Origin of the sequence: Streptomyces sp. NPDC047917, assembly GCF_043204345.1 — a bacterium.
Classification (GTDB): Bacteria; Actinomycetota; Actinomycetes; order Streptomycetales; family Streptomycetaceae; genus Streptomyces; species Streptomyces sanglieri.
This window is the reverse complement of the sequence record NZ_JBIDCA010000001.1, coordinates 1-57,671: the sequence shown is the minus strand read 5'-3', so window position 1 is coordinate 57,671 and position 57,671 is coordinate 1. Positions and strand designations below refer to the sequence as shown.

40 protein-coding genes, 6 tRNA genes and 1 riboswitch (1 of these 47 running past the window's edge) are annotated in these 57,671 nt (G+C 71.4%); of the genes, 27 read left to right on the top strand and 19 right to left on the bottom strand.

Translation table 11 applies throughout. The features are described 5' to 3' along the window. On the bottom strand, positions 1-390 hold the start of the coding sequence (locus tag ACGF8B_RS00230; RefSeq protein WP_392733367.1) for an MFS transporter. 1,173 nt of this gene lie to the left of the window's left edge; 390 of the gene's 1,563 nt are visible here — the first part of the coding sequence; the start codon lies at positions 388-390; its stop codon lies off the left edge, out of view. A 144-nt stretch (positions 391-534) separates the two neighbouring features. Here ACGF8B_RS00230 and ACGF8B_RS00225 point away from each other — a divergent pair, with 144 nt between their 5' ends. Both ACGF8B_RS00225 and ACGF8B_RS00220 read left to right on the top strand, forming a co-directional pair. Then, a complete protein-coding gene (locus ACGF8B_RS00225; protein ID WP_392733365.1) occupies positions 535-1,173 on the top strand; it encodes a TetR/AcrR family transcriptional regulator in 639 nt (212 codons plus the stop codon). A 234-nt stretch (positions 1,174-1,407) separates the two neighbouring features. Then, positions 1,408-2,208 carry a sterol carrier family protein gene (locus tag ACGF8B_RS00220; protein WP_392733363.1) on the top strand — a complete coding sequence of 267 codons (801 nt, stop codon included), beginning with the start codon at positions 1,408-1,410 and terminating at the stop codon, positions 2,206-2,208. A 449-nt stretch (positions 2,209-2,657) separates the two neighbouring features. Here ACGF8B_RS00220 and ACGF8B_RS00215 read toward each other — a convergent pair whose 3' ends face one another. Continuing rightward, on the bottom strand, positions 2,658-2,882 hold the full coding sequence (locus ACGF8B_RS00215) for a putative leader peptide (RefSeq protein WP_392734410.1): 225 nt from the start codon (positions 2,880-2,882) through the stop codon (positions 2,658-2,660). A gap of 423 nt (positions 2,883-3,305) precedes the next feature. Here ACGF8B_RS00215 and purF point away from each other — a divergent pair, with 423 nt between their 5' ends. Both purF and purM read left to right on the top strand, forming a co-directional pair. Continuing rightward, entirely contained in the window at positions 3,306-4,832 is a 1,527-nt protein-coding gene (gene purF / locus ACGF8B_RS00210) for an amidophosphoribosyltransferase (protein WP_392733361.1), read from the top strand. 60 nt (positions 4,833-4,892) lie between these two features. Further along, on the top strand, positions 4,893-5,966 hold the full coding sequence (purM, locus tag ACGF8B_RS00205) for a phosphoribosylformylglycinamidine cyclo-ligase (protein ID WP_392733359.1): 1,074 nt from the start codon (positions 4,893-4,895) through the stop codon (positions 5,964-5,966). 188 nt (positions 5,967-6,154) lie between these two features. Here purM and ACGF8B_RS00200 read toward each other — a convergent pair whose 3' ends face one another. Next, positions 6,155-6,412, bottom strand: coding sequence for a DUF3073 domain-containing protein (locus ACGF8B_RS00200; protein ID WP_072488579.1), 258 nt, complete (start codon positions 6,410-6,412; stop codon positions 6,155-6,157). A 312-nt stretch (positions 6,413-6,724) separates the two neighbouring features. Further along, entirely contained in the window at positions 6,725-7,816 is a 1,092-nt protein-coding gene (locus ACGF8B_RS00195) for a Leu/Phe/Val dehydrogenase (RefSeq protein ID WP_392733357.1), read from the bottom strand. A 174-nt stretch (positions 7,817-7,990) separates the two neighbouring features. On the opposite strand from ACGF8B_RS00195, the gene ACGF8B_RS00190 reads away from it, so the two are divergent. Together ACGF8B_RS00190 and bldC are read left to right on the top strand one after the other, a co-directional pair. Further along, positions 7,991-8,836 (top strand): hypothetical protein, encoded by an 846-nt coding sequence (locus ACGF8B_RS00190; protein ID WP_392733356.1) that lies wholly within the window; start codon positions 7,991-7,993, stop codon positions 8,834-8,836. A 525-nt stretch (positions 8,837-9,361) separates the two neighbouring features. Continuing rightward, positions 9,362-9,568, top strand: a complete 207-nt coding sequence (gene bldC / locus ACGF8B_RS00185; RefSeq protein WP_003949541.1) for a developmental transcriptional regulator BldC — start codon at positions 9,362-9,364, stop codon at positions 9,566-9,568. Positions 9,569-10,073: 505 nt separating this feature from the next. Here bldC and ACGF8B_RS00180 read toward each other — a convergent pair. From ACGF8B_RS00180 to hrpA, 3 genes are all read right to left on the bottom strand, one after another. Next, a complete protein-coding gene (locus tag ACGF8B_RS00180; protein WP_392733354.1) occupies positions 10,074-10,307 on the bottom strand; it encodes a DUF6274 family protein in 234 nt (77 codons plus the stop codon). 138 nt (positions 10,308-10,445) lie between these two features. Then, a tRNA-Asp gene (locus ACGF8B_RS00175) sits at positions 10,446-10,520 on the bottom strand. A 127-nt stretch (positions 10,521-10,647) separates the two neighbouring features. Then, positions 10,648-14,568, bottom strand: coding sequence for an ATP-dependent RNA helicase HrpA (gene hrpA / locus ACGF8B_RS00170; protein WP_392733352.1), 3,921 nt, complete (start codon positions 14,566-14,568; stop codon positions 10,648-10,650). Between the two features lie 156 nt (positions 14,569-14,724). Between hrpA and ACGF8B_RS00165 the strand changes: the two genes are divergently transcribed. From ACGF8B_RS00165 to ACGF8B_RS00155, 3 genes are read left to right on the top strand one after another with little or no spacing between them, the layout of a single operon-like run. After that, positions 14,725-15,123, top strand: coding sequence for a hypothetical protein (locus tag ACGF8B_RS00165; protein WP_392733350.1), 399 nt, complete (start codon positions 14,725-14,727; stop codon positions 15,121-15,123). A gap of 56 nt (positions 15,124-15,179) precedes the next feature. Next, entirely contained in the window at positions 15,180-15,992 is an 813-nt protein-coding gene (locus tag ACGF8B_RS00160; RefSeq protein WP_392733348.1) for a DsbA family protein, read from the top strand. After that, positions 15,989-16,840 (top strand): cytochrome c biogenesis CcdA family protein, encoded by an 852-nt coding sequence (locus ACGF8B_RS00155; protein WP_392733346.1) that lies wholly within the window; start codon positions 15,989-15,991, stop codon positions 16,838-16,840. The genes ACGF8B_RS00160 and ACGF8B_RS00155 overlap by 4 nt, the downstream gene beginning before the upstream one ends. Positions 16,841-16,878: 38 nt before the next feature. Here the strand turns inward: ACGF8B_RS00155 and ACGF8B_RS00150 are convergent. The 3 genes from ACGF8B_RS00150 to ACGF8B_RS00140 all read right to left on the bottom strand — a co-directional run bounded on the left by ACGF8B_RS00150 (position 16,879) and on the right by ACGF8B_RS00140 (position 17,161). Then, a tRNA-Phe gene (locus ACGF8B_RS00150) sits at positions 16,879-16,955 on the bottom strand. Between the two features lie 22 nt (positions 16,956-16,977). Continuing rightward, a tRNA-Asp gene (locus tag ACGF8B_RS00145) sits at positions 16,978-17,052 on the bottom strand. 36 nt (positions 17,053-17,088) lie between these two features. Beyond that, positions 17,089-17,161 (bottom strand) — tRNA-Glu (locus ACGF8B_RS00140). Between the two features lie 252 nt (positions 17,162-17,413). Between ACGF8B_RS00140 and ACGF8B_RS00135 the strand changes: the two genes are divergently transcribed. From ACGF8B_RS00135 to ACGF8B_RS00105, 7 genes are all read left to right on the top strand, one after another. Further along, on the top strand, positions 17,414-17,764 hold the full coding sequence (locus ACGF8B_RS00135) for a metallopeptidase family protein (protein ID WP_392733344.1): 351 nt from the start codon (positions 17,414-17,416) through the stop codon (positions 17,762-17,764). A gap of 178 nt (positions 17,765-17,942) precedes the next feature. After that, positions 17,943-18,530 carry a hypothetical protein gene (locus ACGF8B_RS00130; protein WP_392733342.1) on the top strand — a complete coding sequence of 196 codons (588 nt, stop codon included), beginning with the start codon at positions 17,943-17,945 and terminating at the stop codon, positions 18,528-18,530. Positions 18,531-18,770: 240 nt separating this feature from the next. Then, on the top strand, positions 18,771-20,951 hold the full coding sequence (locus ACGF8B_RS00125; RefSeq protein WP_392733340.1) for a DEAD/DEAH box helicase: 2,181 nt from the start codon (positions 18,771-18,773) through the stop codon (positions 20,949-20,951). Positions 20,952-21,169: 218 nt separating this feature from the next. Then, positions 21,170-23,305 carry an FG-GAP-like repeat-containing protein gene (locus tag ACGF8B_RS00120; RefSeq protein ID WP_392733338.1) on the top strand — a complete coding sequence of 712 codons (2,136 nt, stop codon included), beginning with the start codon at positions 21,170-21,172 and terminating at the stop codon, positions 23,303-23,305. Positions 23,306-23,525: 220 nt separating this feature from the next. Beyond that, positions 23,526-25,046 carry an amino acid permease gene (locus ACGF8B_RS00115; RefSeq protein WP_392733336.1) on the top strand — a complete coding sequence of 507 codons (1,521 nt, stop codon included), beginning with the start codon at positions 23,526-23,528 and terminating at the stop codon, positions 25,044-25,046. Positions 25,047-25,137: 91 nt separating this feature from the next. Next, positions 25,138-25,210 (top strand) — tRNA-Lys (locus tag ACGF8B_RS00110). A 160-nt stretch (positions 25,211-25,370) separates the two neighbouring features. Continuing rightward, positions 25,371-26,099: an SDR family oxidoreductase gene (locus ACGF8B_RS00105; protein ID WP_392733334.1), complete on the top strand. Its 729-nt coding sequence runs from the start codon at positions 25,371-25,373 to the stop codon at positions 26,097-26,099. Here the strand turns inward: ACGF8B_RS00105 and ACGF8B_RS00100 are convergent. Together ACGF8B_RS00100 and ACGF8B_RS00095 are read right to left on the bottom strand one after the other, a co-directional pair. Then, on the bottom strand, positions 26,078-27,508 hold the full coding sequence (locus tag ACGF8B_RS00100) for an FAD-binding oxidoreductase (RefSeq protein WP_392733332.1): 1,431 nt from the start codon (positions 27,506-27,508) through the stop codon (positions 26,078-26,080). The genes ACGF8B_RS00105 and ACGF8B_RS00100 overlap by 22 nt on opposite strands. 210 nt (positions 27,509-27,718) lie before the next feature. Further along, a complete protein-coding gene (locus ACGF8B_RS00095; protein ID WP_392733330.1) occupies positions 27,719-28,135 on the bottom strand; it encodes an SHOCT domain-containing protein in 417 nt (138 codons plus the stop codon). Positions 28,136-28,402: 267 nt separating this feature from the next. Between ACGF8B_RS00095 and ACGF8B_RS00090 the strand changes: the two genes are divergently transcribed. The 6 genes from ACGF8B_RS00090 (at position 28,403) to ACGF8B_RS00065 (ending at position 34,344) form a co-directional block, all read left to right on the top strand. Continuing rightward, positions 28,403-28,624, top strand: coding sequence for a hypothetical protein (locus ACGF8B_RS00090; protein ID WP_392733328.1), 222 nt, complete (start codon positions 28,403-28,405; stop codon positions 28,622-28,624). 56 nt (positions 28,625-28,680) lie between these two features. Beyond that, positions 28,681-29,913, top strand: coding sequence for an SPFH domain-containing protein (locus ACGF8B_RS00085; protein ID WP_392733326.1), 1,233 nt, complete (start codon positions 28,681-28,683; stop codon positions 29,911-29,913). Between the two features lie 164 nt (positions 29,914-30,077). Continuing rightward, positions 30,078-30,151, top strand: a tRNA-Met gene (locus tag ACGF8B_RS00080). Between the two features lie 301 nt (positions 30,152-30,452). Further along, entirely contained in the window at positions 30,453-31,613 is a 1,161-nt protein-coding gene (locus tag ACGF8B_RS00075; RefSeq protein ID WP_392733324.1) for a PP2C family protein-serine/threonine phosphatase, read from the top strand. A gap of 238 nt (positions 31,614-31,851) precedes the next feature. Beyond that, positions 31,852-32,004, top strand: a riboswitch (cyclic di-AMP (ydaO/yuaA leader). An 11-nt stretch (positions 32,005-32,015) separates the two neighbouring features. After that, positions 32,016-33,110, top strand: coding sequence for a M23 family metallopeptidase (locus ACGF8B_RS00070; RefSeq protein WP_392733322.1), 1,095 nt, complete (start codon positions 32,016-32,018; stop codon positions 33,108-33,110). 289 nt (positions 33,111-33,399) lie between these two features. Then, positions 33,400-34,344, top strand: a complete 945-nt coding sequence (locus ACGF8B_RS00065; protein ID WP_392733320.1) for an aldo/keto reductase — start codon at positions 33,400-33,402, stop codon at positions 34,342-34,344. A gap of 84 nt (positions 34,345-34,428) precedes the next feature. Here the strand turns inward: ACGF8B_RS00065 and ACGF8B_RS00060 are convergent, their stop codons facing one another. The 4 genes from ACGF8B_RS00060 to ACGF8B_RS00045 form a co-directional block, all read right to left on the bottom strand. Continuing rightward, positions 34,429-36,069: a PrsW family intramembrane metalloprotease gene (locus tag ACGF8B_RS00060; protein WP_392734408.1), complete on the bottom strand. Its 1,641-nt coding sequence runs from the start codon at positions 36,067-36,069 to the stop codon at positions 34,429-34,431. 267 nt (positions 36,070-36,336) lie between these two features. Then, positions 36,337-37,257, bottom strand: coding sequence for a tRNA (guanosine(46)-N7)-methyltransferase TrmB (gene trmB, locus ACGF8B_RS00055; RefSeq protein ID WP_392734406.1), 921 nt, complete (start codon positions 37,255-37,257; stop codon positions 36,337-36,339). Between the two features lie 4 nt (positions 37,258-37,261). Continuing rightward, on the bottom strand, positions 37,262-38,518 hold the full coding sequence (lhgO, locus tag ACGF8B_RS00050; RefSeq protein ID WP_392733318.1) for an L-2-hydroxyglutarate oxidase: 1,257 nt from the start codon (positions 38,516-38,518) through the stop codon (positions 37,262-37,264). 307 nt (positions 38,519-38,825) lie between these two features. After that, positions 38,826-40,547 (bottom strand): sporulation protein, encoded by a 1,722-nt coding sequence (locus ACGF8B_RS00045; protein WP_392733316.1) that lies wholly within the window; start codon positions 40,545-40,547, stop codon positions 38,826-38,828. A gap of 1,231 nt (positions 40,548-41,778) precedes the next feature. Between ACGF8B_RS00045 and ACGF8B_RS00040 the strand changes: the two genes are divergently transcribed. Next, positions 41,779-43,893, top strand: coding sequence for an asparagine synthase-related protein (locus tag ACGF8B_RS00040; RefSeq protein WP_392733314.1), 2,115 nt, complete (start codon positions 41,779-41,781; stop codon positions 43,891-43,893). 388 nt (positions 43,894-44,281) lie between these two features. Continuing rightward, the gene (locus tag ACGF8B_RS00035) at positions 44,282-48,034 is read left to right on the top strand and encodes a BTAD domain-containing putative transcriptional regulator (protein ID WP_392733312.1); all 3,753 of its coding nucleotides are present in this window, start codon (positions 44,282-44,284) and stop codon (positions 48,032-48,034) included. Here ACGF8B_RS00035 and ACGF8B_RS00030 read toward each other — a convergent pair. Further along, positions 48,021-50,027, bottom strand: coding sequence for a sigma-70 family RNA polymerase sigma factor (locus ACGF8B_RS00030; protein WP_392733310.1), 2,007 nt, complete (start codon positions 50,025-50,027; stop codon positions 48,021-48,023). The genes ACGF8B_RS00035 and ACGF8B_RS00030 overlap by 14 nt on opposite strands. Positions 50,028-50,426: 399 nt before the next feature. Beyond that, positions 50,427-51,419, bottom strand: coding sequence for a TetR/AcrR family transcriptional regulator (locus ACGF8B_RS00025; protein ID WP_392733308.1), 993 nt, complete (start codon positions 51,417-51,419; stop codon positions 50,427-50,429). 340 nt (positions 51,420-51,759) lie between these two features. Between ACGF8B_RS00025 and ACGF8B_RS00020 the strand changes: the two genes are divergently transcribed. Together ACGF8B_RS00020 and ACGF8B_RS00015 are read left to right on the top strand one after the other, a co-directional pair. Further along, positions 51,760-53,238 (top strand): NAD(P)/FAD-dependent oxidoreductase, encoded by a 1,479-nt coding sequence (locus ACGF8B_RS00020; protein WP_392733306.1) that lies wholly within the window; start codon positions 51,760-51,762, stop codon positions 53,236-53,238. Positions 53,239-53,425: 187 nt separating this feature from the next. After that, positions 53,426-55,282: a SpoIIE family protein phosphatase gene (locus ACGF8B_RS00015; protein ID WP_392733304.1), complete on the top strand. Its 1,857-nt coding sequence runs from the start codon at positions 53,426-53,428 to the stop codon at positions 55,280-55,282. A 32-nt stretch (positions 55,283-55,314) separates the two neighbouring features. On the opposite strand, the gene ACGF8B_RS00010 is transcribed toward ACGF8B_RS00015, so the two are convergent. Beyond that, positions 55,315-56,628: an MFS transporter gene (locus ACGF8B_RS00010; RefSeq protein WP_392734404.1), complete on the bottom strand. Its 1,314-nt coding sequence runs from the start codon at positions 56,626-56,628 to the stop codon at positions 55,315-55,317. Between the two features lie 155 nt (positions 56,629-56,783). Between ACGF8B_RS00010 and ACGF8B_RS00005 the strand changes: the two genes are divergently transcribed. Next, positions 56,784-57,341, top strand: coding sequence for a MarR family winged helix-turn-helix transcriptional regulator (locus ACGF8B_RS00005; protein ID WP_072488604.1), 558 nt, complete (start codon positions 56,784-56,786; stop codon positions 57,339-57,341). Positions 57,342-57,671 lie beyond the last annotated feature (330 nt).

The window sequence follows — 57,671 nt, the reverse complement described above, 5'->3', positions numbered from 1 at the left end:
CTCGGGGCCCTTGAGCTCACGCAGCACGACCATGGTGACGCTCATCAGTCCACCGCCGCCGACGCCCTGGAGCGCGCGGGCGGCGATCAGCCAGCCCATGGAGTCCGCCATTCCGCACAGCGCCGATCCGGCGAGGAAGGTGGCGACGGCCCCGATGAAGACCTTCTTGGCGCCGATCACGTCGCAGAGCTTCCCGTAGAGCGGCAGCGCGGCGGTGGCGGCGAGCTGATAGGCGGCGATCAGCCAGGGGATCTTGTCGATGCCGTGCACCGGGTCGAGGTCGCTGACGATCGGCACGGTCGCCGCCGAGACGATGTTCGTGTCGAGCACGGCCAGCAGGATCGTGGCGATGCAGAGCCCGAACCCGATGATGCGCTGACGTCTGGTCATGGTTGTGGGCGTGACTGCGGACATGGCTGGGCTCCCCTCCCGAGCGGCTTGGTGCCGCTGCGGCCGGGCACCACCATGGCCCATGAAAATGTATTGAGTCAAGAATTAATCCTGGATCAACTTTCATCCTGGTACAGTGACGCCATGACCGAGGGGATGAGCCTGCGCGAGCGCAAGAAACTCCAGACGCGGCACCGCCTGTTGGCCGCCGCCACCGAACTCTTCGCCGAGCGCGGCTTCGACAAGGTCTCGGTCGCCGAGATCGCGGAGGCGGCCGAGGTATCGAAGATGACCGTCTTCAACTACTTCGCCGGCAAGGAGGACCTGGTCCTCGCTCCCATGGAGGAGCACGTGGGCGATGTCGCGCGCATGGTGCGGGACCGGGCCCCCGGTGAATCCGCCCTGGCCGCCGTGCGCGAACAGTTCCTGGCCGCCGTCGAGCAGCGCGATCCCTCGATCGGAATGAGCGACCTGCCGGTGGTGCTCGGAGTGCGCCGGCTGATCCAGGAGACCCCGGCGCTGCTCACCCGGGCCCACGGGTTCTCCATGCGCTCCTTCGACCTGCTCACCGAAGCGCTGGTCGAGGAGGGGGAGGAGCCGGCCATCGCGCGGGTGGCGGGCGCCCAGCTGATCGGCACCCGCAACGCCCTCATCCACGCGAACCAGTTGCGACTGCTGGCGGGGGAGTCGGCGGACGCGATCGCCGCGGACGCCTTCGCGCTCGCCGAGCGCGGTTTCGCCCTGCTCGCCGGCGGCCTGGGCGACTTCGCGATCCGGCGCTGAGGCCGGGAGCCCGTCCGTCCGGTCCGGTGGTGCTGGGGTCGGGGGGTCGGTGCGGTCCGGTTCGGTGGTGCTGGGGTCGGGGGGTGCTGCGGTCCGGTCCGGTGGTGCTGGGTTCGGCGGGTCGGTGCGGTCCGGGTCAGTGGTGCTGGGTTCGGCGGGGCGGCGCGGTCCGGTTCGGTGGTGCTGGTTCCGCGGGTCCGTCCGTCCGGTCCGGCAGCGCTTAGGCTCGCGGACATGCCGCCGTCCCAGAAACGCGCCCGCCGCTACGACCCGGTCAGGACCCGCACCGCCGTCCTGGCGCAGTTCGCCCATGTCCGGGAAGCCGTCCGTACCCTGACGCCCGAACAGCTCGCGCTGCCGACCCGGCTCGGCGACTGGACCGTACGCGAACTGGCCGTGCACCTGACCATGGCGCTCTCCGGCGTCACCCGGAGTCTGGAGCTGCCGGAACCCGCCGCCGCCAAGTCCGGCCTCACGCCCGCCCAGTGGCCGTTCGCGACCGCGGACCGGGCGGCCGGGATCGCCGACGACACCAGGAAGCTCGCCCTGGACCATCCCGACCTGGACGCGCTGTACGAGGAGGTCGCGGCGCGCTTCGAGGAGATGGTGCCCGAGGCCGGCGACGAGCGGCTGCTGACGATGCGGACCGGGGTGATGCGGCTGGCCGACTTCCTCGTCACCCGTACCGTCGAACTCGTCGTGCACACCGACGATCTGAACGAGGCGGCCGGCCTCGACATCCCGTACGACCGCCAGGCGCTCGCCGCCTGCACCCGGCTGCTCGCCGACGCCCTCGCGGAGAAGGCGCCGGGCGGCTCGGTCGAGGTGCGGATCCCGCCGTTCGCCGTCGTCCAGTGCGTATCGGGCCCCAAGCACACCCGGGGTACGCCGCCCAACGTCGTGGAGACCGATCCGCTCACCTGGATCCGGCTCGCCACCGGGCGTACGGAGTGGGCGAGGGAGCTCGACGGGGCGAAGGTCGGCGCCAGCGGGGAGCGGGCCGATCTCGCCGCCCTGCTGCCACTGATGGCGTGAGAGGGAACCGGACGCCCGGCCGGACCGTTCCGGGGCCCTGCGGAATCGACGCCCGGCCGTAGGGGCTCCCGCCCGCCCTCGCCGCCTGCGGCAACGGGACGAGCGCCGGTGACGGCAGCGGTGCGGTGGCGTACCCGGCGCCGCGCAGCAGCGGGGCGAGCGTGGGGTGGGTGGGTTCGAGCCCCACCGACCGGTCCGCGATGGGTTCGCCGAGCCCGCCCCTCGTACGGCCCGGAAGGGCCGTTCCGGTACGTGGCCGGCCGCGTGGCCGCCCGCTGCGGGGGCGGCCGCCGGAAGGCCGACGGCGGCGGTGGCGGCGCTCGCGCCGACGGCGGTCCCGAAGCCCCGCCTGGCCAGAGAGGTATCAGAACCTTTGTTCGAACTGCGGGCAGGTGTGACTGCGCCAGGGCAGAACTCGGCCGCGCGGCGGCGAAGGCGGGGCGGGCCCGTCAGACGTCAGTCGCGGCTGATCGCGACCGTGGACGGGCGGGAGGCGCGGGGAGCGGGCGGACCGGCGCTCGGCAGGAGGGCAGCCCCGTGCCCGCCGCCGGGGGGACGGGGGATTCGGGGCGGCCGAGGGCGCGGCGGCAGATGGCGCTCGCGACACGTCCCAGATCGACGTGGCGGCGCTCCATGAGCGCGACCGAGCGGTCGGCGAGAGGCCGGGGCCGCATGGCGCAGGAGGCCTGCCGGCTGACCATGCGCCTGTCAACGACAGGTCTCGCGCCGCGGACGAAGGGCGCTGTGGGTCTCGGGGCGGCCCTTGAGGCTCCGCACCCCCGCCTTCCGGTGTGAGGCTCGCCACGAAACGCGCGTTCGGTCGGACTGTGCGCCGGGCCCTCGGCCGCCTCACCGAGCGCCACCATCCGGCCCGGCGGGCTCCTCGGCCGAAATGGCCGGAACCCGACGGTAACCGGGCGCTGATCCGGGTGACCGCCGCCCCGTGGCCCGATCCGTACCCCGACACACCCGACGGATGATCACTCCCCGTGACCATTCGGCGCGCCCTTCAGGACACCCCCGGGAGCGCTTCCCCGGTGGTCCGGACCGGTATCTCGAATTCGGACCAGTGGTCGATCTCGCCTACACTCGGTGGCGTGCCTCGTGGTGATGGACGACTCAACCACGACCTGCTCCCCGGAGAGAAGGGCCCCCAGGACGCTTGCGGCGTCTTCGGTGTCTGGGCTCCGGGCGAAGAGGTCGCCAAGCTCACCTATTTCGGACTGTATGCCCTGCAGCACCGTGGACAGGAGTCCGCGGGCATCGCAGTGAGCAACGGGTCCCAGATCCTGGTCTTCAAGGACATGGGACTGGTCTCGCAGGTCTTCGACGAAACGTCTCTGGGATCCCTCCAGGGCCATATCGCGGTCGGTCATGCCCGCTACTCCACCACCGGTGCCTCGGTGTGGGAGAACGCGCAGCCGACGTTCCGTGCGACCGCGCACGGCTCGATCGCCCTGGGTCACAACGGCAACCTGGTCAATACGGCCAAGCTCGCCGAAATGGTCGCCGACCTTCCCCGCAAGGACGGCCGCGCCACCCAGGTCGCCGCGACGAACGACACCGATCTGGTGACCGCGCTGCTCGCCGGCCAGACCGATGAGGACGGCAAGCCGCTCACCATCGAGGAGGCCGCCGCCAAGGTGCTTCCCGATGTGCGGGGCGCCTTCTCCCTCGTCTTCATGGACGAGCACACCCTGTACGCAGCCCGTGACCCGCAGGGCATCCGCCCGCTGGTCCTCGGCCGGCTGGAGCGCGGCTGGGTGGTGGCCTCCGAGTCCGCCGCCCTGGACATCTGCGGCGCCAGCTTCGTGCGCGAGATCGAGCCGGGTGAGCTCGTCGCCATCGACGAGAACGGCCTGCGCACCTCGCGATTCGCGGAAGCGAAGCCCAAGGGCTGCGTCTTCGAGTACGTCTACCTGGCCCGCCCCGACACCGACATCGCCGGGCGCAACGTCTACCTCTCCCGGGTGGAGATGGGCCGCAAGCTGGCCGCCGAGGCCCCGGTCGAGGCCGATCTGGTCATAGCGACGCCGGAGTCCGGCACCCCCGCTGCCATCGGTTACGCGGAGGCCAGCGGCATCCCGTTCGGCGCCGGACTGGTGAAGAACGCCTACGTCGGCCGGACCTTCATCCAGCCCTCCCAGACCATTCGGCAGCTGGGCATCCGCCTCAAGCTGAACCCCCTCAAGGAAGTCATCAAGGGCAAGCGCCTGGTGGTCGTCGACGACTCGATCGTCCGCGGCAACACCCAGCGCGCACTGGTCCGGATGCTCCGCGAGGCCGGCGCCGCCGAGATCCACATCCGGATCTCCTCCCCGCCGGTGAAATGGCCCTGCTTCTTCGGCATCGACTTCGCGACCCGCGCCGAGCTGATCGCCAACGGCATGACCGTCGACGAGATCGCCACGTCGATGGGTGCCGACTCGCTCGCGTACATCTCGCTCGACGCGATGGTCGAGGCGACGACGATCGCCAAGCCGAACCTGTGCCGCGCCTGCTTCGACGGTGAGTACCCCATGGAGCTCCCGGACCCGGAGCTGCTCGGCAAGCAGCTGCTGGAGACCGAGCTGGCAGCAGGCCCTGCGGCGACCGCCGCGGCCGACGCACTGCGTCGTCCGTGACGGCCCAGCCGTACCCCTCCGGCCACCAGCCCCGTATTTCCACACGAAAGATCCCAGGCAATGTCTGAGACAACAGGTGCTTCCTACGCGGCAGCGGGCGTCGACATCGAGGCCGGCGACCGTGCCGTCGAGCTGATGAAGGAGTGGGTGAAGAAGACGCAGCGCCCGGAGGTCGCGGGCCTCGGCGGCCTCGGCGGCTTCGCCGGACTCTTCGACGCCTCCGCCCTCAAGCGCTACGAGCGTCCGCTGCTCGCCTCCGCCACCGACGGCGTCGGCACCAAGGTCGACCTCGCCCGCAAGATGGGCGTGTACGACACCATCGGTCACGACCTCGTCGGCATGGTCGTCGACGACCTGGTCGTCTGCGGCGCCGAGCCGCTCTTCATGACCGACTACATCTGCGTCGGCAAGGTGCACCCCGAGCGTGTCGCGGCCATCGTGAAGGGCATCGCCGAAGGCTGTGTCCTCGCGGGCTGCGCCCTCGTCGGCGGCGAGACGGCCGAGCACCCCGGCCTGCTCGGCCCGGACGACTTCGACGTCGCCGGCGCCGGTACGGGCGTGGTCGAGGCCGACCGGCTGCTGGGCCCGGACCGTATCCGTAAGGGGGACGCCGTGATCGCCATGGCGTCGTCCGGTCTTCACTCCAACGGGTACTCGCTCGTCCGGCACGTGTTCTTCGACCGGGCCGGCTGGTCGCTGGACCGCCAGGTCGAGGAGTTCGGCCGCACGCTCGGCGAGGAACTTCTGGAGCCCACCAGGATCTACTCGCTGGACTGCCTGGCCCTCACCCGCACCACCGAGGTGCACGGCTTCAGCCACGTCACCGGCGGCGGCCTGGCCAACAACCTGGCCCGGGTCGTCCCGGACGGACTGCACGCCACGGTCGACCGCTCCACCTGGACCCCCGGCGCGGTCTTCGACCTGGTCGGCAAGGCCGGACAGGTCGAGCAGCTGGAGCTGGAGAAGACGCTGAACATGGGCGTCGGCATGATCGCGATCGTCCCGGCCGAGTCCGTGGACGCGGCACTGACCACCCTGGCCGACCGCGGGATCGACTCCTGGGTCGCGGGCGAGATCACCGAGCGCGGGGCACACACCTCGGGCGCGGAACTCGTCGGCGGATACGCGCGATAGACAGCAGGCAGGCACACCGGGACACCCCGATGAGCCGCCGACTGCCCGGCCGCCGGAAGGCCAGCACTTCCGGCGACCGGGGAGAACCCTCGGAAAACCGGATTCCGCACCGGCGGCCGGACCGTACCGGGACAGCACAGAACCCGGTCCGGGACAGGCCCGGACCGGGTTGATGTGTCAGCGCGAGGTCAAGCGCCGCGGCGCTGTGACGACGGACCGGACTTGTCGTCCTCGTCCTCGTCCTCGTCGTCGTTGTACAGATCCGCGTACTGTGCGTACGGGTCATCTTCCTCGTCGTCGTCCTCGAACGGCTCTGCGTTCGGTGGTTGACTCGAAGGCGATGCGCCCAGCTCATTGGCCAGACGCGACAGGTCAGTCCCGCCGCTGCTGTACTTCAGCTGGCGGGCGACCTTTGTCTGCTTGGCCTTTGCCCGGCCGCGCCCCATGGCTCGACCCCCTCGGTGACGGGGCTCGACGGCCCCAGAGTCTTGACACGCGTTCATGTTTCAGGACGGACTCTCGGCTGAGAGACCGTGCCCGTAGGGCTTTAACGGTACCTGCTTCCGCGGCCATACGGTACGCCGCCCGCATCACGCGCCCCGGAAGAGGACCGGCGAGAAGCCCCGTCCTCGCTGGTCAACTGCGATTTTAACCTCTTCTTGGCATGCGACCCGCCGACCGGCGTGAGTCTTGTCTCGCCGGTCGGCGGGCCGGGGGTCGTGGGCCGGTGCGAACGCGCGGTGACGCGTCCGCCACCGTCAGCGTCGGCGCGCCTCGGCCATCCGCTGCTCGGCGATCCGGTCGGCCGCGGCGGCCGGCGGGATGCCGTCGGCCTTCGCACGTGCGAATATGGCCAGCGTGGTGTCGAAGATCTTCGACGCCTTGGCCTTGCACCGGTCGAAGTCGAAGCCGTGCAGTTCGTCGGCGACCTGGATGACCCCGCCCGCGTTCACGACGTAGTCGGGTGCGTACAGGATCGAGCGGTCCGCGAGGTCCTTCTCGACGCCGGGGTGCGCGAGCTGGTTGTTGGCCGCGCCGCACACCACCTTGGCGGTGAGCACCGCCACGCTCTCGTCGTTCAGCGCACCACCGAGCGCGCACGGGGCGTAGATGTCGAGCCCCTCGGTGCGGATCAGCGCCTCGGTGTCCGCCGCGACGGCGACCCCGGGGTGCTTGTCGGTGATCCGGCGTACGGATTCCTCCCGCACATCCGTGACCACGACCTCCGCGCCGTCGGAGAGCAGATGCTCGACGAGGTAGTGGCCGACCTTGCCCACCCCGGCGACCCCCACTTTTCGGCCACGCAGCGTCGGGTCGCCCCAGACGTGCTGCGCGGAGGCCCGCATGCCCTGGAAGACGCCGAAGGCGGTGAGGACCGAGGAGTCGCCAGCGCCGCCGTTCTCGGGGGAGCGGCCGGTGGTCCAGCGGCACTCGCGGGCGACGACGTCCATGTCGGCGACATAGGTGCCGACGTCGCAGGCCGTCACGTACCGCCCGCCGAGCGAGGCCACGAACCGGCCGTAGGCCAGCAGCAGTTCCTCCGACTTGATCTGCTCGGGGTCGCCGATGATGACGGCCTTGCCGCCGCCGTGGTCGAGACCGGCCATGGCGTTCTTGTACGACATGCCGCGCGCGAGGTTCAGCGCGTCCGCGACGGCCTCCTTCTCGGAGGCGTACGGATAGAAGCGGGTGCCGCCGAGGGCCGGGCCCAGGGCGGTGGAGTGGATGGCGATGACGGCCTTGAGGCCGCTGGCACGGTCCTGGCAGAGCACGACTTGTTCGTGGCCACCCTGCTCCGAGTGGAACAGGGTGTGCAATACATCAACAGGCGCGCCGGTCACATCGGTCACTGTGGTGACTCCCAAGTACGAAGCGGCGAAGACCCTCCTGAAGGTGGGGAGGGCCGTGGACCGGCCGCGTGGCCGGTCCGACAGGGCAAGAGCGTAATTCCTACCTGGACGTAGATCTGTTCCACTGCCCCGGATCACCCCCCTGCGGAGTACGGGCGTGACACGATCTGCTGCATGTCGGTGGTGTCTTCGGTGCTCGTCCCTTACGCGTCCTACCTCCGGGTGTACGAGCCGCTGGCCGCCTTCCCGGAGCCCGAGCGCGCCCACTGGGCCCGGTACGCCGGGCGGGCCCGGATCCCCACCGCGCAGGACGAACTGAGGCGCTCGCTCGCCGACTTGGCGGCCACCCCGCCGGTCGCGGTGCCGGTGCACGAGAGCGCGGACGCGTTCGTTGCCGAGGCCGACGGGGTGGTGTGCGTCTGCCCGTGGCGGACCAGGCTGCGCGGCTGGCTGGCGCTGGAGGAGCTGGCGGAGATGTTCCCCGGGCCGGTGCTCGACGCGGTGCTGCCGCCGGTGGTGCGCGGGCAGGCGGTCGCGGACCACGAGCGGTGGACGGAGCGGAATCCGGACGCCAGGCCGTGGATCCGTACCTCGGTGTGGCAGGTGCCGGTGCGGTGGTTCGTGCTCTTCTCCGACGAGGAGCGGGAGTACGAGCCGGCGGGCGAGGACGGTGCGGCGCCCGTGCTGCGGTACCGGACGCCGATGGTGCAGGCCCGCCGCCGGCTGGCCCGGGCGCTGAAGACGCTGCGGGACTCGGTGGACGAGGGTCCGCTGACCGAGGGGCTGGTGGACGTGGGGCGCTGGCTGGAGGAGTTCCATCCGCGGGCGCTGGTCGAGCTGGACTACGCAGGCCTGGTGCACGCGCTGCCCGCGAAGGAGCTCGCCGGGGACCGGTCGGCCGCGGATGTGGCCGAGGGCATCGCGGCGCTGCGGGCCGGCGACACCGACGGGGCCGGCGAGGCGTACGGGCGGCTGGCGGAGCGCTGGCGGGCCGTAAGAGATCGTCAGTTCGCGAACTGACCGGGCGGTTTCTGCGTCTGTTTCTCTGTGCCCTCTGTGACGTGTGAGAACAAAGAGGCGGAACGGTACTACTGAGGTCTTAGGACCTACGTCCCGAACCGGGCCTTTGCCTCAAGCGTGATGGATAGCACTAACGGGGCTCTTGCGCCCTTCCCTACTCCTCATGCCAAAATAGGACAAGGAGCCCGGGGAGGGCTCCGTCCGTCCAACTAAGGGCGGAATGCTCAGCATTGCACGCTATGGGGGGTCTGATGGCTCCTGATCGCTCTGTGACTGATCGTCACGGCGGAGTGACTGTCCGCTATGGCATGGTCCATCGGCTTCCGTCGCTGATGAACACCTGGGAGGGCAATTCCATCGGTTTGGCCGACGTGGCTGGACGGATGGTGTAGTTGTAGTGCCGAGGACAAGCCGTTCGTCCTATAACCGACTCGGCCCGCGTCCGCCATTTCGGGCAACGCGGGTCAAGGTGCAGAATTTAGAGGAAAGAACCGAGATGGTTCGGTTCTCCCGAGGAGGCCGCTCATGACCGCTCGCACCCCTGATGCCGAGCCGCTGCTGACCCCGGCTGAGGTTGCCACGATGTTCCGCGTGGACCCGAAGACGGTTACCCGCTGGGCCAAGGCAGGCAAGCTCACGTCCATCCGCACGCTCGGTGGACATCGCCGGTACCGCGAGGCAGAGGTCCGCGCACTGCTTGCGGGTATTCCGCAGCAGCGCAGCGAGGCCTGACACACCCCCTGTCGCCGCGCAACAACCGGGCTTCCGGGTCCCCCAACCCGTACAGGCCCACCCATAGCTCCAAATGACGGGCGCCCGCCCCAACGGGCGCCATACCTGTGCAATGCGGGTGCGTCGTTCGATCGCGCTGGACTCCGCCGGGTCCAGCGCGATCTTTTTTGTGCCCGCGACCCGTGCCTGTGGCCGGGTCCGCGGGCGCCTCCCGGGCCCGCAGGAAACCGGGCGTCCGGTCGGGTCCGGCCGGGGTGCCGTGCGGGCTTGAGCGGGTCTGTGCGGGACTGTTCCGGACCGCCCGGGGAGGCCGGGGAGGCGTGGTTCACATGGTCCCCCGGAACTCCCGTCCGAGTGGTGCAATTGCACATATTAAATTCGCCAGTTGTAGGAAGGGAGTAAAGTCACTCCTTCTCAAAACTCCTTCGGTGACTCCCGTCACACTGCGCGAGTCTTGCCAAGTACGAGCCTGCCATCGCCGGGAAGCGGAAAGTCCCGCCATTGGTCACTCGCCCGGGGGACTTTCGTCCCCGGTCTCAGGGGTGCCCTCCTGGCGCTCCGTACGCAGGGTCGGCGGTTCGGGGGCGGAATCGCTCCGGCGGGCCGTCACGGGCTCCATGACGAGCCGCAGGAGCCGGTGACAGACCGCACAGTGGCGGGTGAGATGGCGGCGGCCGGAAACGGCGGCCAGATGGGCGCGCAGGAGCGCGCGGGTCTCGTGCGTGGCGGACGTCGTCATACACGCCACCTCCCGGTGGACCGCCGCCCCGCGCCGGGAAATCAGGGGCGGCCTCTGCTGTCTGAGTACTCGTCGGCAGCCACCGGAGTCAAGACGCGCGAAAGCCCGGATCCAGAAGGATCCGGGCTTTCGTTACTGCGGTCCTGACGGGATTTGAACCCGCGGCCTCCACCTTGACAGGGTGGCGAGCACTCCAAACTGCTCCACAGGACCAGGTTTTCGCTGCCTTCCTTGCGGCTGGCTGCGAAGACAGACTGTACAGCAGGTCAGAGGGTGCGGTCGAACTCACCGAAGGTGGCGGCTCCGTCACAGTTCCGGAAGCCGCCCGTCCGGTGTCGTCTCACGGCGCCGCCGCGTCGATCGCCTTCACGATCCGCTTGTCGGAGACGGGGTAGGCCGTCCCCAGGGCGTGGGCGAAGTAGCTGACCCGGAGCTCCTCGATCATCCAGCGGATGTCCAGGACCTCCTGCGGTACGGGCCTGCCCTGCGGCAGCTGTTCGAGCAGCCAGGCGTACTCGTCCTGCATCTCGTGGACCTTCGCCATGCGCGTGGTGTCGCGCTGGACGGCCGTCGGCATCTGCTGGAGCCGGCGGTCCACGGCGACCAGATAGCGCATCAGGTCGGGCAGCCTGCGCAGCCCGGTCCTCGTGACGAAGTCCGCCGGCATCAGGGCCGCGAGCTGGTCCCGTGCGTCGGTGACGTTGTCGACCAGGACCAGGCTGTTGGTGGCCTTCAGCCGCCGCTCGCAGGCCTGCCAGGCGGCCAGCACCTGCTGGACCTGCTTGACCGTGTGCTCGGTCAGCGCGACGAGGTCGGCGCGCACCTTGTCGTACAGCTTCCGGAACGACTCCTCGTCCCAGGCCGGGCCGCCGTGCGCGATGATCAGCCGGTCGGCGGCCGCCGTCGCACAGTCCTCGAAGAGGGCCTGGATGGAGCCGTGCGGATTGCGGGACAGGGCCAGCTTCTGCTGGTTCGTCAGCTTGTCGGAGGCGAACTTCGCCGGGTTCACCGGCACGTTCAGCATGATCAGCTTCCGGGTGCCGAGCCACATCGCCCGCTGCTGCTCGGCCTCGGTGTCGAAGAGCCGTACGGCGACGGTCCCGCCCTGGTCCACCAGCGCCGGATACGCCTTGACTGGCTGGCCGGCCCGCCTGGTCTCGAAGATTCGGTCCAGGGTGCCGATCGTCCAGTCCGTGAGGCCCGAACGCTCGATGGACTCGCCCGAGGGGCCCGCGGTGGCCGCCGCGGCCTTGGAGAGGGCCTGACGGGCCTTCGGACGCAGCTGGAGCTTCAGCGCCTCCAGGTCCTTGTCCTCGGCCACCGTGCGGCGCCGCTCGTCGACGATCCGGAAAGTGATCTTCAGGTGGTCCGGGACGCGGCTCAGGTCGAAGTCGTCGGCCGTGACCGGAACACCGACCATCCCCTGAAGCTCCCGGGCCAGCGTGAGGGGCAACGGCTCCTGGAGGGGGACCGCCCGGTCGAGGAACCTGTCCGCGTAGTCCGGCGCGGGGACGTAGTGCCGGCGGATCGGCTTGGGCAGCGAGCGGATCAGCTCGGTGACCACTTCCTCCCGCAGGCCGGGGATCTGCCAGTCGAAGCCCTCGGCGGTGACCTGGTTGAGCACCTGGAGCGGGATGTGGACGGTCACACCGTCGGCGTCCGCACCGGGCTCGAACTGGTACGTGACCTTGAACTTGAGCTTCCCCTGGCGCCAGGAGTCCGGGTAGTCGTCCTTGGTGACGGCCCCGGCCTTCTCGTTGATGAGCATCGAGCGCTCGAAGTCCAGCGCGTCCGGCTCGTCCCGGCGCTTGTGCTTCCACCAGGAGTCGAAGTGCGCCCCGGAGACCACGTGGTCGGGGATCCGCCGGTCGTAGAAGTCGAAGAGCGTCTCGTCGTCCACGAGGATGTCGCGGCGCCGGGCGCGGTGCTCCAGCTCCTCGACCTCGCCGAGGAGCTTGCGGTTGTCGTGGAAGAACTGGTGGTGGGTCCGCCAGTCGCCCTCGACCAGGGCGTTGCGGATGAAGAGATCGCGGGAGGTCTCGGCGTCGATACGGCCGAAATTGATCTTGCGCTGGGCGACGATCGGCACCCCGTAGAGCGTGACCCGCTCGTACGCCATCACCGCCGCCTGGTCCTTCTCCCAGTGCGGCTCGCTGTAGGTGTGCTTCAGCAGATGCTGGGCCAGCGGCTCGATCCACTCCGGCTCGACCTTGGCGTTGACCCGCGCCCACAGCCGGGACGTCTCGACCAGCTCGGCCGACATCACGAACCGGGGCTGCTTCTTGAAGAGCGCCGAACCGGGGAAGATCGCGAACTTCGCGCTGCGGGCGCCCAGGTACTCGTTCTTCTCGGTGTCCTTCAGCCCGATGTGCGAGAGCAGCCCGGCCAGCAGCGAGGTGTGCACCGACTGCTCCGGCGCGTCCTCCTCGTTGAGGTTGATCCCCATCTGCTTGGCGACCGTACGCAGCTGCGCGTAGATGTCCTGCCATTCGCGGATGCGCAGGAAGTTCAGATACTCCTGCTTGCACATCCGGCGGAAGCTGGACGAGCCGCGCTCCTTCTGCTGCTCGCGGATGTACCGCCACAGATTCAGGAACGCCAGGAAGTCGGACGTCTCGTCCTTGAAGCGGGCGTGCTGCTGATCGGCCTGGGTCTGCTTCTCCGAGGGCCGTTCGCGAGGGTCCTGGATGGAGAGCGCGGAGGCGATGACCATGACCTCGCGGACACAGCCGTTGCGGTCGGCCTCGATGACCATGCGGGCCAGCCGCGGGTCGACGGGCAGCTGCGAGAGCTTGCGGCCGAGCTGGGTGAGCCGCTTTTTCGGATCCTTCTCCTCCGGATCGAGCGCGCCGAGCTCCTGGAGGAGCTGGACGCCGTCGCGGATGTTGCGGTGGTCCGGCGGGTCGATGAAGGGGAACTTCTCGATGTCGCCCAGGCCGGCCGCGGTCATCTGGAGGATGACGGAGGCCAGGTTCGTACGGAGGATCTCCGGGTCGGTGAACTCCGGACGGGTCAGGAAGTCGTCCTCGGAGTACAGCCGGACGCAGATGCCGTCCGACGTACGGCCGCAGCGGCCCTTGCGCTGGTTGGCGCTGGCCTGCGAGATCCGCTCGATCGGCAGCCGCTGGACCTTGGTGCGGTGGCTGTAGCGGGAGATCCGGGCGTTGCCCGGGTCGATCACGTACTTGATGCCGGGAACGGTCAGCGAGGTCTCGGCGACATTGGTCGCCAGCACGATCCTGCGTCCCGTGTGGCGCTGGAAGACGCGGTGCTGTTCGGCGTGCGAGAGACGGGCGTAGAGAGGGAGCACCTCGGTGTGGCGCAGGTTCCGCTTGTTCAGCGCGTCCGCGGTGTCACGGATCTCCCGCTCGCCGGAGAGGAAGACCAGGATGTCGCCGGGCCCCTCCGACTGGAGCTCGTCCACGGCGTCGCAGATCGCGGTGATCTGGTCGCGGTCGGAGTCTTCGGTGTCCTCTTCGAGGAGCGGGCGGTACCGCACCTCGACCGGGTACGTACGCCCGCTGACCTCGACGATCGGCGCCTCGCCGAAGTGGCGCGCGAACCGCTCGGGGTCGATCGTCGCCGAGGTGATGACGACCTTCAGGTCCGGGCGCTTGGGCAGCAGCCTGGCCAGATAGCCGAGCAGGAAGTCGATGTTCAGCGACCGCTCGTGGGCCTCGTCGATGATGATCGTGTCGTAGGCGCGCAGCTCGCGGTCCGTCTGGATCTCGGCGAGCAGGATGCCGTCCGTCATCAGCTTCACGAACGTCGCGTCGGGGTTCACCTGGTCGGTGAAGCGGACCTTCCAGCCGACCGCCTCGCCCAGCGGCGTCTTCAGCTCGTCCGCGACGCGCTCGGCGACCGTACGGGCGGCGATCCGGCGCGGCTGGGTGTGCCCGATCATGCCCCGGACACCGCGCCCCAGCTCCATGCAGATCTTCGGGATCTGCGTGGTCTTGCCGGAGCCGGTCTCCCCGGCGACGATCACGACCTGGTGGTCGCGTATCGCCTCCAGGATCTCGTCCTTCTTCTGACTGACCGGGAGCTGTTCCGGGTACGTCAGAGCGGGCATCCGCCCGGCACGCAGCGAGAGCCGCTCGGCGGCCTTTGCGGCCTCGGCGGCGATCTCGTCGAGCACGGACTGCCTGGCCTCGGGCTTACGGATGCGGCGCGCCCCTTCGAGACGGCGGCCGAGCCGGTGCGCGTCGCGGAGCGAGATCTCTCCGAGCCGGTTCTGGAGATCAGCGAAGGAAGTAGACATACGGAGCCCAGGATCTCACCCGGGCCTGACGAACGGCGAACATATTTCGTGCGGTCCGGGTCACCACCCGGCCACCGCGCGGAGGCGCGGGATCACAGCACGTACCATTTCGGGCAGCTGACCACCCGTTGTCCCCGTCCGGAAAGGCCGGTCGCCGTGTCCCGTACGCAGTGGTGCTGCCTGATGGCGGTGCTCGCGGTGGTGCTGGGGCTGTTCTGCGGACCGGCGACGGTGGTGCGCGGCGGCGACGCCGCCCCCGCCGCGGTCGTGGCCGGGGCCACGGGTGCGGACGCCCCGGCCGACGCCGGCCAGGTGGTGGCGGCGGACGCCGACGGGCACCCGACGCCGGGATGCCGCAAGACGAGGAAGCCCGACGGCGAACCCGCGCTCCCGGGCCGGGCCCGTGCCGCGTACGACCAGGCCCCCGGCCTGGCCGGGTGGGGCCTGCCCGTCGCCACCGGGCCGGGCCCGGTCCACCCGCCCGTGCGGCTGAACCTCCGCGCGCCCGCGCCCGCCGCCCCCACCCCCGTAGAACTCTCCGTGCTGAGGGTGTAGCCGGCCGTCCCGCCCGGCCACCCCTTCTCTCCCACATCACCAGCACGGAGTCCCGCATGCCCAAGTCCCCGTCCGCCCGGAAAACCACGCCCGCGCGGAAGTCCTCGGCCAGGAAGCCGGTGCTCTACGGCGCCGGAGTCGTGCTCGCCGCCGCACTGCTCGGCTACGTCTCCTACCAGGCCACCGCCCCCGACCACTCGGGTCCGTCCTCCTCCTCGACCGCCGATGTCGTCGCCGACCCGGACGCCGGCGTCTATCCGGAGCTGGCGAAGCTCGCCCGCCGGGACGCCGGTGACAAGCTCGCGCAGGGCCGCGCCGACGCGCCCGTGGTCCTCATCGAGTACGCCGACTTCAAGTGCGGCTACTGCGGAAAGTTCGCCCGCGACACCGAGCCCGCCCTGGTCAAGAAGTACGTCGACAACGGCACCCTGCGCATCGAGTGGCGCAACTTCCCGATCTTCGGCGCCGAGTCCGAGGCCGCCGCCCGCGCCGCCTGGGCCGCCGGGCAGCAGAACCGCTTCTGGCAGTTCCACGCCGCCGCGTACGCCGAGGGCGCGAAGGAGAAGGGGTTCGGCAAGGACCGGCTGAAGGCGCTCGCCCGGGAGGCCGGGGTCGCGGACCTCGACCGCTTCGCCCGCGACGCGGACAGCTCCGCCGCCTCGGACGCCGTGAGCAAGGACCAGGAACAGGGGTACGGGATCGGCGCGACCTCCACCCCGTCGTTCCTGATCAACGGCCGCCCGATCGCGGGGGCCCAGCCCGCGGAGACCTTCACCCGGGCCATCGAGGCGGCGGCCGAGAAGGCCCGCAACACCGAGGACGCCAAGGGCGGCAAGAACGCCGAGGGCGCTGAGGATGCCGCGAAATGACCGCTGACATCGGCTACTTCGCGGCCTTCCTCGGCGGGCTGCTCGCCCTGGTCAGCCCGTGCAGCGCCCTGCTGCTGCCCGCCTTCTTCGCCTACTCCATCGACTCCGCCTCGCGGCTGCTGGCCCGTACCGGCATCTTCTACGCCGGTCTGGCCACCACCCTGGTGCCGCTCGGCGCCGCGGGTTCGTTCGCCGGACGCCTCTTCTACCGGCACCGCGACGCGCTCGTCCTCGGCGCGGGCTGGCTGATCATCGCGCTCGGCGTCGCGCAGATCGTCGGCCTGGGCTTCGCCTCGCGCCGGATCGCCGCACTCAGCGGCCGGATCCGCCCGACCACCGCCCTGTCCGTCTACGCGCTGGGTGCCGTCTACGGACTGGCCGGCTTCTGCGCGGGCCCGATCCTCGGCAGCGTCCTCACCGTGGCGGCGATCAGCGGCAGCCCGGTCTACGGCGGACTGCTGCTCGCGGTCTACGCCCTGGGCATGGCGGTCCCGCTCTTCCTGCTCGCACTGCTCTGGGAGCGCTTCGACCTGGGCCGCCGGGCCTGGCTGCGCGGCCGCACCTTCCGGCTCGGCCGCTTCGAACTGCACACCACGACCCTGCTGTCGGGGCTCTTCTTCATCGCGCTCGGCGCGCTGTTCCTCGCGTACGACGGGACGACGGCGCTGCCCGGACTGCTGGACGTGGACGATTCGTTCGCCGTGGAGCAGTGGGCCCAGCGCATCGGCGAGCACGTCCCGGACGTGATGGCGCTGGTGGCCGTGGTCGCGGTGGTGCTGCTGGTTCTGGTGGTACGGGCGTGGCGCGGCCGGGACGGCGCGAACCGGGCGGACCGGGAAGAGGTCTGACACGGCGAAGGCCCCGTCCGGTGGACGGGGCCTTCGGGTGGTGGCTGGGGCCGGGATCGAACCGGCGACCTATCGCTTTTCAGGCGATCGCTCGTACCAACTGAGCTACCCAGCCACGCAGCTCATAAGGGCTGCAGCGGTCCTGACGGGATTTGAACCCGCGGCCTCCACCTTGACAGGGTGGCGAGCACTCCAAACTGCTCCACAGGACCAAGCTTTGTGCGACTAAGTGTCGCACAGGTTGTGCGTGCCCCCAACGGGATTCGAACCCGTGCTACCGCCTTGAAAGGGCGGCGTCCTGGGCCACTAGACGATGAGGGCAGAACTGCTGTGCTGCTGCTTCCGCATCGCTCGCCCCGGAGGGAGGACGTGAGAAGCATGTGACTCCGCTTCCCCTCAAGAGGTTCCGCTTCTCCTTCAACCTCTTAGGGTTTCAGAACGGTCAAGCCCTGACCGGCGCCCTTGGGCACGTCGCAGACTGTACTACGGCGTTTCTGCGTGAGCCAAACCGAATAGGAGGAGGTACCTGTCGGGGTCAGGGCGCCGGGAGCGTCCGTACGGGACAATGGCCGGGTGCTGGAGATGACGCGCGAAGAGTTCGAAGAACTGGTCGCCGAGGCCCTGGACCGGATCCCGCCGGAGCTGACTCGGCTGATGGACAACGTCGCGGTGTTCGTCGAGGACGAGCCCGACCCGGGAGACCCGGAGCTGCTCGGGCTGTACGAGGGGACGCCGCTGACCGATCGCGGCGAGTGGTACGCGGGGGTGCTGCCGGACCGGATCACCATCTACCGCGGGCCGACCCTGCGGATGTGCGGGTCCCGCGAGGACGTGGTGGCGGAGACCGAGATCACGGTCGTCCACGAGATCGCCCACCACTTCGGCATCGACGACGCGAGGCTGCACGCGCTCGGCTACGGCTGAGGAAGACCCCGCGGGGGAGTGCGGACTCGCCGGGGAAGGCGTGCGGGTGGTGTGCGGGACGGGAGTGGGGCGTGTCCCCGGTGGGGCGAGGGGAGTTGGGCACGGAGCCGCGCTTCTTCCGTGACTCCCGCTCCCGCTTCGACGCCCGCCCCCTCTTCGTACCCCGGAGGTGCCTCCCGTGCGCCAGTTGTCCGTCCCTGTCCGATGGGCGGCCGTCATCGCCGCGACGGTCGCCACGTCCACCGGCTGCATGAGCATCGGCGACGACGGGGGGAAGGCGGCGCCGTCGCCGTCCCCCTCGCCCGAGCACGGGGGGAGCGCCGCCCGGCCGGACGGCGGCACGGTGGCGGGTACGGGCAGGGTCCGGACCGGTGGCGGGCGCGCCGAGGCGCACTCCGAGCGGGAGGCCGCCGAGTCGCCCGGTCCGAGCGGCTCCGCCGGGTCCTCGGCCGACCCCGGTGGCGTGCGTCCGGGCGGGGAGCAGGGAGAAGGGGGTGCGGCGCCGGGCCGGGGCGGTCCGGCGCCGGCGCCCTCCGCCTCCCGGCCGGAGCCAGGGGTGCCGGAGCAGCCCGCTTCCCCCGAGCCGTCCGGGCCGGCGACCCCCGAGCCGCCGGCTTCGCCCGAGCCCGAGCCGGAGCCCTCCGAGCCGTCGCCGCAGCCGTCCGCCTCACCGGCGGCGCAGCTCCGCAGCGAGGCGATGAGGGTGCCGGGGATGACGGATCCGCTGCGCACTCCCGAGGTATCGCCGCAGGTGGAGCCCGCCTAGTGGGGGAGTGGGGGAGAGTCGGTTTGCGCGATGTGGGGTGGAGTGCGTATGGTAGTAGATCGTTTGATCCCATTGCCCGGCGCCGAAACAGAAGCGCGCCGTGTGGCGCGTACTCTCCCTTGCCGTGGCTGGACCGCATTGAGGCGGTCGAAATTGCGAATCACGGAGTTACGGGCGCGTGCCGAGACTCCGGAAGGTTTCGCATTTCGCATGTCAATTTCCAGTTCTGACCGCACCGTCATGCCCGAGAGCATCGAGAACGACGAGCTCGTCGAGGCCGCGGAGACCGTGGTCGCCGAGTCCGCCGGTTCCATCGAGGCGGACGCCCCCCTGGCCGAGCAGGCCGACACCGACTCCGCCGAGGCCGAGGCCGACGCGGACGCCGAGCCGACCATCACCTTCGCCGACCTGGGCCTGCCCGAGGGCATCGTCCGCAAGCTCGCGCAGAACGGTGTGACGGCACCCTTCCCGATCCAGGCCGCGACCATCCCGGACGCCCTGGCCGGCAAGGACATCCTGGGCCGCGGCCGCACCGGCTCCGGCAAGACCCTCTCCTTCGGTCTGCCGACCCTGGCCACGCTGGCCGGCGGCCACACCGAGAAGAAGAAGCCCCGCGCGGTCATCCTGACCCCGACCCGTGAGCTCGCGATGCAGGTCGCGGACGCGCTTCAGCCGTACGGCGATGTGCTCGGCCTGAAGATGAAGGTCGTCTGCGGCGGTACGTCGATGGGCAACCAGATCTACGCGCTGGAGCGCGGTGTCGACATCCTCGTCGCCACCCCGGGCCGGCTGCGCGACATCATCAACCGGGGCGCCTGCTCCCTGGAGAACGTCCAGGTCGCCGTCCTCGACGAGGCCGACCAGATGTCCGACCTGGGCTTCCTGCCCGAGGTCACCGAGCTGCTCGACCAGGTTCCGGTCGGCGGCCAGCGCATGCTCTTCTCCGCCACGATGGAGAACGAGATCGGCACGCTGGTCAAGCGCTACCTGGACAACCCGGTGAGCCACGAGGTCGACAGCGCCCAGGGCAACGTCACGACCATGACGCACCACGTCCTCGTCGTGAAGCCGAAGGACAAGGCGCCGGTCACCTCCGCCATCGCCGCCCGCAAGGGCCGCACCATCATCTTCGTCCGCACCCAGCTGGGCGCCGACCGCATCGCCGAGCAGCTCGTCGAGGCGGGCGTCAAGGCGGACGCGCTGCACGGCGGCATGACGCAGGGTGCCCGCACCCGGGTGCTCGCCGACTTCAAGGACGGCTACGTCAACGCGCTGGTCGCGACCGACGTCGCCGCCCGCGGCATCCACGTGGACGGCATCGACCTGGTGCTGAACGTGGACCCGGCCGGTGACCACAAGGACTACCTGCACCGCTCGGGCCGTACCGCCCGGGCCGGCAAGTCCGGTGTCGTCGTCTCGCTGGCGCTGCCGCACCAGCGCCGTCAGATCTTCCGCCTGATGGAGGACGCGGGCGTCGACGCCTCGCGCCACATCGTCGGTGGCGCGGGCGCCTTCGACCCGGAGGTCGCCGAGATCACCGGTGCCCGTTCGCTGACCGAGGTCCAGGCCGACTCCGCGAACAACGCCGCCAAGCAGGCCGAGCGCGAGGTCGCCGACCTGACCAAGCAGCTGGAGCGCGTCCAGCGCCGCGCCGGTGAGCTGCGCGAGGAGGCCGACCGCCTCGTCGCCCGTGCCGCCCGCGAGCGGGGCGACGACCCCGAGGCCGCGGTGGCCGAGGTGGCCGCCGAGGCGGAGGCCGCGATCGAGGCCGCCGTCTCCGTGCCGGAGCAGCCCGCCGCCCGTGACGACCGTCGCGACGACCGCGGCAACTTCGACCGCCGGGACAACCGCGGCGGCGACCGCGGTGGTTACCGCGGTGGCAACGACCGCCGGGACGACCGCGGTGGTGACCGCGGTGGTTTCCAGCGTCGTGACGACCGTTCGTCGGGTGGCTTCCGCCGTGACAACGACCGCCCGTCGTTCAACCGTGACCGCCGGGACGACCGCGGTGGTGACCGCGGTGGCTTCCAGCGTCGCGACGACCGTCCGTCCGGTGGCTTCCGCCGCGACAACGACCGCCCGTCGTTCAACCGTGACCGCCGGGACGACCGTCCCTCGGGCGGCTTCCGGTCCAACGACCGCCGGGACGACCGCGGTGGCCGCTCCTTCGACCGTCGCGACAACGACCGCCCGTCGTTCAACCGTGACCGTCGTGACGACCGTCCCTCCGGTGGCTTCCGCTCCGGTGGCAGCGACCGTCCGTTCAACCGTGACCGTCGTGACGACCGTCCCTCGGGCGGCTTCCGCTCCGGTGGCGGCGACCGTCCGACCGGGCGCCGCGACGACCACCGGGGCACCGGCACCAACACCGGTTCCTTCGGCCGCCGTGACGACAAGCCGCGCTGGAAGCGCAACGGCTGAACACCGTGAGGACCTGCTGAAGGTCCGCTGAACGGTCTGCGGAAAGCGGGCCCGCTCTTCACGAGCGGGCCCGCTTTTCTTTTCACTTCCCCCACATGAGCAACCGCTGCTAACATCCGGCGACTTGCACAGGGGCGGGCCGGGGGGCTTTGCGGAAGGTCGCTGTCGATCACCTGTGCCTTCTTGCCCTTCGGGCATTCCGGGGAGGACTGACCCTCTTGGCTCGCCTTGCTTCTCCACACGGTCGTGGCGCCCGGCGCCGGATCGCCGCGCTGGCCGCTCTCACCGTGGTCGCGACCGGTCTCGGCACGGTGCCGGGCGCCGTCGCCGCGGATGCGCCGGCACCCGTCGCGACGAACGGTGTCTGGGGCATCGACTTCGCCGGCGGAGTGCTGAACACGGTGGAGATCGCCCCGAGCGGCCCGCAGTTCGTGTTCGCCCGGCAGGTCTCCCCGGGCGGGGCGACGGTGGGCGCTCCCACCTCGATGGGATACGCGGGCACGTACGCGACCGGTGGGCATGCGAAGCGGGTGCCGTGCGACGCCGGTGAGTGCGTACCGCTGCGCGCCACCGGAAACGGCCATGTGGGCCGCTTCTTCGTCGACAACGGCCAGGAACGCGCCGAGATGTGGCTGACGGGGAACACGCTCAACGGCTTCGACGAACCCGCTGTGACCGGGGGCCGGTTCGTGGACACGACCGGACGCTATTTCGTCTACGAGGCGGCGTCGACCGGCAAGCAGTACATCGACGACGTCGGGATCCGCAGGTCGGACGTGCGGACGACGCGGTCCATCACCGCCGCCTCGGTATGGGGATCGGCGCTGTGGACGGCGGCCTCCACCGCCGGAGTGGTCACCGCGACCGACCTCGAACAGAAGAAGGTCGTCCAGACCGTCGCCACCGGCGCCCCGTGCGTGATCAAGGAACTCCAGACCGTCGGCCGCTGGATCTACTGGAACTGCGGACCGGGCGGTGCCGCCGGGGTCTACGACCGTACGGCGAAGAAGAGCGTCACCGTGCCGTCCGGCGCCGCGCTCGTCGGCGACGGCTACCTCGTCCGGCACGACCGCACCGCCGGGAAACTGCTGCTCACCGACTTCCACACGGGGACGGCCGCACCGCCCCGGGAGATCGCGGACCTGCCCGCGGGCAGCACCGTCGACCAGCGCCGACTGACCTGGGCCGTGGACAAGTTCGGCGGCGACATCGCGTACGTCGGACCGGACAAGGCGATCCGCATCGTGCCCAGCGGGGTGCCCGCGCAGCCGCTCGCGAAGATCGAGTCGGACCTCAACGCCGGGTACATCGACCTCAAGAGCATCTACGGCGCCCAGAACTGGGAGAGCACCTGGCAGCTCAACGCGCCCGCCACCTGGACCTTCGTGGTCAAGGACATCCGCGGCCGGGCGATCCGTACCCTCTCCGGCGGTCCCGGCGCCGAGGTCGCGGTCGACTGGGACGGCAGAACGGACACCGGCAGCCCCGCCGCCAACGAGATCCACACCTGGACGCTGACCGCCAGGGCCGTCAAGGGCGGCGGCACGTACACCACCAGTGGGAAGATCGAGGTCTCCGGTGGCGTCCAGGGCCATCACGACCAGGGCGGCTACGACTTCGGCGAGCTGGTCACGCTCAACTCCGTCGGCGAGCTGACGCTGCACTACACCGAGGGCAGGGGCAAGCTCGACTGGAAGCGCTCCGGCGCCGGCTGGCCCAAGGGCACGGTCGCGGTCCCGTTCGGGGACATGGGCAGCGACCGGTGCGCCGAGATGCTCGTACGGATGCCGAACGGGGAACTGCGCCGGTACGCCGGCAGGTGCGGCTCCCCGTACACGCCGAACAGCAGCCACACCTCCCTGGGCACCGGGTGGAACGCGTACAACGTCCTTACCGTGCCCGGCGATCTGACCGGTGACGGCCGCCCCGACCTGCTCGCGCGCAAGGCGTCGACCGGTGATGTCCTCCTCTTCGCCAACGACGGCCACGGCAAACTGAAGGCCGGGGTGAAGATCCGTTCGTCCTGGACCGGTTACACGAAGGTCGTGGGCGCCGGTGACCTCAACGGTGACGGGTACGGCGACGTGCTGGCGCACCACAAGGACGGCACGCTCTACCGCTACGACGGCACCGCGAGCGGAAAGCTGAAGGAGCGGGTGAAGGTCTTCGCCGCGTGGGGCACCTCGTACAACACCATCGTGGGGGTCGGTGACATCACCGGCGACGGGAAGGCCGACCTCGTCGAGCGGGACCGCTGGGGCAACCTCTTCCGCAACAACGGCAACGGCAAGGGGTCGTTCGGCTCCCGTACGAAGATCGCCACCGGCTGGCAGGGCTACAAGGGGGTCTTCTGATGCGTGCGGCTCTCCCGGCGCGGGCACTCGCACTGTCCAGGACCAGGACCAGGACCCTGGCCACGCCCGACCGCCACGCTCGTGGGCGGGGCTACACGGAGATCACCTGAGCGACGCCGGGGTACGAGGGGCCACGCGCTCCCTCGTACCCCGGCACGTTTTCCCAGTCGTGACCCGGACGGCCGCATGCGTGCCCCGGCACACGGGAATCGCTGGGTGCATGACAACCGACACAGGCGAGGACCGACCACCACCGGGCGTCTCCGACGAGGAGCGCCTCGCACAGCTCGGGTACACGCAGACGCTGGCCCGGCGCATGTCGGCGTTCTCCAACTACGCCGTCTCGTTCACGATCATCTCGGTGCTCTCCGGCTGCCTCACGCTCTACCTCTTCGGCATGAACACCGGCGGCCCCGCCGTCATCACCTGGGGCTGGGTCGGCGTCGGCCTGATGACGCTGTTCGTCGGTCTGGCGATGGCCGAGATCTGTTCGGCGTACCCGACCTCCGCCGGGCTCTACTTCTGGGCCCACCGGCTGGCCCCGCCGCGCTCGGCCGCCGCCTGGGCCTGGTTCACGGGCTGGTTCAACGTGCTGGGGCAGGTCGCCGTCACCGCCGGGATCGACTTCGGGGCGGCGTCCTTCCTGGGCGCGTACCTGAACCTCCAGTTCGGCTTCGAAGTCACCCCCACCCGCACGATCCTGCTGTTCGCCGCGATCCTGCTGCTGCACGGTCTGCTCAACACCTTCGGGGTGCGGATCGTCGCGCTGCTGAACAGCGTGAGCGTCTGGTGGCACGTCATCGGCGTCGCCGTCATCGTCGGCGCCCTGACCTTCGTGCCGGACTCGCACCGGTCGGCGTCGTTCGTCTTCACCGAGTTCGTCAACAACACGGGCTGGGACAGCGGCTTCTACGTCGTGATGATCGGGCTGCTGATGGCGCAGTACACCTTCACCGGCTACGACGCCTCCGCCCACATGACGGAGGAGACCCACGACGCGGCGACGGCCGGTCCGAAGGGCATCGTCCAGTCGATCTGGACCTCCTGGATAGCGGGCTTCGTCCTGCTCCTCGGCTTCACCTTCGCCATCCAGTCGTACGACGGAGCGCTGAACTCACCGACCGGCGCCCCGCCCGCCCAGATCCTCCTGGACGCCCTCGGCGCCACCACCGGCAAGCTCCTGCTGCTGATCGTGATCGGCGCCCAGCTCTTCTGCGGCATGGCGTCGGTGACCGCCAACAGCCGCATGATCTACGCCTTCTCGCGCGACGGGGCCCTGCCCTTCTCCCGCGTCTGGCACACGGTCAGCCCCCGCACCCGCACCCCCGTCGCCGCGGTCTGGCTCGCCGCGGCCGGCGCCCTCGTCCTGGGACTCCCGTACCTGATCAACGTCACGGCGTACGCGGCGGTGACCTCGATCGCGGTGATCGGCCTCTACATCGCCTACGTCATCCCCACGCTGCTCCGCCTGCTCCGTGGCGACGACTTCACCCCGGGCCCCTGGCAGCTGGGCCGCTGGTCACGCCCGATCGGCATCGTGGCGGTGGCCTGGGTCGTGATCATCACGGTGCTCTTCATGCTGCCGCAGCTCTCGCCGGTCACCTGGGAGACGTTCAACTACGCGCCCGTCGCGGTGCTGGTGGTCCTGGGCTTCGCGGCGACCTGGTGGCTGGCATCGGCGAGGCACTGGTTCCTCAAACCGGATCACAAGCGCACGATCACCCCGGACGAACCCCTCTGACCCCCCGGGATCCCACCGTGACGGGGCCCGGTAACCGATACCCGATCGGCGGCCGGGCCCCGGCGGGCTATGCTCGGGGGTGATTCACCGGGGGCCGTTAGCTCAATTGGCAGAGCAGCGGACTTTTAATCCGTTGGTTGTGGGTTCGAGTCCCACACGGCCTACCGCCCGCAGCGAGGGAAAACCCCTCTGAGCTGCCATTCGGCGCCTCGATCGGTCTCATCCGGTCGGGGCGCCGTTTCTTGTCGTGCCCACATGACCGCCCGTGTGTCATATTGCGCACAAAGCGCCGCATCACGGACGAAGAACCGCGAAGGGTACGTCATGAAATTCGCAGTCATCGGCGGTACCGGGCTGATCGGGTCGCAGGTCGTCAAGAAGCTGAACGCCGCCGGGCACGAGGCGGTACCGCACTCGCAGTCCACCGGAGTCGACGTCATCAGCGGCCAGGGGCTGGACGAGGCGGTGGCGGGGGCCGATGTCGTCGTCAACCTGACGAACTCCCCGACCTTCGACGAAGCCTCCCCGGCCTTCTTCCAGGCCTCGATGGACAACCTTCTGGCCGCGGCCGGCAAGGGCGGCGCCGGCCACTTCGTCATCCTCTCGATCGTCGGCACGGACCGGGTCCCGGAGCTGGACTACTACCGGGCCAAGACGCTTCAGGAGAACATCCTCGCGGCCGGGCCGATCCCCTACTCGATCGTCCGGGCGACGCAGTTCATGGAGTTCATCGACGCCGTCCTGTCCTGGACCACCGACGGCGACACCGTCCGGCTGCCCGCCACGCCGATCCAGCCGATCGCCGCCGGGGACGTGGCCGACGCGGTGGCGGAGGTCGCCGCGGGCGCCCCGCTGAACGGCATCCGCAACATCGGCGGCCCCGAGGTCTTCGACCTGGACGAGCTGGGCCGGATCACCCTGTCCCGCAAGGGCGACGACCGTACCGTCGTCACCGACCCCACCGCCGGCATGTTCGCCGCCGTCAAGGGTGACGTCCTCACCGACATGACCGCCCACCTCGCCCCCACCCACTACGCCGACTGGCTCTCCTGACCCGCTCCCACTGCCTCGGGCCGGGCCGCCGGCTCGATGTTCTGGTTGGCGTGGAAGAAGTTGTGCGGGTCGTAGGAGTGCTTGACGGCGGCCAGGCGGGCGTAGTGGTCGCGGTAGGTGGCGCGTACGCGGTCGGGGGTTTCGCCCGCGCCGATGAAGTTCACGTAGGTGCCGCCCATGGAGTGCGGGTGCAGTTCGTCCCAGTAGTCGACGCACCACTGCCTGAGCTCCGCGGCGTTGTCCGGGTCCGGGTCGATGCCCGCGATGACGCCGGACCAGACCGCGTCGCGGTAGGCCCAGGCCGTGTCGTCGGGGCCGGGCCGGTGGGCGGCCGCGTCGATCGGGTACAGGTGGGCGGTCGACAGCGGGGTGGGGAGGTGCTCGGCGTACTTGGCGTGTACGGCGATGGCGTTGTCGGTGATCCGGTCGAAGAAGTTGCCGCGCCAGTACCACTGCAGACCGGTGGGGAGCAGTTCGTCGAACATGGACTGCAGGGCGGTGTAGGGCATCGGGGCCGTGAAGTGGAAGGCGGGCGGCCCGGCGTCCCCGACGGGCTTGAGGATGGTTCCGAGAAGTTCGGGGTCGCCGGTCCAGCACCACACCACGCCGCACACCTTCTGGCCGTGGATCTCCTCCGGGAACGGCGGACCGGGCGGCACGGTGAGCGCGGCGAAGAAGCCGTTGAGGTCCTCGGGGGCCTGCGGCAGGAAGTCGCGGTACCAGCGCAGCACGTCGGGTATCCGGTCGACCGGCCAGACCGTGACGGCGACTCCCACCGTGTCCACCGGGTGCAGCCGGAGGGTGAAGGAGGTGACGACGCCGAAGTTCCCGCCGCCGCCGCGCAGCGCCCAGAACAGGTCGGGGTGGGTGGTGGCGTTCGCCGTCACCGAGGTGCCGTCGGCCAGGACCACGTCCGCGGCCAGCAGGTTGTCGATCGTCAGGCCGTATCTGCGGGTGAGGTGGCCGTGGCCGCCGCCCAGGGTGAGGCCGCCGATGCCGGTGGACGAGAGGATGCCGGTGGGGGTGGCCAGCCCGAACGCGTGGGCGGCGTGGTCGAGGTCGCCGAGCGTGGTGCCGCCGCCGACCGTCGCCGTCCGCGCGGCGGGGTCGATGTGCGCCCAGCGCATGGGTGAGAGATCGATCGTCACGCCGTCGTCCACCAGGCACAGGCCCGCACCGCTGTGCCCGCCGCCGCGGACCGCGAGGGTGAGCCCCGCGTCCCGGACGAGGCCGACCGCGGCCATCACGTCCGCCGCGTCGCCGCACCGCACCACCGCCGCCGGGTGCCGGTCGATCATGGCGTTGTAGATCGTGCGGGCCCGCCGGTACTCCGGGTCCTGCGGGCCGATGACGGGACCGCGCAGCGTGGTCCGCATCGTGTCCAGGGTCGCGGACGTGGTGCTGTCCATGGCGGGCCATCTCCTCGTACGCCGAGACGGGGACCGCACCCCGCTGGGCCCGCCGTGACTCCGGCGCCCCGAGAACCGCGGGCGGCGACGGTCACCGTGGCTGATGCCTCAAGCCTCCTCGCGGTCCTGGCGCCCCGCCAGTCCGCCGGATCGCCCGGAGGGAGACATGCACGCCGTGCCGGAGGCGGGCGGGAGCGGGCGGCGGCGACGTCAGACGAGGAGCCTGGTCTTCGCCCGCTGGTACTCCTCGTCCGTGATGGCGCCCCGGTCCCTCAGCTCGGCGAGCTTCGCCAGGTCGTCGACATGGCTCCCCTTCTTCATGGCGTCGCCGCCCGCGTCGGAGGTGCCGGCGGCCTCCCGTACGTACGCCTTGAAGGCCGCGTCGCGGTCCTGGGCTTCCTTGATGTCCCGTTTGCTCATGGACTTGCCGCGGACGATCACGTACACCAGGACGCCGAGATACGGCAGCACCAGCGTGAGGATCAGCCAGCCGGCCTTGCCCCAGCCACTGAGGTCGTGGCTGCGGAAGATGTCCGTGATGACCTTGAACAGCAGGAACAGCCACATGATCCAGAGGAAGAACCAGAGCATGGTCCAGAAGAGGTCGAGCAAGGAGTAGTCGTCCACGGTTCACTCCCCGATCAGCGCGAGTTCATCGCGTCGGCAGGACAGAAGGTAAAACAGTCATATCACCGCAAATCTTCACCCGCTCGTTGATCGCAGGGCGCCCGCAGGCACTGCTGCGCCGGGGCGGGTGCGGAGTACCGTGGAGTTGTCGAGGGGAGGCTCCGGCCTCCAGGAGGCGGGGTCGCCTCGTGTCCATGAAGCGGTGCGGGACACCGTGCGGTGAGCGGCGTGAGCAGGCGTACGCAGGGACGCTCACGAGGGCGACGCATGCACCGGGCAGATGAGTCCGCCCGGAGCCCGGTCGGGGCGGTCGGCCGTGTCACCGTGCCGATTCCGTCCGACGGGCCGGGCGAGGTACTGGTGGCGGTGCGGGGCGGGTCCGAGGCCTACACCGCCTGGGCGGCGACGTCGATCGACAGGGACGCGCGCGTCGTTGTCGTCGACACGGTCTCGGCGCGCGGCGTGATCGTGGAACGCCTGCCGTCCTGAGCGGCCGAGCAGCCGCTCACTCGACGGAAGCAGTGTCGTACGGCAGGAGTCTTCCCATGTTCTTCTGGCACGTTCCCGCCCCCAACGAGGCGATGCTCATCTCCGGTTCCAAGGGACAGACGCTGGACACCCAGTTCCGGATCGTCACCGGGCACGGCAGTTTCGTGCTCCCGGTGAAGCAGAAGGCGCGCATGCTCTCCCTGGCGCTGCGCGAGGCGGAGATCACCGAGGACTGCGTGACGCAGCAGGGCATCCGCCTCAACGTCCGGGCCGTGGCCGTCTTCAAGGTCGGTGACGACGCCGTGTCCATCGCCAACGCGGCCCGCCGCTTCCTGACCGAGCAGGAACAGATGGAGGAGCTCGTCGGGCGGATCTTCGCCGGGCATCTGCGTTCCATCGTCGGCGGACTGACCGTGGAGCAGATCATCCGCGAGCGCAACCGGGTCTCCCAGGAGGTCATCGCGGGCAGCCACGGCGAGATGGAGAAGCTCGGCATCGTCGTGGACGCCCTCCAGATCCAGGAGATCGACGACGCCACCGGCTACATCAAGAACCTCGCGGCCCCACACGCCGCCGCGGTCGCCAGCCAGGCCCGGATCGCCGAGGCCAAGGCGGACCAGGAGGCCAGCCAGCGCGAGCAGCAGGCCGCCGCGCTCAAGGCGGAGTACGAACGCGACACCGCGATCAAGCGGGCCGGCTTCCTCGCCGAGACCGAGCAGTACAACGCCCGCGCCGCGCAGGCCGGGCCGCTCGCCCAGGCCCGGGCCTCGCACGAGGTCATCGAGGAGCAGACCGCGCTCGCCGAGCGGCAGGCCGCGCTCGCCGCCCAGCGGCTGGAGGCGGAGGTCCGGCGCCCGGCGGACGCCGAGGCGTACCGGCAGCGCACCCTGGCGGAGGCGGCCCGCGACCGGGTCAAGTTCGAGGCCGACGGCGGCGCGTACACCGAGCGGGCCCTCGCCCAGGCGCAGGCCGACGCCAACAGCGTGCGTGCCGCGTCGCTGCGCGACGGCAACCAGGAGCTCATCGCCGCCAACCGCATCGTGGAGAACCTGCCCGCGCTGGCCGACGCGGCCGCCCGGGGCATGTCCGGCGCCGACCTCACCGTCCTCAACGGCACCAACGGTGTCAACGAGATGGCGGCGGGCGTCGTCAGCCAGGGGCTGGCGATCCTCCACTCGCTGCAACGCGGTGCCAACCCGGTGAAGCAGCCGGCCGTCCATGGCAAGGCCGATTCCGTGCCCCGTATCTCCGAGACGAACCAGTCCTCGAACCAGTCCGCGAATCAGTGACGCTCGAACCAGTCCGCGAATCAGTGACGCTCGAACCGGTCCTCGAACCAGTGACGAACCGGTTCTCGAACCGGTCCTGACGCGGTTCGGTGAGGGGGGTTGAGGGCTGGTGAACCCGAGTGGTCAAAAGGGCGCCGGGGATGGCGTAGAGTTGTGTTCACCGACGCGGGGTGGAGCAGCTCGGTAGCTCGCTGGGCTCATAACCCAGAGGTCGCAGGTTCAAATCCTGTCCCCGCTACTGAAGAATTCAGGCCCGGCACGCACACAGCGTGCCGGGCCTGAATTCGTTTCGCCGTGTGGCGGGCGAGCCATGGCGCACCTGTCCCCCAGCCCTTGGGCCTCCCCTCGCGTGTTTCCTGTGCTCCTCCGGATCCTCTGCTCCTCCGGATCCTCTGCGTCTCCGTGTCTCCGTGTCCTCCGCGTCCCCCGTGTCCCTCCATTGGCCGACGAGGAGTCGCCGCTTCGTTCCGGTCCGGTGAGCCTGGGGGTGGGGCGCGGTACCGTCCGCAGCCGCGCGCGTACCGGGCAGGAGACCACAGGTGTGGAAGCGGGAGAAGCGGCGCGGCAAGCATGCCGGGAGCGGTGCCCGCACCCGGCGGTTCGTACGTGCGCTCCCTCCCCTGATGATCCTCGGCGGGCTGCTGTTCGACATCCTCACCCCGCCCACCTTCACCGCCATCCCGCTGTTCGTGGCCGCTCCGCTGATCGCCGCCCCCTTCTTCTCGCTGGCCAGCACCATTCGTACGGGTATCGCCTCGATGCTGGCCGTCATCGTGCTGCGCCTGTACAGCAGCACGCTGCCCGAGGCCGTGCCGCTGATCGAACTGCTGACCCTGGCCACCGTCTCGGTCCTCGCGGTCGTGATCAACGGGGTCGTACGGCGCGGCAACGAGCAGCTGGCCTCCGCGCGGTACATCGCGGAGACCGCCATGCGCGCGGTGCTGCCGCAGCCGGCCGACCGGACCGGCGGGCTGCAGGTCGCGGCGCGGTACGAGGCGGCGCAGGCGGACGAGTTCGTCGGCGGTGACCTGTTCGCCGTGTCGGACACCCCGTGGGGGGTACGGCTGGTGGTCGGGGACGTGCGGGGGAAGGGGCTCGACGCGGTGGAGACGGTGGCGGTGGTCATCGGGGCGTTCCGCGAGGCGGCCGAGCAGGAAGCCTCGCTGGAGGGGGTGGCGGGACGGCTGGAGCGGGCGCTGGCCCGGGAAGAGGCGCGGCGGGGCGGGCTCGACGTGCTCGAAGGGTTCATCACGGCCGTGCTGGCCGAGATTCCGACCGGGCTGTCCCGGGTGCGGATCGTCAACCGGGGGCACCCCGAGCCGATCCTGCTGCATCCGGACGGGGCGCTGGACGTGCTGAAGCCGTCGGTGCCCGCGCTGCCGCTCGGGATGGATCTGGGGGCGTGGCCGGAGTACACCGACGAGTGGGATCTGCCGGCCGGGACGACGCTGCTCCTCTACACGGACGGTCTCTCCGAGGCGCGGAACATCGAGGGGGTCTTCTACGATCCGGCGGCCCGGCTGCGCGGGCGGATCTTCCCGGGGCCCGAGGAGCTGCTCTCCGCCCTGACCGACGACGTACGGCTGCACACGGGCGGTGAGTCGACCGACGACATGGCGCTGCTCGCGGTCGCACGCCCGGCTGAGGGGCAGCCGGACCGGCGGAGGACCGTGCCGATCGTGGGTGCCGAGGAGGCGTGACGGGGCGATGCCACCGTGCGTAACCGAAAGGCGCCGCTCCGCATAACGTTTGACGCAATGTCAGAAACAGGGTAGTGGCTGAGGGTCGGTCAACTCGTCCGATTCCACCCGCTTGTGTCCCGTAAAGTCCAGGCCAAGGAAGTGAACGATCAGTTGGAACGGCTTGGAATACGGCCCCGGTGTCTATTAACGTTCGATAACGCAGCGCGGTCGTCCCAGCCGTCGTCAGTGGCGGCACCGCGCGCGAGCGCCGAATTCCGCAAGGGAACCGGGGAACCACCTACATGGGGTGAATCGGACACCTGTGTCTCGTGAGAGGCAGAGGGGCCCGTAGGAGACCTTCCTGCTCCGAACCCGTCAGCTAACCCGGTAGGCGAGAAGGAAGGAAAGGAGTGCGCCCCCGTGGCGTCCAACAAGCCTGCCCCCGAGGCCCCGTCCCGGTTCGATTCCGACTACGGCACCGAGCCCGGAGGCGACTTCACCGGCAATTTCACGGCTGAGTTCACCGCTGAGCCCGACCGTGGCTGGGACGAGTGGAACCCCACCGAGGAGTCCGTCCGCCCGGTGCGCGGCAGGCACCGCGTCGCCAAGCAGCGCAACGGCCTCGCCCGCAGCTCCACGGTGCTGGGTGTCGGCGTCATAGCGGCGGTCGGCGCGGGTGGCATGGCCACCGCGCAGAGCAAGCCGCCGGTCTCCATCTCCGTGCCCGACTCGATCAAGGACAACCTCCCCGACGCCAAGTCCCTTCCGGGCGTGGGCGCTTTGTTCTCCGACGAGTCCGAGGCCGACAAGACCGAGGTCGCGGCCGCGACCGCCCCGCTCACCACCGCGGGCATCACCACGGCCGAGGCCGAGCAGGGCACGACGGACGCGGGCGAGGCGCTCCGCGCCCGCATCCTCCAGCAGGCCGAGCAGCAGCAGGACGCCGCCGACGCCGAGGCCAAGGCGGCCGAGGAGAAGAAGGCCGCGGAGAAGGCGGCCGCCGAGGCCAAGAAGCAGCAGGACGAGGCCGAGGCCAAGGCCGCCGCCGAGAAGAAGAAGGCGGAAGAGGAGGCCAAGAAGAAGGCGGAGGCGCTGCGGCTGGCCAAGCTCGCCGCCAGCTACGCCATCCCGACCTCCTCGTACACGATCACCTCGACCTTCGGCGAGGCCGGCTCGATGTGGTCCTCCGGCTACCACACGGGCCTCGACTTCGCGGCCCCGACCGGCACCCCGATCAAGGCCATCCACAGCGGCACGGTCAAGTCGGCGGGCTGGTCCGGCGCGTACGGCTACCGCACGGTGCTCGAACTCGACGACGGTACCGAGCTGTGGTTCTGCCACCAGTCCTCGATCGGCGTCAGTGTCGGCCAGAAGGTCAGCACCGGCGAGACCATCGGCCGGGTCGGCGCGACCGGCAACGTGACGGGACCGCACCTCCACCTGGAGGTCCACACCGCCGGCGGCACGGGCATCGACCCGATGGCCTGGCTCCGCGGCAAGGGCCTCAACCCCTGATCCGACGCCCACTTCGCGGGCCGCTCGATCCCGGCCGGTCCGCCGGCCGATGAACCCCGGCAGTCCTGACGCTCACCCCCCGACGTCAGGGCTGCCGGTCTGTTCGTGGGTGGGACGGGGAAGTGGGGAGTCCCCGGAACTGCCGGTACCCGCAGTTCCCGGAACTGCCGGTACCCGGAAGGGGTGTCGCCGCAGCCGTGGTCCCGCCGGAACCGGGTCCGCTCGGAATACCGGGTGCCGGAATACGGGTGCCGGAATACCGGGTGCACCGGAACCCGTTGTTTCCCTTATGACTTCTCTTCGTAAGCTGGGCTCTTCCGACCTGCAGGTCTTCCCGCTCGCTCTCGGCGGCAACGTCTTCGGCTGGACCGCCGACGAGGCACAGTCGTTCGCCGTTCTGGACGCGTACGCCGCGGGCGGCGGCAACTTCGTCGATACCGCCGACGGGTACTCGGCCTGGATTCCGGGCAACGAGGGCGGCGAGTCCGAGACCGTCATCGGCAAGTGGCTCGCCGCACGCGGCAACCGCTCCGACATCGTCGTCGCGACGAAGGTCAGTACCCACCCCCGGTACAAGGGGCTCGCTCCCGCCAACATCAAGGCCGCGGCCGAGGAGTCGCTGCGCCGGCTCGGCACCGACCACATCGATCTGTACTACACGCACTTCGACGACGAGACCGTGCCGGTCGAGGACATCATCACCGCCCTGGACCAGCTGGTGAAGGAGGGCAAGGTCCGGGAGATCGCCGCCTCCAACATCGGTCCCGCGCGGCTCCGGGCCTCCCTGGACTTCTCGGAGCGCGAGGGCCTGGCCCGTTACGTCGCGCTTCAGCCGCACTACAACCTGGTTTCCCGCGACACCTACGAGGGCGAGCTCCAGGACACGGCGGCCCGTGCCGGGCTCGGCGTCGTGCCCTACTTCGCACTGGCCTCCGGCTTCCTCACCGGCAAGTACCGTCCGGGCTCCTCGGTGGAGAGCGCGCGGGCGGAGGGCGCCCGGAAGCACCTGGAGTCGGAGCGGGGACAGAAGGTCCTGGCCGCGCTGGACAAGGTCGCCAAGGAGCGCGACGCGGAGATCGCGACCGTCGCGCTGGCCTGGCTCGCATCCCGGCCGACCGTGGTCGCGCCGATCGCCTCGGCCCGTACGGTCGAGCAGCTGCCCGCGCTGCTGGCCGTCGCGGACCTCACGCTGACCGAGCAGGAGCTGGCCGAACTCACCGAGGCATCCGCCTGATCCTCCCGGCCGTCTGATCCTCCCTGCCGTCTGACCTGCCCGGCCCGCAGGGTCTGCCCGATCCGTCGATCCGTCGGGCAGGCCTCAGCGCGGGGGCTGCTGCGGCATCAGATAGGGGTTGTGCCCGGGGCCGGGAACGGAGCCGGGGCCGGCGGATGGGGCATGCGGGTGCGCCTGCGCCTGGGCGGGGCCACTGGGGTATGCGCCGTACCGCGTGGGCGGAGTGAACTGCTGGGCGTACGGGAGCGGCGGCGGGCGGTGGGGGCGCAGGAGTCCGGTCGCCTGTGCCGCGTACGTCAGGGCGGGGGCGGCCACCTCCCTGCGCTGCCACAGGTGGTGCAGCAGCTCCAGCTCGCGCTCGGCGAAGTCCGGTCCGGTCGTACCGCGGCGGGCCTGGAGGCGCAGCGCGGCCAGTGAGGTCGCGAACGATTCGTACTCGGCGACGGCGCGGGCGGCCGCCTTCCCGTGGGCCTCGGCGGCCTGCGCAGCGGCCTTCGCCTGCGCCGCCCGGGCAGAGGGGCCGGGCATGGCCCCGGGCATGGAGCCCGGCATCGTTCCCGGCGCCGTCCCCGGTATGGATCCGGGCGCCCAGCCGGGCCCGTACGGGGTGTACTGGCTCCCCCGGGCCGCGACGGCGTACTGGCGGCGGGCCGCGTCGCGGGCAAAGCCGCGGGCCCGCATCGAGGAGAGGGCGAGCGGTTCCGCCGGGCTCAGCCAGCCCGCCGCCGCATAGGCGGGCAGCTCGGCGGCGAGGGTGCGCAGCTCCCGCCGGCGCGACCAGATCACCAGCCAGGTCACCAGGCCGAAGACCGGGACCATGAACACCGCGTACACGGCGTAGAAGCCGTACGGGCTGAAGACAGCCGATCCGTTCCACAGCGAGTGCATGCCCATGGCAAGGACGAGCCCCAGCAGCGGCAGCACGATGCGGCGGATCCGTCGGCGCCGGGCGCAGGCCGCGGCGAGCCCGAAACCTATGCCGGTCAGCACCGTGAAGAGCGGGTGCGCGAACGGAGACATCACCGCCCGTACGAAGAACGTCGCGGCCGTCACCGATACGACGCCCGAGCTGCCGATCTGCTGGTCCTCACCGAAGGCGTTGCCGAGGTAGAGGATGTTCTCGGTGAAGGCGAAGCCGCTCGCGGTGACGCCGGCGATCACGACGCCGTCGACGATCCCGTTGAACTCCCGTCTCCGGAACAGGAAGATCAGCAGGACCGCGGCAGCCTTGGCGCTCTCCTCGACGACCGGGGCTATGACCGTGGCGCCGAGGGTGTCGGCGTTGGACGGGTCGGCGATGGTCGTGGCTATCCAGCGGGTCGCGAAGGAATTCGCCAGGATCGCGACCAGGGCCGCGGCGAACGCACCCCAGGCGAAGGCGAACAGCACATTGCGCCAGGGGCCCGGATCGGCCCGGTCCAGCCAGCGGAACGCCGCCAGCAGGAGCGGTACGGGCAGCACGGCGAGGCCGAGGCCGACGAGGAACCCCTGGGTGCCCGTCTGGTCACGGACCAGGGCCAGGATCGCCAGACCACAGATCGCGAGCACCGTGAACACCGCCACGACGCGGAACGTCCGGCTGCGCCACACCATGCCCACGCGGCGCGGCCGGTATCGCCAGTGCTTGCGCTCCGGCACGGCAGCCAGGATCTCGCCGACCCGCTGCTCCTCAAGGAGCGGGACGGCCGGCTGTGACTGCCGCTGCTGGACAGACCCGTCGGACACCACGCAATGACCCTAACCAGCAGCACTGACACCTGACCATGGGGCGCCCACCGGCACCTGGCGCGCAGACCCGACGCGCCCGCAGACACGGGCGGGGTCGATGCGCCCGCAGACACGCGCAGACCGATGCGCCCGCAGGCCCGGCCCAGCCCGGTGGCCCGGCCTACCGGCCCAACCCACCAGCCGAACCCACCAGCCGAACCCACCAGCCCAACCCACCGGCCCGGCCCACCGCCCCGGCACGCTCCGGGGCCGCAGGCCGGTCTCTCAGCTGCGGGCGAAGAGCAGGTCGTGCACGACGTGGCCCTTGTCCAGGCCCTGTCCCTCGAACCGGGTCAGCGGCCGGAACGCGGGCCGGGGCGCGTAGCCGCCGTCCGCCTGGGTGTTCTCGAAGAGGGGGTGCGCGCTCAGCACCTCCAGCATCTGCTCGGCGTACGGCTCCCAGTCGGTCGCGCAGTGGATCACCGCGCCCGGCTTCAGCCGCTGTGCCACCAGATCGAGGAACTCCGGCTGGATCAGCCGCCGCTTGTGATGGCGCTTCTTGGGCCACGGGTCGGGGAAGTACACCCGCAGCCCGTCCAGCGAGTCCGGCTTGAGCATCTCGCGCAGCAGGATGATCGCGTCGCCGTTGGCCACCCGGATGTTCGACAGGCCGTTGCGGTCCGCGAGGCCGAGCAGATTGCCCTGGCCGGGGGTGTGCACATCGACGGCGAGGATGCCCGTGCCCGGATCGTCGGCGGCCATCTGCGCGGTGGCCTCGCCCATCCCGAAGCCGATCTCCAGTACGGCCGGGAGCCCGTCGAACAGCTCGGGCAGGTCGAGGACGCGCTGTCCGTCGATGTCCAGGCCCCACTTCGGCCAGAGCCGCAGCAGGGCGTCCTCCTGGCCGGGCGTGACGCGGCTGCGGCGCGGCTGGAAGCTGCGGATCCGGCGCTCGTGGTGCGAGCCGGCCGGGTCGACGGCGGGCCCGCCCGGGAAGCGCGGCTCCTGGCGCAGCCTGCGCTGCCGCTCGAAGGCGGCGGCGCGCAGATCGTCCGGAATCCCCGCAGCGGACGTGATCCCGGCAGCGGACGGAGTCTCCGCAGCGGACGGAGTCCCGGTTGCGGACGGAATCCCGGCAGCGGGCGAGGAGGGGTGCTCGGAGGAGCTCTCGGGGAGGTCCCCGGAGAGGCTCTCGGAGGGGTTCATGGGCTCAGACACAATGCCCCGATTCTACGGCGGGCGGTCTCCACCCGGTCTCCCGTGCCCGGAGCAGCGCCCTGCGTGCCACCTCCCGCCCGATGGGCAGCGAGGCCGTCGCGGCGGGCGACGGCGCGTTCAGCACGTGGACGGTGTGCGGGGCCTCGCGGATGAGGAAATCGTCCACCAGGGTGCCGTCCCGCAGCACCGCCTGGGCCCTGACCCCGGCCGGGGCCGGTCTCAGGTCGGCCTCCGTCACCTCCGGCAGCAGCCGCCGTACGGCGTGGGCGAACGCGTGCTTCGACAGCGAGCGGTGCACCTCGCCCGCCCCGTACCGCCAGTGTCTGCGCGCTATCCGCCAGGTGCCGGGCCAGGCCAGGGTGTCCGCCAGTTCGCGCGGGCGCACGACCGGCCAGCCGTAGCCCTCGCGGGCCAGCGCGGGCACCGCGTTCGGACCGACGTGGACGCCGCCGTCGTGGCCCCGGGTCAGATGGACCCCGAGGAACGGAAACGCCGGATCGGGCACCGGATAGACCAGACCGCGCACCAGCTCCGGCCGCGCCAGCTCGTAGTACTCGCCCCGGAAGGGCACGATCCGCATGCCCGGGTCGTCGCCCGCGAGCCGGGCCACCCGGTCGCAGTACAGCCCCGCGCAGTTGACCAGGACCCGGGCCCGCACCACCGTGCCGTCCGCGGTGCGCACCGCCACGCCCCAGGGACGCCGGTCGATCGCGGTGACCTCCGCCCCGTAACGGATCACCCCGCCGGCCCCGCTCACCTCGGCGGCGAACCGGGCCGCGACCGCGCCGAAATCGCACACCCCGGTCGATCCGACCCGGATCGCGGCGAGGCCGCTCACCTGCGGCTCGTACTCCGCGATCTGGGCGGGCCCCAGCTCGCGCACCGGCAGTCCGTGCTGCCGGCCGCGCTGGACCAGGGCGTGCAGCCGGGGCAGCTCGGACCGCTCGGTCGCGACGATCAGCTTGCCGGTCACCGCGTGGGCGATGCCGTGCTCGGCGCAGAAGTCGACCATCTCGGCGGCGCCGCGCACCGCGTAGCGGGCCTTGAGCGAGCCGGGTCGGTAGTAGATGCCGCTGTGGATCACTCCGCTGTTGCGCCCGGTCTGGTGCCGGGCCGGGCCCCACTCCTTCTCCAGGACCGTCACCCGGGTGCCCGGAGCGGTGCGCGTGATCGCATACGCCGTCGACAGGCCGACGATCCCGCCGCCGATCACCAGCACATCGCAGTCGTACGCCGCGCGCGTCATCATCACGCCACCTCCCACCCCGATAGTGCACTGACCCACTGACAACGCACTCAAACCAGCGCGGCCCAGCGTGGCGCCGAATCTTTACGGCCCGTGGCACACCGGTGTCCACGCGGACACCGCCCGGACGCCGTGACGACACCGCGCGTATGCCTGCCGTCGCTGCCTGCTGCCGGCTGTCGCTGACGGCCGGCGCTGTCTGCCGGCGCCGTCCGCCCGCCCGCCGTAGTGCGCCGGTCGGTCCGCGTGGACCGACCGGGACGACCGTGACGACGGGGACGACCGTGACGACCGGGGACGACCGGGGCCGCTAGGCGGGAGCCACCAGGAGTGGCCGGGCCCGCTCGCGGAGCTCGGCGACGCGGGGCTCGTGACCGTACGGTTCGAGCCGGTGCAGCAGATCACGTACGTACTCGGTGGTCCGCGCCGAGGAGATGCGGCCCGCCACCTCCACCGCCCTGGTGCCCGCGGCGCAGGCCGCGTCCAGATTGCCCGACTCCAGCTCGGCCACCGCCGACACCACGAGCCGCAGCCCGTGCGAGCGGACGAATTCCTCGGTGGGCCTGGAGAGCGCCTGTTCGGTGAAGCGCCGCACCTGCCGGGGCGCCTTCAGATCGAGGTGGCACTCGGCGGCGTCGGCCGCGAACCTGTCGTACGAGTAGAAGCCCAGCCAGGACGGGTCCGCGTCGCCGTCCCTGGAGCGCTCCAGCCAGCCCTCGGCGGCCTTCAGCGCGGACCCCGCGGCGGCCGCGTCGTTCGCCTTGGCATGGGCACGCGCCTCCACCAGGCGGAAGAAGCTCATGGTGCGGGCCGTGGCGAGGCCCCGGTTGCGCTCCACGGCGGCCTGCGCGAGGTCGACCCCCTCGTCGGCGAAGCCGCGGTACGTCGCCTGGAGCGACATGGACGCGAGCACGTAGCCGCCGAGGGGGACGTCGGCCGCGGCCCGCGCGAGTCTCAGCGCCTGGATGTAGTAGCGCTGCGCGGCCTCCTGCTGGCCGGTGTCGAAGGCCATCCAGCCGGCGAGCCTGGTCAGTTCGGCCGCGGCGCCGAAGAGCGCCCGGCCCACCTCGTCGCTGTACGAACCGAGCAGCAGCGGTGCGGCATCGACCCGTAAACACTCGGGAACCATGGAGGAACGCCAGTCACCACCGCCGTACTTGGAGTCCCAGCGGCGGGCGTCCTGGGCCGCCTCGCGCAGCTTGGAGACATCGCTGTGGCCGACTCGCAGCGGGGAGATGTCGCTGGTGGTGGAGATCGCGGTGGGCGGGACGGCGGGGGGCACGGGTGCCGGTTCCGCCGCCGGGGCCGACGCGGGTGCCGGTGCCGCGCCCGGGCGGGGCTGGGCGGGGATGGCGGGTGCCTGTCGCGTCCCCAGCGCGCCCAGCGTGCCGAGCGCTGTCCGGGCCGCCCGGGCGTTCAGCGCGGCCGGGGCGCCGGGCGGCACCGCCGCCGTGCTCCTCGCCACCGTGCCCGGCGGGCTCTGCGCCCCTGCATCGCTCCGTGCGCCCCGTGCGCCGTGGGGGTCGAAGGCCGGGGCCCCGGCCGCTGCCGCCGCGTCTCGTTCCACCGTCGCGTCGGCGGGGGATATCAGCCAGCGGGACGCGGGCGTCGCGTACGCGCTCACCGAGAACGAGCCCGCGAGCGACTGCCAGATGCCGCCGCTGCCCGCCCGCCGCCCGGCCAGATCCAGCCGGTACAGCTCGGTCGCCGAGCGGACCGCCTCGCCCACGTCGCGCGGGAAGGCCAGCCCGACCTCCGGCGCCGGGTCGGCGTCCGCGAGCCCGATCTCGTGCAGCGGGACCGGCCGGCCGAGCTTGGCGCCGATCGCCGCGGCGATGAGATGGGGCGCGGCGCCCTGCGGCACCATGCCCTTGGAGACCCACCGGGCCACCGAGGTCTTGTCGTACCGAAGTGTCAGACCGCGCTGCGCCCCGAGGTCATTGACCCGCCGGGCGAGCCCGGCGTTGCTGATTCCCGCGAGGGCGAGAACGGTTCCGAGCTTCTCGTTCGGTCCGCGTTGCTCCCTGGACATGCGCCACCCCTCGACACACAGACGGCCGCCGCGTCACCGTTGCGGCGCGCGGCATTCGTACCGTGTCCTCCCCAGCGGCGAACCCCGGCACTCCGGCCGCACACGCATATGGCCGAGCCCCGAGGAATATGCCTCCTGCAGAGAACCTCAGTAAACCCAGCGTAGTTCGCCGCATCCCTACCGTTAAGGGGCAGACGTCCGTATGGCGGGATTGTTGTCCGTGCGGACGCGGGTGGTGGAACGGATGGGGTTCGGGTGTGGTCCGGGTACGGAGCGGGCGCGGGCCGGGAGTGGTCGGTACGGGGCCCGGAGGCGGTCCGGACGCCGGGTCCGCCGGGCCCGGACGGCTGCCCGACGGCGCACGGGAACGGCACGTGAGAGGCGTCGTCCGAGTGCGGCGCCGGCGTCGCGGGCCGGGCCGCGGACGTGCTCCCGGCGTGTGGCCGTGCGCCCGGCCGTGCGCTCTCGTCCGGCTGTTTCGGAAGCGTTTCCATGGGTGCTGCGTGGGTCGGCCCGCTGCACAGGACTCAGTGGGCTGGGGGGCACTGCCGCCTCATTCCCCGCAGGCGGCGGACCGGTCCGGGAGGTGAACGACACCTCCCGGACTGTGCGTCGGCGGCCCCGGTGGAGATCCTTCGCGGCTGCCGGAGGTGTCCTGGAGGCATTCGGGAAGATTCGGCGAATGAAGTGGGGCGAAAGGGGACTTCCGGTGCGGCGGGTGCCGCCCCGCAAGGTTCCGACCCGCTCTGAGAATGGCCGAATGTCGCTGGTCGCCCGAGGTTGAGCCGCCCGTTTCGCGGACATCTCGTCGACCGCCGGAGGGTCCTTCGTGGAACGGTCCGCGAGTGGTTCGCGGCGGCTCGGGAACGGCTTGAGTATGGCCGGATTTCGGCTGGCGAATCCGGCTCGCACCGGTCACACAACACGTTTGTTCCGTACGCAAGTTGGCGGACGACGCGCCCGGCGGAAGTGTGGCGTGGAGTCCTGTCGCCGAAGCGCCGGACGCTTCCCCGGCGGACCCGGCTGACGGCCCGGGTGGCGGCCCGGCGGGGCCCGGCACCGGCCCGGCCCGGCCTTTGCCAGGGGCGCATGCCCTTCCGACGTGCGCCGTACGTAGCCCCTCCTGCGCGCCGTTGTCGTGGCAGCATGTTCGCAACGGCGCCGCGCGTTACCGGTGTTCACCCGATACTTTCCTGCTGCGCCGTTTTGTCCACAGCCTGTGGAGGCGGCGGTGCGTTGGTTGGTGGGGTGGAGCAGTATCGCCGCGAGCTTCGGCACGGCCGGAGCGGTCGGCCCCGGTGACGAGGGGCGCACGATGCACCCCGTGGGCTCCCAACTCCTGTGGGGCGACCCGGATCCGCTCTGGGCGGTGGGGGACTGGCGGCCCGACGAGATCCGGATCACCACGGTCGAGACCGCCGAAGGCGCGCCCACTGCCCGGATGGCCGTACTCGGCTGCTGCAGCGCCACCGACGAACAGCTGCGCGCAGGCCTCCTCGCCGCCCGCGGCGGAGCCCTGCGCCACCTCACCTCCTGGCCCGGCAGCTACACGACCGTCGTCCAGATCGGCCGCCGGATCACCGTCATCGGCGACCTCGCCGGAGCCCGCCCCGTCTTCTACACCCCCTGGGCGGGCGGCACGGCGTACGCCACCGCCGCACTCCCGCTCGCCGACCTCATCGAGGCCCAGCTGGACATCGGCCACCTGGCCGCCCTGCTGGCCTGCCCGGAGACACCGGAGGCGCTGCGCGACGGAACCCCGTACGCCGGGGTGAAGCGCATCCCGCCGGGTCACGCCCTCATCCTCCGCGAGGGCTCGCGCGAGATCACCGGTTACGAGGCGGTGGCCTCGCTCGCCGTGGCCGCACCCCAGATCGACCCGGTCAGCGCCGTCGAAGGCGTACGCGACGCACTGGTCGAAGCCGTACGCGCCCGGCTCCTCGCCCCACGCCACGCGCCCGAGACCCTGCCGCCCGACCCCGGCCCGGTCCCCGGAATGGGCCCCGCCGAGCGGCGCGCCGCCCGTGGCGCACCGGTCCCCGGCATCGGCTCCGACCTGTCCGGAGGCAGTGCCTCCGCCACCCTCGCCCTGCTCGCCGCCGGACTGCCGGGCCTGCCCGGCACCCTCCTGGGCCACGGCACCGGCGCGGGCGAACGGCTGCTCGCCGTCACCCTGAACGACCTCACCGCGCGCGGCCACGAGGACGAACTCGAACGCGCCCGCGTCATCGCCGCCAACCCGCGCCTGCACCACGTGGTCGTCGCGGCCGGGGAAGAGGCCCTGCCCTACGCCGACCTGGGCGGCGGCCCGCTCACCGACGAACCCGCCCCGTCCCTCGTCGTCGCCGAGCGTCACCGCCGCCGCCTCGCCTCGGGCAGCGCCGACCACTTCGTCGGCGGCGGCGCCCGCCAGGTCCTCGACGCCCACCCGGCCCGCCTCGCCGACCTGCTGATGGACCGTCGCCGACGCCATCTCCTGCGCCCGGTCGCCGCCCTCGCCAGGGCGGAGGGCCCGAGCGCGCACTCCCTGGTCGTACCGCTCACCGTCTACCGCGCGGCCCGCCGCCTGTCCCGTACGTCGTACCGCACCGGCCTGGAAGCGGCGGCCGGCCGACTGCCGGACGCCAACCGGAACGCCCCCGACCTCGACACCCCCGCCGACGCCTCGCTCGCCGCCCTCGCCTGGTCGCGGCCCGGACCCGCCGCGCGCTGGCTCACGGGGGAGGCGCTCGCCGAGGTGTCGGTGCGGCTCCAGGAGGCGGCGGTCCGCCCGGTCTCCGTCCAGCGGCCCGGCGAGGCCCGGGCCAGGGCGGCCCTGGCCCGGTACGCCGCCGACCACCGGATCCTGGAACAGGCCGCCGAGAACCGCAGCCAGCGGTTGCACGCCCCCTTCCTCGACAACCAGGTCGTACGCGCCGCCCGCACGCTCCCCGAATCGCTCCGGGTCCAGCCGGGCGCCCGCGCCGCGATCCTGCGCCGGGTGCTCGCGGGTGCGGGCATCCACGACCTGCCGCCGGGCTGGGGCACCACCCCCTCCCGCGCCACCTCGAACGCGACCGCCCGTACCGGTCTGCGCGCCGCCCTCCCGGAGCTGATCGCCCTCTTCGACGCCCCGCTCCTCGCCGACGCGGGCCTGGTCGAGGCCCGCGTCGTACGGAAGGCCCTGCGCGCGGCCTCCGAGGGCGAACCGCTCCCGCTGGACGGCCTCGCGCACCTGGCGTCCACGGAGCTCTGGCTGCGCCGCCTGGTGTCGCGGCGCGGCACCTGCTGGACGGGAACGGCGGCGCCCCGCCAGCGCGCGGTCGCGGGCGGAGTGGTGCCGGCCAGGCGGACACTGCAGCCGTAGGCACGGGTTGCGGCCCGGCTGGTGCGGAGCCGGGGCCGGGGCCGTCGAGGTTTGGGGTTGGCAGGCCGGCTGGTGTGGTCGGCCGGCCGACTGGTGTGGTCGGGGTGCGGCCGGTGTGGTCGGGGTTTGGGGTCGGCACGGCTGGAATGGGGGCGGTCCGGGCCGGTGTGGGGCCGGTGTGGTCGGGGTTTGGGACGGATGGCTGGAACGGGGCCGGTGCGGGCCGGTGTGGTCGGGTTTGGGGCCGGCACGGCTGGAATGGGGGCGGTGTGTGCGGTGTGGGGCCGGTGTGGTCAGGGTTATGGGACGGCATGGCCGGAACGGGGCCGGTGCGGGCCGGTGTGGGCGGTCGGCTGCCGTCGGTCGAAGCGCGGGACACAATGGCCCGATGCGGTACCTGATCCTCGGCGTCACCGAGGCGCTGGACGAGAACGGCGCCGTGCTGCCCGTGAACGGCGTCCGGCTGCGTGCCCTGCTCGCCGCCCTCGCGCTGCGAGCGGGACGTCCTGTTCCCGTCCCCGTCGCCGTTCTGCTCGACGACATATGGGGCGCGGATCCCCCGCACGACGCTCCCGCCGCACTCCAGGCTCTCGTCGGCCGGCTGCGCCGGACACTGGGCCGGGACGCGATCGCGAGCACCCATGGGGGCTACCGCCTGGAGGCCGGACCGGACGACGTCGACCTGCACGTTTTCGAGCGGCTGTCCCGCCGGGGCGCCGAGGAGCTCGACTCGGGCGATCCCGCGACGGCGGCGCGCACACTCCGTACCGCACTCGGCCTGTGGCGCGGCCCCGCCCTGGCCGATCTGCCGGACCGGGACCACGCCCTGCGCCCCGATGCCCACCGCCTGGCCGCGCTGGAGCGCCGCATCGAGGCCGACCTGCGGTGCGCGGCCATGGGCGCAAGCGCCGCTGCGGGGCCCGGCGGCGGACGGACGAGCGGCCCTCGGACCCTCGTACCGGAGCTCATGGAGCTGACCTCCGCCCACCCGTACGACGAACGCTTCCGGGCCCAGCTGATCCGTGCGCTGCGTGCGGAAGGCCGCCAGGCCGATGCGCTGGCAGCGTACGAGGACGCCCGCCGCACTCTCGCCGACGGACTCGGGACCGATCCCGGGCCTGAACTGATCGCACTGCACCGCGAGTTGCTCACCCCGTCGCAGCCCCTGCCGCAGTCGCCGTCACAGCCGCAGTCGCTGCCCCGGTCGCAGTCGCTTACCCGGTCGCAGCCGCAGTCACTGACCCAGCCGCAATCACCTCCCGCCCGGTCGTCGTCGCAGCCGGCGTCACACTCGCAGGTGACGGCGGCGGCAGGGACCTCGGCCACCCCGGTTGCCCCGCCCGTCCCGACTGCCCCGCCGGTCCCAGCTGCCTCGCCCGTCCTGCCGGTCCCAGCTGCCTCGCCGATCCCGACTGCCTCGGCTGCCTTGCCCGTACCGGTCGGCAACCTCCGGCCCCGGCTCACCTCGTTCGTCGGGCGCGAGCCCGAACTGCGCTCCATCGGCAGCGATCTGACCCGTTCCCGACTGGTCACCCTCACCGGCCCCGGCGGCTCCGGCAAGACCCGGCTGGCCGAGGAGGCCGCCGCCCATGGAGCCCCCACGGATGCCTGGATCGCCGAACTCGCCTCCGTGGAAGACCCCATGGACGTACCCGGAGCCGTCCTGTCCGCTCTCGGGCTGCGCGAGACGGCCCTCCTGCGTGACACCAGCCGCGACACACCGCCGCCGCGCACCGACCCGACCGAACTCCTCGTCGAGCACCTGGCGCACCGCTCCCGCATCCGCCCCGTCCTGCTCATCCTGGACAACTGCGAACACGTCATCGACGCGGCCGCGGCGCTCGCCGAGACCCTGCTCACCCACTGCCCGCGGCTGCGCATCCTCGCCACCAGCCGCGAACCCCTCGGCGTCCCCGGCGAATCCGTACGACCGGTCGGCCCGCTCCCGGCCGATCCCGCCCACCGGCTGTTCGCCGAGCGCGCCCGTGCCGTACGCCCCGATTTCGACCCCGGGCAGGGGGCGGCGCACGACGCGGACGCCGTCGCCGAGATCTGCCGGCGGCTCGACGGGCAGCCGCTCGCCATCGAACTGGCCGCCGCCCGGCTGCGGATGCTCGGCCCGCGCCAGATCGCGGACCGACTCGACGACCGGTTCCGTCTGCTGACCGGCGGAAGCCGCACCGTACTGCCGCGTCAGCAGACGCTGCGTGCCGTCGTCGACTGGTCCTGGGACCTGCTCGACGAGGACGAACGCACGGCTCTGCGGCAGGTCTCCGTCTTCGCGGGCGGCTGGGACCTTCAGGCCGCAGAAGCCGTCGTCACATCCGGGCCAGGCTCTGCCGGTCCCTTCCCCGGAGCGGCAGGCTCTGCCGGTCCCTTTCCCGGAGCGGATCCTGCCAGCCCCTTTCCCGGGTCGGATCCTGTCCAGCCGTTCCCCGATCGGCTCTCCACCGCCGATCTGATCGGTGCTCTCGTCGACAAGTCACTCGTCGTCGCCACCCCGGCCGCCGCCGGTGAGATGCGCTACCGGCTCCTGGAGACCATTCACGAGTACGCCGCCGAACGCGCCGCCGAGGCTCCGGAGATACGCGCCGCCGCCGCGAGCGCGCACACCGCGTACTTCCTCGCACTTGTCGAGCGGGCCGAGCCCCGCATCCGCTCCGGCGAGCAGCTGCCCTGGATCGAGCGGCTGGAGACGGAGCTGGACAACATCCGGGCCGCCCTCCACCGGACCGTCCTCACGGGCCCGTCCGAGCCGGAGGCCGTACGACTGGTTCTCGGCATGGGGTGGTTCTGGTGGCTGCGCAACTTCCGCACCGAAGGCCTCACCTGGACCGAACGGGCCGTGGCGCTCGGCCCCGAGCCGGCCGACACCGGCGACCCCCGCTACTGGCCGCGCATGCACCTGGAGATGCTGCGGCACTTCCTCGTACTGGAGACCCGGCCCACCGAGGACCTTCATGACGACGAGGAGCACCAGGCGCTGATGGCGCGGGTGGCCGACGCGTTCAGGTCCTCGGGCCCGCAGTCTGCCCGCTTCCCGGGACTGCTCTGGCCGATGGCCACGTTCAGGACCGGCACGGTGACCGGAACCCACGCGAACATCGAGTCGGCGGTCGAGAACGCCCGGGTCCACGGCGGCGCCTGGGAGTACTGCGTCACGCTGATGTACCGCACCCACATGGTCGTCGACATGCCCGGCGGCATGCCCGGGGTCGACGCCGATCTCGCGGAACTGAGCGAACTGAGCCGCCGGGTCGGCGACCGCTGGATCCGGGCGCAGGTCGCCAGCGCGACGGCGGAGGCGGCCGTGATGCGTGGCCGGGCGGCGCAGGCCCGGGCGGCGTACGAGGAGGCACTGCTGCTGTCCCGTGAGGTCGGGGCGCACATCGAGGCGCCGTTCCTCCTCGCCCGCCTCGCCGAACTCGCCCATCTGAACGGGGAGCTCGCGGACTTCGACCGGCTCCTGACCGAGGCCGAGCGGGAGGCGGAGCGCTACCAGGTGCACGACGCCCGCGCGTACGGGCAGTTCCTGCGTGCCGGCGTGGCCCTGGAGCGGGGTGACATCGTGGCGGCGCGGCATCTGGTCACCGAGGCGGCGGGCGCGGTCGGACGAGGCAGCCTGCCACCGCACGTCAACGCCGTGGTCGACGGGCTGGCCGCCCGGATCGCGGTGCGCGAACCGGGGCCCGGCGGTGGTCCGGTCGTGGGCGTGCGGGGGCTGACGGCGGCGCTCCGCGCGGCGCGGGACGCCCAGTGCGCCGAGCTCGTCACCGGGCAGCTGGCGGAGGACGTGGCGAACGTGCTGCCCGAGGTGGGCCGGCACGGTGCGGCCGTACGGATCCTGGCGGCGGCGGACAGCTGGCGCCCGTTCGACCTGAGGTCCGAGGCGCAGCAGGCCGAGGCGGCCGGGACCGGGCGGCGGGCACGCGAGGAGCTCGGACCTCAGCTGTACGAGTCGGAGCGCGCCGCCGGCCGCACCCTGACCGTCGACGAGGTCATCGACCTGCTGACCCGGATCACCGAGGAGCTCCCGGCGACGCCGGGCACATCGGGGGCGCCCGGCGCCTCGGGCGGGTCGGGCGCCTCGGGCGGGCCGGGTACCCCGGGTGCGCCGCCGGACCGCCTCACTGGCAGCTGATCCTCGAATTCGCCCAGTTGGCGAGGGCCGTGAAGCCACCGGGGTGGCCGGGCTCGACGACCAGCCGGATGCTCTCCTGACCGGCGATACCGACGCTCATCGGCATGGCCGGGTCGTCACCGTTCATCACCGGGGACTGCCAGAGCCGTGTCCCGTCGCCGTTGAAGACGGAGAAGCGCGCCGAGCCGAGGCCCATCGTCAAATCGTCGATCCCGACCAGGGCCTCGTACCGTGTGCACTGCCTGTTCAGCTGGATGGTGACCGAGGAATTGCTGTTGACGGTCACCCCGTGCGCGTAGGTCGTGCCGCCGATCGACACCTGGGAACGCTGCCAGACCCAACTGCTCTCACCCATCACCACTTCCGGTTCGGAGTGGTCGCCCAGGATCGAATAGCTCAGCTCACTGACCTGATAGACGCTCGGCGCGGGAGACGGCGAGGGCGTCGGGTCCGGGGGCGTCGGAGTCGGGGGCGGCGTCCGGGTGGGCGTCGGCTTCGGCTTGGGCGCGGGGGGCTTCGGCTCGGCCGTGGGCTTCGGGGGCGGCGTCGGCCTGGGCGTCGGCCTGGGCGGCGTCGGCGCCGCGGGCGCGGGCGCGGGCGGGGCCGGGGGAGCGGGTTTCGGTGGCGTCGGCTTCGGCGCGGGCGGCGGGGTCGGCGCCGGAGGAGCCACGACGGCAGGCTTCGTCGCGGGCCTGGCCTCGGGCTTCGGCTGGTCGTCGCCGACCAGCGCCCAGACCAGCCCGGCTGCCGCGGCCACCATGACCGCCGCCGCGATACCGGCCTTCGCCGGCGCACCGAGCCCCTCGGAGGCCGCGGCACCACCGGCCGCACTTCCGCCGGAGCTTCCCCCGGTGGCCGCCGCGGCGGCACCCGCACCAGCGGCGCCGGCCGCGCCACCGGCGACGATCCCGGCCGCCTTGAGCGAGTACCCGGCGGCGAACCAGCCGATGACCGCGACCGGCAGCAGCGCGGGGATCCCGGCGTTGACATGGGCCAGTTCGCCTGCGGCGAGCCGGCACTTCGAGCACTCCTCCAGATGTCCGCGCAGGCCGCGCTCGGCCCGCATGCGGAGCCCGCCCCGGGCGTACGCGCCGAGCCGGTCGGCGTAGCGCGCACAGTCGCCACCGGCGGTCAGGGCCTGGCTCACATGCGCCTGCAGGTAAGCCTGCTTGAGGCCTTCGCGGGCCCGGCTGGCCAGCACCGCCGTGGCGTTGGCGGTCAGCCCGAAGAGCGGGGCGATCTCGCTGGGCGACTCCTCCTCGACGGTGGTGTGCCACAGCACCGCCTGCCAGCGCTCCGGCAGACTGCGGAACGCCTGCATGGCCATCGACTGCTCGGCCTCGTGCATCGCCAGCACATCCGCGCCCAGGTCGAGCGTGTCCGCGTCCGACACCTGGGAGGCCTGGGACGCCTGCGCGGCGAACACCGCGAAGTCGTCGACCAGATGCTCCCGCTTCGCGGTCTTGGTCCAGGCGGCGCCGACATGGCGGACGGCGGTCATGAGGTAGGCCCGAACGGCCTCCTCGGGCCCCTTGCCCCGCCGTACCGCCTGCAGCGTGCGGGCGAAGACCTCGGCCGTCAGGTCGTCGGCCGTGTGGGCGTCGCGGCAGCAGCTCCGCGCGTAGCGTCGCACCGCGTCGGAGTGGCGCCGGAAGAGCTCCTCGTACGCGAGGTCGTCGCCGTCCCGCATCTGCCGGATCAGATCGGCGTCGGAGGGCGCGGCGCCGGAGGCGTCGGTGAGGCCGGTGCTGCCGCCCTCCCGCTGCATGGGCACCGCGACACCGGCCTCTGGACCGGCCTCTGGACCGGGATCGGGATCGGCCGGAGCCGGCCACGGACCCGGCAGCACCGTGCCGCCCGCGACGTCACTGCTCGACCGCCCGGGCCCGGCCTGGCTCGGAACCTGCCGGGCGGACCGCCCTCCGGCCTCCGCGACACCGCCCACGGCGGAGACGTCGTCGAACGCCTCTTCCTGCTGCCCGTCACCGCTCATCGCGGTAGCCCCCGTATGCGCTGTCGGACCCGAACATCGGGCAAGAGTGCCACATGGCGCAATCCCGTCGGACCCTCAGCCCCCGCAACCACTCATCCGGGGCGTTTTTCCGAATGTGAGTACTAACAGCCATTCATTCGGGGAAAGCTGGCAGATCACTTTCCGCGGGTACGAGGTGTCGCCGCAGTCCGCGATTCGGGAGCACAGAGCTCGCCGGTCCGCGCCGAGACGGGAAGAGGGCGGGCATTCCGGCAGCGCGAGGGGCGGACGCGGGTGCCGGTACGGCCTGGTTGAGCGGATGACGGGCCATCAGTCGAGAACCCACCAAAACGGGCCACATCAACCATTCGTGCCGGGCGCAGCGGCACATACAGGCACCACTGCGCCCACGCACTCTGCTCAGGCGGCGGGCCGGGAACGCAGTCCCTCCAGCAGGATGTCCAGGAGCCTGCTCGAAGCGGCGGCCTGCTGTGCCGGGTCGGGCAGCGAAGGCGCCGCCGTCGCTATCACCAGCAGCACATCCGCGACCGTCACATCACGACGCAGTTCACCGGCGGCCCGTGCCCGGTCCACCAGGCGGCCGACCACCTCCAGCAGCTCGCCGGCTCCCGTGCCGTCGTCCTCGACACCGGTCTCCGCGGCGGAACGCCCGTCGGCCGACGGGAGATCGGCCTGGCCGGCACCCTGCCGCTGCTGAGGCACCCGTGCCTCGTCCCGCTCGCCGCCCGGCGCCGAGCCCGATACCGTCACCGGCTCCCCGGCCGCCGTCAGGTCACTGCCACCGGACCCACCAGACCCGCCGGACCCGGCGAACCCACCGGAGCTGTCGGCGTTGTCGGGGCTGTCGGAATCGACATCCACACCGACCCTCAGCACCTGGGGCGGCAGCAGCCGCCCCGCGCCCGAGGCCACGGACGTACGCAGGAAGCGCGACAGCGCCGACCACGGCTCGTCCTCCTGGCCGAGCGCGGTCCGGGCCTGGCCGGTGAGCCTGGAGGTCTCCTCCTCGGCTATCCGCCGGACCAGCACGTCCTTGCTCGGGAAGCGTCGGTACACCGTGCCGACTCCGACTCTGGCGCGACGCGCCACGTCCTCCATCGGAGCCCCGTACCCCAGCTCGCCGAACACCTCGCGTGCGGCCCGCAGGACATGTTCCAGATTGCGCTGAGCGTCCACGCGGAGCGGAGCCGAGCGGCCATTCGCCCCGGCCGCACCGGCGGCCCCGGTCGTTCCATTGGCCCCGCCGGTCCCGACCGTGCCGACCGAACCCGTCGCCACCGTCGTCCCGGCCGTTCCCACCGCTCCGTTGACCACCGCTCCGTTTCGTCCCGTTCCATCGGACGAAAGGGACGGAACCGTAGCGGCAACCTGCCAAGAATCCTGAATGTGCATAACTGTTCCCCCGGTTATGACGTCTCCCCCCGGAGACTTCCCGCCGTTTGAGCCGGAGAGTGGATCATGGTCTCCATCCGACACCCCGACGACATACGAACATAGTTGAGCCCAGCTCAATTCAGAAGGGGGTAGTTCCGCACGGAGCGCCCCCCGATCGGTGCAAGGACCGGTTGTTCACTGATTCGGCCCCGGTCCGGAACCTCCGCCTCAACCCCTGACCTGCGCCGCTTGCACATCACCGCCGAGCCGCGCGACCACCGCCCGTCGAGAACCTCCGGTCACACAATTTGTCGAGGCTGTGGACAAACCCTTGAGCACGTTGCGTCATGGGGTGGTGATGGCTTCAGATTCCGGGGGAACACCCCCCGGCCCCCCACCGGGTGTGCGCATTCTCGTCATCGGTGGCGGCTACGTCGGGATGTACACAGCGCTGCGTCTCCAGCGGAAGCTGAAGCAGAGACTCAGAAGCGGTACGGCCGAGATCGTGGTCGTCACCCCCGAGCCCTATATGACGTATCAGCCGTTCCTGCCCGAAGCGGCCGCCGGTTCGATCTCACCGCGCCATGTCGTCGTCCCGCTCCGCCGCGTACTCGCGCACTGCAAGATCGTGATCGGCGAGGCGCAGTCCGTCGACCACGCCAAGCGCACGGCCACCGTCACCACCCTCGCCACCGGGGAGGACGGAACCGGCGCGGTCGAGATCCCGTACGACGAACTCGTCCTCGCCCCCGGCTCCGTCTCGCGCACCCTCCCGGTCCCCGGCCTCGCCGACCACGGCATCGGCTTCAAGACCGTCGAGGAGGCCATCGGCCTGCGCAACCACGTCATCGAGCAGATGGACATCGCCTCCGCCACCCGCGACCCAGCCATCCGCGACGCCGCGCTCACCTTCGTCGTCGTCGGCGGTGGCTACGCGGGCGTCGAGGCCCTCGCCGAGCTGGAGGACATGGCCCGCTACACCTCGCGGTACTACCACAACATCAAGGCCGAGGACCTGAAATGGATCCTCGTCGAGGCGTCCGGCCGGATCCTCCCCGAGGTCGGCGAGACGATGGGCACGTACGCGATCCGTGAGCTGCGCGGCCGCAACATCGACGTACGCCTCGACACCCGGCTGGAGTCCTGCGAGGGCCGGATCGCCGTCCTGAGCGACGGATCCCGGTTCCCGACCCGCACCCTCGTGTGGACCGCGGGCGTCAAACCCGCGCCGGTCCTCGCCGCGACCGACCTGCCGACCGACGAACGCGGCAGGCTCAGGTGCACGGCGGAGCTGGCCGTCGAGGGCGTCGGGCACGCCTGGGCCGCCGGGGACGCCGCCGCCGTGCCCGACCTGACCTCTGAAGAAGCCGGCAGGAAGACCGCGCCCAACGCCCAGCACGCGGTGCGCCAGGCCAAGGTCCTCGCCGAGAACATCCTCGCGTCGATCGCCGGGGAACCCCTGAAGGAGTACCGGCACAGCTACGCGGGCTCCGTCGCGTCACTCGGCCTCCACAAGGGCGTCGCCCATGTCTACGGCCGTAAGCTGAAGGGATATCCGGCCTGGCTGATGCACCGTACGTACCACCTCAGCCGTGTCCCGACGTTCAACCGGAAGGCCCGTGTCCTTGCCGAATGGACCCTTGCCGGGCTTTTCAAACGCGAGATCGTCTCCCTCGGTTCGCTGGAACACCCGCGCGCCGAGTTCGCGCTCGCCGCGGGCGGCGGACACCCCGGACCGGACGGCCCGCCGGGCCGGGACACCCCGCCACGTCCCGGCAACTCGCCGGGGCCGGACACCGGCTCCGGGCCCGACGGCCCGACGGGCAGCGGCGGCTGACGGATCGTCGACCCGCCCGCGCACCCGCCCGGGGGCCGGCCGTACCGACAACTGTCCGTACGGTCCGCCACACTGGACGTGTGACCATAGGTGGGCCCACATCTGCACAGAGTGACCCGGCCGGCAGTGACCGACAGTGAGCAGCCCGCGAGAGCGGACCATACCGACACACGAGGCCAGAAATTCCGTGAACTTCACGCGCTGGAGCGCCCGCCTACCTGGAACGCAGCGCCGCGCCGCCGCACGGGACGACCGCAGTTCCGTGCCCTCGGCCCGCGCCGAGTACGCACAGCCCGAGACCGGTCCCCGCCCGCCGGACGGCGACCCGGACGGCGACCCGCAGGGCGGTACGGATCACGAACCACTGGACGACTCGCGCGGCGCGGCGCCCCGGCCGGACGGCCCCGCGCTGGAGGACCTGTCCGCCCGGGACATCCTCGGCCAGCTGCCCGCCCTGGTGGCCCTGGTGTACGGCCCCGACCACCGGATCGCGTACGTCAACGACGCCTACGCCGCCGCCTTCGGCCCCCGCCCGGCCGGCGCCACCGCCGCCGAGGCCATGCCCGAGCTCGACGAGCTGAGCCTGCTGCCCCTCATGGACCAGGTCCTGCGCAGCGGCACCCCGCGCACGGTCAAGTCCCGCAAGGTCCGCAGCGGCAATTCGTACACCGTGACCTGCACCCCGGTGCACCGGGACAGGGACGACGGGAGCGGAGCCGACGACGGCAACCCGCCGAACAAGAACGACAAGAACGACAAGAACGACAAGAACGAGAAGGGCGGCGGGAGCAACAAGGGCACCAGAAGCACCAAGGGCGGCAGGGGCTCCAGGAACGGCAGGGGCAGAGGAGGCGAGAGCGGCGTCCTCGTGTACGCCGCCGATGTCACCGACCACGCCGAAGCCGCCGAACGACTCCGAGCCAGCGATCGCCGTCACCGCGAAACGGCCGTCACCCTCCAGCGTTCCCTGCTCCCGCAGGAGCTGGAGCAGCCGGACGACCTGCGGATCGCCGCCACCTACCAGCCCGGCGGCACGGACGCCGCGGTCGGCGGCGACTGGTACGACGTCATCACCCTCGGCGCGGGCCGCACCGCCCTGGTCATCGGGGACGTGATGGGCCGCGGGGTGCGGGCCGCCGCCGTCATGGGCCAGCTCCGTACGGCCGTACGCGCCTACGCCCGGCTCGACCTCCCGCCGCACGAGGTGCTCCAGCTGCTGGACGGCCTCGCCGCCGAGATCGACGCCAGCCAGATCGCCACCTGCGCCTACGCGGTCCACGACCCCAACGAGGGCCGGCTCGTCTACGCCTCCGCAGGCCACCTCCCGATCCTGGTGTGCCACGAGGACGGCACGGTCCACCGCGCCGAGGACCCCACGGGCCCGCCGCTCGGCACCGGTGGCTGGATCCACACCTCGGGCACGATCGACCTGCCGCCCGGCTCCACCGCCGTCCTCTACACGGACGGCCTGGTGGAACGCCGGAGCGAGGACATCGACGAGGGCGTCGCCGCGCTGGAACGCGCCCTCTCCGGGGCCAAGGGCTCACCACAGGTGGTCTGCGACCGGCTGATCCGTTCCCTCGGCGTCACCGCGGAACACGACGACGACGTGGCGGTGCTGGTGGTCCAGCACCCGGCCCGCACGGGGGCGAGCGCGGAGCTGTTCCACAACGCCTCGCTCGATCTGCTCGGCGGCATCGAGGCGGCACCGCGCGCCCGCGCCTTCGCGACCGGGGTCCTCACCTCGTGGCGGTTCCCGGTCGAGCTCTGCGACCTGGGCGTCCTGGCCGCAGGCGAGCTCGTCGCGAACTCCCTCAAGCACGGCACCCCGCCGATGCGGCTGGGGCTGCGGCGAACCGACCGGCGCCTGATCATCGAGGTGACCGACGGCGACGACCACCTGCCGCGCCGTCGCCGGGCCGACCCGGCGGACGAAGCCGGCCGCGGCATCTCGATCGTCGCGACGATCGCCTCGTCCTGGGGCAGCCGGCGCACCCCGGGCGGCGGCAAGGCGGTCTGGTGCGAATTCGCCCTGCCGCACTGAGAAGGGCCCTGCCGGTGACAGGGCCCGGCCGCTCAGCGGGCGGCGGCAGGTTCGGAGGCGGCGGGAGCGGCGCCCGACCCGGTGTCCGGCAGTGACACGGCCACCACCCTGGACGGCACCGTCTCCAGCGAAGGCTGGTCCTGTACGGGGGTGAGCCGCCGGCCGAGCCGCAGCGCCAGCACCGTGATGCCCAGCGAGAACAGCACGAACGTCACGATGTACGGCCCGTGCAGCGTCGCCCCCATCGGCCCGCCGACGGCCGGACCGACCGCCAGCGCGAGCTGCTTGCACAGGGCGAACGCCGAGTTGTACTGACCGACCATCGACTCCGGCGCCAGGTCGGCCACCAGCGGGGCCACGGTCGGCGACAGCATCGACTCACCGAGCCCGAACAGCGCGTACGTGGAGATCATCGCGGCCGTCGCCATGGTCTGGCTGCCGTGTCCGAGCCCCGCGTAACCCGCCACGATCCAGGCGAACGCCCAGATCAGACCCACCGAGGCGATGACCCGGCTGCGCCGGCGGCGCTCGACGAGCCGCAGTACGACGAACTGCGCCACGACGATGACGGCGGTGTTGGCGGCCAGCGCGATCCCGAGCGTCGAGGGCTGCATTCCGGCGGCCTCGGTGCCGTAGGCCGCGAGCCCGGACTCGAACTGTCCGTAGCAGGCGAAGAACAGCACGAATCCCAGCACGCACAGCTGCACCATGGCCCGGTGCGAGAGCAGCGCCCGCATCCCGCCCGGGGCCTTGGACCCGTCGCTCGGCCTGGCGTCCGCGATGACGGGCGCACGCGACAGCCGCACCGTGCAGGCGATGACACCGAGCACGACGAACATCGCGGCCTCGATGAGGAACAGCAGGGTGAAGGTCTCCGGCCGGCTCGTGTCGACGATCTGCCCGCCGACCAGCCCGCCGATGCCGAGCCCCAGGTTCTGCAGGAAGAACTGCATGGCGAAGGCACGGGTACGGGTGGCGGTGCTGGAGCACCACACGAGCATGGTCGCGAGCGCCGGCTGCATGACCGCCGTGCCCGCGCCGAGCACCGCGGCCGACAGCACCGACGCGGTCACGCCCGACGAAAGGCCGAGGGCGACCGCGCCCAGGGTGGCGATGGCCGAGGCGGCGACGAGCACGGGCAGCGGCCCGCGCCGGTCGATTGCACGGCCGGTGAACGGCAGAACGGCCAGCGCCGCCATGGCGAAGACCGCAAGCACGACTCCCGCGGTGCCAGCACCAAGATCACGTACCTGTGCCACATAGACGTACAGATACGGAACGGTGAACCCCAGCCCGAACGCGCTCAGCGCGCTCCCCAGCTGGATCCGCCGCAGTGCTGCACCCATCTCCCTGGTCACACTCACCTACCTCAAGGTCTCGAAGTGACATGCCGAGCCATCCGAACGACTCGAACCCGAAGACTTTAGCACTAAAGTTAGAACCTCAACAATACAGCTCGAAGGACTTCGATGGCTTTGGAGGGCGTGCCATACTGCCCGCCATGCCTGACACCACCGAGCAGCCCGGACCGCAGGAGCCGAGCCTCGACGAGCAGATCGCCGCCTATCAGCGCGAGTTCCGCGACCTGGACCCGCAGGTCGAGCAGGTCGTCTCGGCCCTGGGCCGACTGAACCGCCGGATGAACGTGGCGTACGGACGCCAGCTCGCCGCCCTCGGCATCAGCAACGCCGAGTGGGAGGTCCTCAAGACCCTGGTCCTGGCCGGCTCCCCGTACCGGCTGGGCCCGGGAGAGCTGGCCAAGCGCCTGGGCCTCACCCCGGCGGCGATGACCCACCGCATCGACCGCATGGCGGGCGAGGGCCTGGTCACCCGCGACCGGGACGAGAACAACCGGGTGCGCGTGATCGTCGAGCTGACCGACGAGGGACGTACGAAGTGGCTGGAGGCGATGCGGATGGCCACCGACTTCGAGGAGGACCTGCTCCAGGACCTCACGGGCGACGAGCGCGGCGGCCTCGGCGACATGCTGATCCGGCTCCTGCGCCGCGTGGAGCATGCCCAGCCGGACGCCGGCGGCCGCCTCACCGACCTGGACTGAAGCCGTGTCCGACACGTGGGAAAAGGGCTTGACCTGGCCGGGTTGACACACTCCTCACCGGTCCGTAAGGTTCTTCGAGTTGTCACGGAGCCGGAACGGTTCTGCGACAACCGATCCAGCCGCGAATGCGGCAACCAAACTCAGCACGATCTCCCACTCGGGACAATTTCGGCATGCCGAAATTGATTTCGAGGACTCGATTATGAGTCGCCGGGAAAATCCGCTAGAGTTCGGACGTCGGAACGGCCCAACGGCCGGGAAGACAAACCCCGCTGACTGGGAATCAGGCCCGAAAGGATCTGATAGAGTCGGACTCGCCGGAAAGGGAAA

Bases quoted from the DNA above. Each gene is read 5' to 3' on its own strand.
- ACGF8B_RS00020 (WP_392733306.1), top strand. From the start codon at position 51,760: ATGGCTTCAGATTCCGGGGGAACACCCCCCGGCCCCCCACCGGGTGTG.
- ACGF8B_RS00180 (WP_392733354.1), bottom strand. From the start codon at position 10,307: ATGACGACGTCCGCCACGCACGAGACCCGCGCGCTCCTGCGCGCCCAT.
- ACGF8B_RS00030 (WP_392733310.1), bottom strand. From the start codon at position 50,027: ATGAGCGGTGACGGGCAGCAGGAAGAGGCGTTCGACGACGTCTCCGCC.
- bldC (WP_003949541.1), top strand. From the start codon at position 9,362: ATGACCGCTCGCACCCCTGATGCCGAGCCGCTGCTGACCCCGGCTGAG.
- ACGF8B_RS00155 (WP_392733346.1), top strand. From the start codon at position 15,989: ATGACCGCTGACATCGGCTACTTCGCGGCCTTCCTCGGCGGGCTGCTC.
- ACGF8B_RS00085 (WP_392733326.1), top strand. From the start codon at position 28,681: ATGTTCTTCTGGCACGTTCCCGCCCCCAACGAGGCGATGCTCATCTCC.
- ACGF8B_RS00035 (WP_392733312.1), top strand. From the start codon at position 44,282: ATGCGGTACCTGATCCTCGGCGTCACCGAGGCGCTGGACGAGAACGGC.
- ACGF8B_RS00065 (WP_392733320.1), top strand. From the start codon at position 33,400: ATGACTTCTCTTCGTAAGCTGGGCTCTTCCGACCTGCAGGTCTTCCCG.
- hrpA (WP_392733352.1), bottom strand. From the start codon at position 14,568: ATGTCTACTTCCTTCGCTGATCTCCAGAACCGGCTCGGAGAGATCTCG.
- ACGF8B_RS00200 (WP_072488579.1), bottom strand. From the start codon at position 6,412: ATGGGGCGCGGCCGGGCAAAGGCCAAGCAGACAAAGGTCGCCCGCCAG.
- lhgO (WP_392733318.1), bottom strand. From the start codon at position 38,518: ATGATGACGCGCGCGGCGTACGACTGCGATGTGCTGGTGATCGGCGGC.
- ACGF8B_RS00115 (WP_392733336.1), top strand. From the start codon at position 23,526: ATGACAACCGACACAGGCGAGGACCGACCACCACCGGGCGTCTCCGAC.
- ACGF8B_RS00010 (WP_392734404.1), bottom strand. From the start codon at position 56,628: ATGGGTGCAGCACTGCGGCGGATCCAGCTGGGGAGCGCGCTGAGCGCG.
- ACGF8B_RS00005 (WP_072488604.1), top strand. From the start codon at position 56,784: ATGCCTGACACCACCGAGCAGCCCGGACCGCAGGAGCCGAGCCTCGAC.
- ACGF8B_RS00105 (WP_392733334.1), top strand. From the start codon at position 25,371: ATGAAATTCGCAGTCATCGGCGGTACCGGGCTGATCGGGTCGCAGGTC.
- ACGF8B_RS00215 (WP_392734410.1), bottom strand. From the start codon at position 2,882: ATGCGGCCCCGGCCTCTCGCCGACCGCTCGGTCGCGCTCATGGAGCGC.
- ACGF8B_RS00160 (WP_392733348.1), top strand. From the start codon at position 15,180: ATGCCCAAGTCCCCGTCCGCCCGGAAAACCACGCCCGCGCGGAAGTCC.
- ACGF8B_RS00225 (WP_392733365.1), top strand. From the start codon at position 535: ATGACCGAGGGGATGAGCCTGCGCGAGCGCAAGAAACTCCAGACGCGG.
- ACGF8B_RS00100 (WP_392733332.1), bottom strand. From the start codon at position 27,508: ATGGACAGCACCACGTCCGCGACCCTGGACACGATGCGGACCACGCTG.
- ACGF8B_RS00025 (WP_392733308.1), bottom strand. From the start codon at position 51,419: ATGCACATTCAGGATTCTTGGCAGGTTGCCGCTACGGTTCCGTCCCTT.
- trmB (WP_392734406.1), bottom strand. From the start codon at position 37,257: ATGAACCCCTCCGAGAGCCTCTCCGGGGACCTCCCCGAGAGCTCCTCC.
- ACGF8B_RS00220 (WP_392733363.1), top strand. From the start codon at position 1,408: ATGCCGCCGTCCCAGAAACGCGCCCGCCGCTACGACCCGGTCAGGACC.
- ACGF8B_RS00190 (WP_392733356.1), top strand. From the start codon at position 7,991: ATGTCGGTGGTGTCTTCGGTGCTCGTCCCTTACGCGTCCTACCTCCGG.
- ACGF8B_RS00045 (WP_392733316.1), bottom strand. From the start codon at position 40,547: ATGTCCAGGGAGCAACGCGGACCGAACGAGAAGCTCGGAACCGTTCTC.
- purM (WP_392733359.1), top strand. From the start codon at position 4,893: ATGTCTGAGACAACAGGTGCTTCCTACGCGGCAGCGGGCGTCGACATC.
- ACGF8B_RS00125 (WP_392733340.1), top strand. From the start codon at position 18,771: ATGCCCGAGAGCATCGAGAACGACGAGCTCGTCGAGGCCGCGGAGACC.
- ACGF8B_RS00090 (WP_392733328.1), top strand. From the start codon at position 28,403: ATGCACCGGGCAGATGAGTCCGCCCGGAGCCCGGTCGGGGCGGTCGGC.